Below are 57,671 nucleotides of genomic sequence, written 5' to 3'. Positions count from 1 at the left end.
CCAGGGCGTGCTGTTTGAACGGCGCGTATTCCACTCGCTGTTCGCCACCGAGGACCAGAAGGAAGGCATGGCCGCCTTCACCGAGAAGCGGCAGCCGGAGTTCAACCACCGCTAAGCGGCACCGGCCGGCCGGCATCAGGTGAAGATGTCGGCCACGTACCTGCCGTGGGTGCGCTCCACTTCATCCATCCAGGCCTCGGCCTCCGCCTTGGAGGCGCCGGTCGCTTCCTGGTAAATGAGGGCGCACGTCTCCCGGACCTGCGGCGCCATGTGCTTGCCGTCGCCGCAGACGTAGACCGTGGCGCCCTGCCGGACCAGCTCGACGACGTCGGCCCGGTCTGCCCACAGCCGGTCCTGGACATATTTCAGGCCGTCCTCGGGTGCGGTGGAAAAGACCGGCCGCAGATCGAGGTTGGCTTGGTCCGCCCACGACGCAAGTTCCGCGCGGTAGAGGAAATCAGTGTCCGGGGCGCGGCAGCCGAAGAACAGCAGGGCGGGCGCCGGCGTCGTGTCCTCGGCCTCGGCCCGCAGCGCCCGGTCCTGGACGAACCCGCGGAACGGGGCCAGCCCTGTCCCCGCACAGACCATGATGAGCGGGACCGCCAGCGACGGCGGCGGGTGGAAGGCCGCGTTCGAGGGACGGACAGTAACCGCGACCCTTGACCCGGGCCTGGCCTGGGCGAGGTAGGTGGACGAGGCCCCTTCGAAGACCCCGCGGCCGGACCACGCCGGAGCCTGGATGACGGCGAAGGTCAGGGTCACGTGGTCGGGGCTCCAGAGCGGGGACGAGGAGATGGAGTACCGCCGGGGGGTCAGCTGGGTGAGCAGTTGCAGGAACGAGGTGAACGACAGCTGGCATGACGGATACGTCTCCAGCAGGTCAAGGATGGAAACGCGCTTGTCGAGGATCTCGGCCGCGTACCGCTCGCGGTCCTGCGCCAGGGCCTCAAGTTCGGCGCGGTGGGCAGGATCCGCCGCGACATCGGCCAGGTCCTCGAGCTGGGTGCGGGTGGCGGGGACGGCGAGCTCCACGTAGCTGCTCAACAGTTCGCCCACGGCCACCGGTGCGCCCGTGGGCAGGAACGTGTCCCCGCGCTCCATGGTCAGCTGGACGTGCGAGTCGTAGTCGAGGTTGAAGCGGGCCAGGGCCCGCTGCACGAGTTCGCTGGGATTCAGCGGCAGCACGGCCAGATAGTCCCCGGTCCGGTAACTCATCCCCTCGGGCAGGGCGATCTCGACGTGCCGCTTGGACCGGGCGTCGGGTTTGGCCAGATCGACCAGTTCCCGGTTCGCGACGACGGTACCCAGCGCCAGCCCGTTCTGGCGCAGCATCGGGTCCCTGACGTTGCCGACGAACTGCAGTTCCAGCTCGGGCTGTGCTGTCGGCGGGCTGGTCCGCTGCCCCAGGGCGGCGTCCACCGCGGGCCAGAATCCCGCGTACCACTCTTCGAAATCGCCGAAGAAGTCGCCGCGGGCGTTGGCTTCGCCCCGGGCATAGATCCGCGTGGCACCGGCAGCCTCGAGCCGTGCGTCGATGGCCTTGGGCACCTCCTGGTACGTTCGCGCCCAGTCCTTGTTGCCGTTGCCGAAGACCGTGTACCGCACCCCGGCGAGGGCGCCCGGCCGCAGGCCTTCGGTCCAGGCCACGAATTTTCGGGCGTTGTCCGGCGGCTGTCCCTCGTAGGAGGACGTCACGATCGCGACGAGCCCCTCCGTTGGCAGCCCGCCGGCCGCCTCGTCGAGCGGACCGATGGTGGGGCTGTAGCCGCGCCGTCCGGCGTCGTTGGCGAGGCGCTGGGCGAAGTCCTTTGACGTGCCCGCATTGGAACCGTAGAGCACGCGGATCGGGACGCCGTTGGGTGCGGCGGCCGCCGCTGCGGCTTCGGCCTGCCGCGCTTCGACGGCGGCCGTGGGGCCAGCTGCGATCCGGACGTCCCGCCTGCGCACGTGGATGAACAGCCCCTCAGGCTTCATCGTCAGCGTGTGTTTGATCTGCAGCTCATAGCCCGGGTCCGCCGAGGTGATGTCGAAGCGCTGCAGGAGCTTGGCCAGGAAGAGCATGGCCTCCTGCAGGGCAAATCCCCGGCCGATGCAGGAGCGCTGCCCGTTGCCGAAGGGCTTCCAGGCATTGGCAGGGATTTCGGCGGCCCGAACGGGGGAGAACCGGTCCGGATCGAAGATCCCGGCGTCCTCGCCCCACGCCGCCTTGTCCCGGTGCAGCTGCGGGATCAGGACCATGATGGGCTGGCCCGCGGGGACATCGTAGCGGCCGCCGAGCGTCGTGTCCTCGTAAGGAGTCACGTTGAACGCCGGAGCGGTGGGCCACAGCCGAAGCGTCTCCTTAAGGATCTGGTCCAGGTATCCCAGCCGGGGCAGGTGCTCGAACCTCGCGCTTTCGGTACCGAGGACCTCGTCCACCTGGGCGCGGGCCTTGGCCAGGACAGCCGGGTGGCGCAAGAGTTCGTACAGCGCAAAGGAGAGCAGGCCGCTGGTAGTCTCGTGCCCGGCAATCAGGAAGGTGACCATCTGATAGCGGATATTTTCATCGGATAAACGCTCACCGGTCACCGGGTCCGCCGCGCTGAGCATGGTGTCCAGGATGTCTTCGCTGCCCGGCGGGCTGGGGTTGCGCCGCCGGTCGCTGATGATCTGTTCGGCGACCTCGAACATCAGGGCATGGTCTTCCTCGAGCTGGTGCCGCCTGCGCAGCATGATCTTGTTCTGCACCGGGAGCCTGCGCGCCCGGTCCCCGGATTCAACCAGGGCGCGGACCATGGCGCCGACGAACGGGTGCATCTCCTCCCGGTAGAGGCTGTTGAACCGGTAGTTGAACGAGCACAGGGCGATGGTGTCCAGCGTCAGGCGGGTGGTGCTGTCCGGAATGTCGATCCGCGCCGCGGGGCCCAGCCTCTCCCACTTGAGAAGCAGTTGCTCGACGATGTCGTCCATGCCGGCGAACATCCGCTTCAGCGCTGCAGGCCCGAACGCCGGCATCAGGATCCGGTGTGCCTTTTGCCAGTTGGGCTCCTGCGTATCTGCGGTGAACAGGCCGTCGCCGGCGAACTGCCTCACCTGCCGAAGGGCAACGCCCAGCACTTTGCCGAACCGGGACTCGTCGCACACCTCGTTGACGAGCTGCTGGGAAGAGATGGCGACGATGCTGCGGTTGAAGAACTGGATGCGGACTATGGGGCCGTACCGTTCGGCCAGCTCGACTATTCCTAGGATTCCCTTGCTAGAGTCGATGTCCGGCAAATTGCCGACCACCGGCCTCGTGGGAGGCTGCGGTATGGGGACGCTGGGCGAAGTCATGGCCACTCCTAGGCGATCGCCAATGGACGCGCTGTGAGCACTGCTTGCTGCGTGGCCGGACGGCACTGTCCGGCTCCGCACCACGATACTCCCGTCGGATTCAGGGCAAAATAGGGCGTCGGCCCGTGCGGGACGGGTGATACTCAGGTGACATGAGGTGCTAACGTTCCGGGCGTCAGCCGCTGAAATCACCGGCGTTCCGGCGGAAGGTGCCCAGGATCCGGATCAACTGGTCCACGTCCTGGTCGCCGAAGCCGGACTGGCCGAATACCTCGGAGTTCAGCACCGCCGTCGCCCGTTTGGCCAGGGCGCGCCCGTCGGAGGTGAGCTCGATCAAGGTGGTGCGGCCGTCTGTCGGGTGCGGCGAGCGGATCACCAGCCCGGCCTCCTGGAGCCGGTCCACGGCGTTGGTGACCGAGGTGGGATGGACCTGCAGCAGCGCGCTCGCCTTGTTCATGGGCAGCGCCCCGCTGCGGGCGAAGCTGAGCAACGCGAGCAGCTCGTACCGGGCAAAGGTGAGCCCGAACGGTTTGAGCACCGCCTCGATCCGGCCGAGCAGGATCTGCTGGGTCCGCATGATGGCGGTGATGGCGGCCATCGGGGCGGCGACGTCGGACCAGCCGTGGCGCTCCCAGTTCAGCCGGGCGTCGGCGATCGGATCTCGCGGCAGCGGTGTTCCCATCTTCAGCCCTGACCCTTGAGCCCGGGGAAATCGGAATCGGAGTACTCGATGCCGAGGCCTTCCGGGACGGCCCCGCCGCCGTGGCGCACTTCCTCGCTGTGCCGCAGCTCCACGCGCCGGATCTTGCCGGAGATCGTCTTGGGGAGCTCGGCAAACTCCAGCCGGCGGATCCTTTTGAACGGCGCCAGGTGCTCCCGGCAGTACCGCAGGATGTCTTCCGCCAGCTCAGGGCCCGGCTGGTGCCCGGCCGCCAGGACCACAAACGCCTTCGGCACCGACAGCTTGAGCGGGTCAGGGGAGGGGACGACGGCGGCCTCCGCCACCGCCGGGTGCTCAATCAGCACGCTCTCCAGTTCGAACGGGGACAGCCGGTAGTCGGAGGACTTGAAGACGTCGTCGCCGCGGCCCACATACGTGATGATGCCGCGCTCGTCCCGGCTCGCCATGTCCCCCGTGTGGTAGTAGCCGTCACGGAACGCCTCCGCCGTCTTGTCCGGGTCGCCGTGGTACGCCTTCATGAGCCCCACGGGGCGGGGGTCGAGGCGCAGGCAGAGCTCGCCGTCGTCGGTCTCCTCACCAGTGGCGGGGTCCACAAGCACGACGTCGTAGCCGGGCAGCGGCCTGCCCATGGCGCCGATCTTGATCGGCTGGCCCGGCGTGTTCGCGATCTGCACGGTGGATTCGGTCTGGCCGAAGCCGTCCCGGATGGTCTGGCCCCATGCGCGGTGGACCTGGTCGATCACCTCGGCGTTGAGTGGTTCGCCGGCGGACACCACCTTGGTGGGCGGATTCTTCAACAGGGTCAGGTCCGCCTGGATCAGCATCCGCCAGACCGTGGGCGGGGCGCAGAAGCTCGTGACCCGCTCGCGGTCCATCTGCTCCATGAGGGCCCTGGCGTCGAAGCGTTCGTAGTTGTAGATGAACACGCACGCCTCGGCGATCCAGGGGGTGAACACATTGGACCAGGCGTGCTTGGCCCAGCCCGGCGAGGCCACGTTGAGGTGCACGTCGCCCGGTTCCATCCCGATCCAGAACATTGTGGACAGGTGTCCCACCGGGTAGGAGGTGTGCGTGTGTTCCACGAGTTTGGCCTTGGACGTGGTGCCCGAGGTGAAGTAGAGCAGCAGCGTCTCGTCGGCCAGGGTGGGGGCGTCCGGGGTGAAGTCCACTCCGGCTGCTGAAGCGTTTGCGTACTGCCGGGCAGTTTCCAGGGCCGCGGGATTGGCGGGACCCCCACCGATTTCGATCAGCGTGTAGTCACCGGCGACGTCGGCGAACTTGGCGATGTTGGCACTTCCGACGGCGGCCCAGGACGCGCCGCCGCGCTCCACCCGGTCCTGGAGATCGGCGGGCCCCATCAAGGTGGTGGTGGGGATCATGACGATGCCCAGCTTGATGCCGGCCAACATGAGTTCCCAGAGCTCCACCTGGTTGCCGAGCATGATGATCATCCGGTCCCCGCGCCGCACGCCCTGCCCGCGCAGCCAGTTGGCCACCTGGGACGAGCGCCGGGAGAGGTCCGCGAAGCTGCGCCGAGTCGCGGACCCGTCCTGTTCGACGATCACCAGCGCCGGCTTGTCCGCCTTGGCCGGGTCTGCCGCGAGCTGGTCGAACCAGTCCAGTGCGAAGTTGAATTCCTCGAAGCGCGGCCATTGGAATTCGCTGCGGGCGCCTTCGTAGTCCCCGCGCAGGGCCAGCAGCCGGTCCCGTGCGGCCCGGAATTCCTCAGTCACGGTCATGGTGCACCTTTCGAAGTACTCTGGCGCTGCCGTTCCGGGCGGTCCGTGGCACAGCGCCGTTGCCTGGGATCCCGCCGGCCCGGCGCGGCGCCTGCCTAGTGATCCCCGTCACTGTGCAATATACTAGGACATCCAAGGGTTTGGAAGAGCGGCGCTGCTCTGCAGGCGTTGCATGACGAAGGGATACGTGCCCGTGCAGCCACAAGGACGTGCCAGCGGACAGCCAGCGCCAGCGGAATCAAACGCAGCCGTAAACACAGGGGAATCAAACACAGCCGTTGCTGCGGCGCCGTCGCCGCCGTTTCCCGACGCTGACCTCATGTACATCGTGGACCTGCTGCCGCCGGACGAACAGCTCCGCTACCAGGAGGTCCGGGAATTCCTGCAGTCCCGGATCAGGGCCGCGTCAATCGACTACTGGAACCGCGAGGAGTTTCCCTTCGACCTGCTCGCGGAACTCGGCAAATACGGTCTGGGCGGGTTGCAAACCGACGGCACATCCAAGCTCTTCAAGGGGCTCATGTACGTCGAGGTGGCCCGCGCCGATGTCTCCCTCTCGGCGCTCGTAGGCATCCACAACGAGCTGATCGTCGGCATGATCGATGAGCTGGGCTCGGCGGAACAGAAGGCTCGCTGGCTCCCTGGCCTCACCGCGTTCACCCAGCTCGGGGCGTTCGCCCTGACCGAGCCGGACCACGGCTCGGACATCGCCGGTGGCCTGGAAACCACCGCGCGGCTGGACGGCGACGAGTGGGTCCTCAACGGTGCCAAGCGATGGATCGGCGCCGCCACCATCGCGGACTTCGCCCTCGTTTGGGCCCGGGACGTCGCCGACCAGCACATCAAGGGCTTCATCGTGGAGACGGACCGTGCCGGCTACACCGCCACGAAGATCGCCAACAAGATCGGCCTGCGCATCATGCAGAACGCCGACATTGTCCTTGACGAGGTCCGCATCCCGGCGGCCAACCTGCTGCCCGGCGCGACCGACTTTTCCAAGGCCAATGAGCTGCTGCGGGACTCACGGGCCTGGGTGGGCTGGCAGGGCGCCGGCATCCAGCTGGCCGCGTTCGACGTCGCGCGCGCCTATTCGCTGCAGCGCCGCCAGTTCGGCAAGGAACTGGCCCGCTTCCAGCTCGTCCAGCAGCAGCTCGCCGAGATCCTGGGCAACGCGACCGCCTCCCTGGCCCTGATGGCCCAGCTGGCGCGCATCCAGGAAGAGGGCAAGCTCGAGATGGTCCAGGCCGCCATGGCCAAAGCGACCACCACGCGGCTGGCGCGTGCCTCGGTGGCGATGGGCCGGTCCCTCCTGGGCGGGAACGGCATCAGCAGCGACTACGAGATGGGCAAGCTCTTCGGCGACGCCGAGATCCTCTATACCTATGAGGGCAGCTACGAAATCAATTCACTGATCGTGGCGCGGGCCGTGACGGGAAAGTCCGCGTTCGTCTAGGCTCCCCGCGTCTGAGTGCCGTCCTGCGCCTGGCCTGCCTGGGTCTGCGCGGCTGGGCTGGCATGGCCGTAGCGGGACGTGCGGTTGCGGCCGCCGTTCTTGGCCTCGTACAGGGCCCGGTCCGCGCAGTCCAGGAGCGAGCCGGCCGCGGCGTCGCTTTGCTCGCAGACTCCGGCGGAGATCGTCAGGAAACCAACGTCGCCGAACGGTTCTGACGCGATGGCCTCGCGGGCGCGTTCGGCGGCGCGCAGGGCCTCGGCGCCGTCCGTCTCCGGCAGCAGCCACACGAACTCCTCGCCGCCGAATCGGGCCACGATCTCCTTGGCGCGGGCGACCGTCCGGAGCCTCGCCGCGACCTCCGCCAGGACCACGTCGCCCGTCAGGTGGCCGTGGGTGTCGTTGACCCTCTTGAAGTGGTCGATATCCAGGACGACGGCACTCAGGCGCGTCCCGCGGCTCGCGGCCTGCGCAACGTGTTCGGCGAGGTGCCGTTCCAGGGCCCGCCGGTTGGGCAGGCCGCTGAGGGCATCGGTGGTGGCCTGCTGCTCCAGGTCGGTCCGTGCCTCCGTGTTGCCAATGGCGATCTCGACGAGCTCCGCGAACTGGGCCAGCCGCTCCATCATCGCTTCCGTGACCCCGGTGCGCGACTTCGAGGTCAGGCTCACCGCGCCCCACAGGCTGCCGCGGACCCTGATCGGTGCCGCCGCCGCGGACTGGAAGCCTCCGGCGCGCATCTGCTCCGCGGCCTGTCCGCCTTCCGCCCCGTAGACAACCAGAGCCGGTTTGCCGGTCACGGCCACCCGGACGGTGGCGGACTCGTCCGTCGGGGCGAAGATCTGCCGCCGGCTCAGCGTCGGCGGGAGCGTCGGCGCCATGGCGACGATTTCCGCCGAGGACGCGCCCGTGAACCGGACGACGGCGGCGGAATCGACGTTGAACAGGTCGCGGACAATCGCGGCCACCCTCTCGGAGATGGCTGCGGGGGCGGCGTTGCGGGCGACCTCGGTGGCTATCTCATGCAAAGCCTCCCAAACCTTTTGCTGCTGCAGGCGCTCGGTGATATCAACCGCGACCACCATGCCGGCCGCGGCCTCGTCGTCGGAGTAGACCGGCCCGGCGTTCAGCCGGTACGTGCGGTGGCCGATCTGCCGGTTCCAGGACACGTCGCGGCCGGCGAGGGCCGCACGGTAGCGCGGCTCGAGCTCGCTGGCGAGATCGCCCTTGAGCACGTCCTGGATGCGCTGGCCTTCGAGTTCTTCCCTGCGGTAGCCGAAGGTCTCCAGCTCCTGGCCTTCGGCGATCAGGTAGCGCAGCTGGGCGTCGAAGAGGAGGACGAAGACGCCGGGGACGCTTCGCGCCAGGGCACGGTACCGGTCCATGTCCTGTTGCCGGCGCCGGTCGGCCAGCACCCGCCCAGTGATGTCCGTGACCACGACGAAGAAGCCCTGCACCGCGCCGTCCTGGGTATCGGGGGTGTAAGTCACCTCGGTGAACCGGGACTGGCCCGCGGCATCCACCAGGGTCCGGTCAAACTGCTGCGGCTCCCCGGCGAGCGCCCATTCGATGTGCGGCCGGTTGGCCTCGAAGACGGTCTCGCCGAGCACGTCCCGGACGTGCATGCCGTGAAGCTGCCGGGGAGCGAACCCGAACCACTCGCAGTAGGCGTCGTTGGCCAGGCGGTTGCGGAGTCCCGTGTCCCAATAGCCCACCATGGCCGGGATCCCATTGAGGACGGCGCGCAGCTGCGCCGGAATCTCCGGCAACGGCGATGCGCCGGCATCGTCCCTGTTGAGCGGGCTGGGATTAGTCATTGCCCCAGTATCCATGCCCGGGTTGCCTGGAGGGAAACGGCAGTATCACTGACCGTCTGCGGGCAGGCTCAGGGCATGAACCGGTAGCCGATGCCGGCCTCGGTGAGCAAATGCCGCGGGCTGGCGGTGTCCGGCTCCAGTTTGCGTCGCAGCTGAGCCATGTAGACCCTGAGGTAGTTGGTCTCTTTCGCGTAGGCCGGACCCCAGACCCTGGAGAGCAACTGCTGCTGGGTGATGAGTTTTTCCGGATTCCGGACCAGAACCTCCAGAATTTTCCATTCTGTGGGCGTGAGACGGACGTCCCCGCCGTCCCTGGTCACCCGGTGCCGGCCTAGGTCCACGGTGAAGGCTTCGGTCCTGACCACGGCTTGCTGTTCCGCTTCGACGCTGCGGCGCAACAGGGCCCGAAGCCGGGCAAGGAGCTCGTCCAGGCCGAACGGTTTGGTGATGTAGTCATCGGCGCCGGCATCAAGAGCCTCAACTTTGTCTTCGGATCCGTGCCTGGCGGACAGCACCAGGACCGGCACGCTGCTGAAGCCGCGGAGTTCCTTGAGGACGCTGGTTCCGTCAATGTCAGGCAGGCCGAGGTCCAGGATGATGAGGGAGAGCGGGGTCTGGGTGGCTGCCAGCAACGCAGAGGTCCCGTCCACTGCGGTGGTTACGGCGTAGCCGTGGGCCTGGAGCGTGATCCGGAGGGCCCGCAGCAGATGCGGGTCGTCGTCGACCACCAGAACCGCCGTCATGCTGCGTCCGGTCCGGACGCGAGGGGCAGCGCATGACCGCGGCGCGCCACCATCGACCGGGGCTCGAACGGGGCCTGGGTGCGGTGCCCGTCATAGGGGGTGCCCGTGGACAACGGAAGCCGGATAATCATCGTCAGGCCTCCGCCCGGTGTGGCTTCGGCGCTCAGGCTGCCACCCATGGCATCCGTGAACCCTTTCGCCACCGCCAGCCCCAGTCCGATTCCGGTGGTCTGCGGGGCGTCGTCGAGCCGCTGGAAGGGCCGGAACATTTCCAGCACCCTCTCGGCTGGGATTCCCCGGCCGTGATCGATGACCCGTAACTCGCCGGCGGGGCGCCCCCCGAGCGTTGCCGAGCTCAGCCCGCCGGCCGCCCCGACAAGGACGATGTCCGAATCGGGGGCATATTTCACGGCATTCTCGACGATGTTTGCAATCACCCGTTCCAGCATTCCAGGGTCGGCTTCAATCTCCGGCATGTTGGGAGGCAGGTCCACCCGCACCCTCCCCGCGGGGACGGCGCTCAGGGAGCCCGGGATTACTTCGTTCCATCGCACGGGCTTGAGCAGTGGATTGACGGCATCCGAGGTGATCCGGGACATGTCCAGCAGATTGCCCACCAGCGCGTCCAACCTGTCCGAACACTCCTCTATCGTGGCCAGCAGCTCCTGCTCCTCTTCTTTGGTGAAATGGACATCGTCGTGCCGCAGTCCGCCGACGGCAAGCTTGATCCCGGCCAGGGGCGTGCGAAGGTCGTGGGAAACGGCCCGGAGGATGGAGGTGCGCATCGTGTTGCTCTCGGCCAGGCGAAGCATCTCCCGCCGGCTCGCAACCAGCTGCTGGCGTTCCAGCTGTGCCGCCAGATGGACTCCGAACGCCCCCAGAAGGCGCCGGTCACTGGCCGGCAGGATGCGTCCGAACAACACGAGGCGGGTGGCGGCGTCGATTTCTTCGACGTTGTCGCCAGCGGCATCATTCGCTGTCTCACCATCGGACAGGGCTGGAACCTCGCCCACTGCGGCCTGAAGATGCCACCGCTGGTCTGGTGTGGCGCCGCTGGTGCCGTCCTCGAGACCGTGGCCGTAGCCAAGGCTGAAAAGGGCAGCACCACGGACCTGGAAGACGCTCAGTGCTTGTTCCAGCAATGCCTGAACCGTGTCCTCCGAGCCGGCGGCACTGCGCGTCAGATCTCCGAGCGTGGTGGCTTCGGCGCGGGCCCGTGCCGCCTCTTTGGAGCGGCGGGCCGATAAGTCGACCACAACGGCAACTGCGGCCGAGACGCCCACAAACACCAGCAGGGCCAGGAAGTTCTGCGGATCGTTGATGGTGAAGGTGCCCAGCGGCGGGGTGGAGAAGTAGTTCACCAGGAGGCTGCTCCACAGCGCGGCCAGGATGGCCGGCCACAAACCGCCGATCAGGGCCACCGCCACCGATCCGGTGAGCTGGACCAGCATGGCGGCGGCCACATTTTGCTCCGGGTTCAGCAGGGACAGCAGCAACTGCAGGACCATGGGCAGCAGCACGGCGAGGCCGAACCCGACGGTGACCCGGATGCGGCCGAGGTCGCGCTCCCGGGCCGGGCGGGTTCCCCGGCCGCCGAGCGGGTGGGAGACCATATGGACATCGATGTCCCCTGAATCCCGGACCACGCGGGTGCCCACGCCGCCGCCGAGCAGGTTTCCCATCAGCCCGGCAAGCCGTTTGCGCCGGGAGATGCCGACGACGATCTGGGTCGCGTTGACGCTGCGGGCGAAGTCCAGGAGGGCGGCGGCCGGATCCTCCCCGGTCACGATGTGGTAGCTGCCGCCCAGATCCTGCATCAGGTGACGCTGGGCCTCCAGCGCCTGGGGTGATTCGCTGGCCACACCGTCCGCGGCGCGGACGTGTACCGCCAGCAGGTCTCCGCCGTTGATGCGGTTGAGGATTCGGGCCCCCCGGCGGATCAGGACTTCCCCTTCCGGGCCGCCGGTCAGCCCAACGACAATCCGCTCCCGGGCCGGCCAGCTTTCGTCGATTCCCTGTTCAGCCCGGTACTTGGCCAGGCCCTCGTCCACCCGGTCGGCCAGCCACAGCAATGCAAGTTCGCGCAGTGCCGTGAGGTTGCCCAACCGGAAGTAGTTCGAGAGGGCGGAATCGATCTTGTCGGCCGCGTAGATCTTGCCGTCGCCCAGGCGCTGGCGGAGCAGTTCGGGGGAGATATCCACGAGGTGGATCTGATCTGCCCGGCGGACAATGTCGTCCGGCACCGTCTCCGCCTGGTGGACGTCGGTGATGGCGCTGACGACGTCCCCCAGGGACGCGAGATGCTGGATGTTGACGGTGGAGAGAACGTTAATGCCGGCATCAAGGAGCACGGCGACGTCCTGCCAGCGCTTGGGATTGCGGCTGCCGGGGATGTTGGAGTGGGCGTATTCGTCCACAACCGCGGTTCCCGGAGCCCGGGCCAGGACGGCGTCGAGGTCCATCTCCTCAAACTCGGTGCCCCGGTACGGCAGCTTTCGGGGCGGAATGACCTCTAGTCCCTCCAGGAGCGCCCGCGTCTCGCTGCGTCCGTGGTCCATGGCGAACGCGACCACAACATCCTCGCCGCGCTTGCCGAGCCGGTGGGCTTCTTCGAGCATCTCGTAGGTCTTGCCCACACCCGGCGCGGCGCCCAGGAAGATCCGCAGCAATCCACGTGCCATGCCGTCATTCTCTCACTTGGATTGTGTTGGCTGCGACGGCGGGGCGGCCGCCGCCACGGCGAGGTTGACGGCAGTCACGTTGACCGACGGCTGGCCGAGAAACGCGACCAGCCCGCTGCTGGTGTGCTGTTCGACCAGGGAGGCGACGGCGTCGCTGCTCAGGCCGTTCGCTGCTGCCACCCGCGCCAGCTGCAGTTTGGCGTACTCGGGTGAAATGTCCGGGTCCAGTCCGGAACCGCTGGCGGTCACGGCGTCGGCCGGCACCGCTGCCGCACCCGCACCTTCAGCCGCGGCGACGGCCGACCGGTTGGCGGTCACGGCGTCGAGCAGTTTCGGATCGTTGGGTCCGAGGTTGCTGGCAGAAGACGACGCAGGGTCCCACTTCACGGCCGAAGGCCGGGCGTGGAACCAGCGCGGGTCCTGGGCGCCGGAATCGTCGGCCGCGGCCTGGGCGATCAGGGCGGACGCGGCCGGCGCGCCGGAGCTGTCCTTGATGATGGAGCCGTTGGCCTGGTACGGGGCTATCAGTTGTCCTGCGCCGAAGACGGCCAGGGGGTAGGCGACGCCGAGGACCAGTGTGGCGAAGAGCAGGAACCGCAGGGCGGTTCCTGCCTGGCGGAGGTAGCCGGTGAGGGTGTTCATGGGGGCGCTCCTAGCCGATTCCGGGGATGAGGGAGATCATCAGGTCGATGATCTTGATGCCGATGAAGGGTGCGATCAGGCCGCCGAGCCCGTAGATCAGCAGGTTCCTGGCCAGCGCCTGGTTGGCGGAGACTGCACGGTATCTCACGCCGCGGAGCGCCAGCGGCACCAGGGCGATGATGATCAGGGCGTTGAAAATCACCGCGGAGAGGATGGCCGAGGACGGGGTGGCCAGGCCCATGACGTTCAGCAGGCCGAGACCCGGGAACGTGGCGGTGAAAAGGGCCGGGACGATCGCGAAGTACTTGGCGACGTCGTTGGCGACCGAGAAGGTGGTCAGGGCGCCCCGGGTGATGAGCAGTTGCTTGCCGATGCCGACGATATTGATGAGTTTGGTGGGGTCCGAGTCGAGGTCCACCATGTTCGCGGCATCCTTCGCGGCCGGGGTGCCGGAGTTCATGGCGACGCCGACGTCTGCCGCGGCCAGGGCGGGGGCGTCGTTGGTGCCGTCCCCGGTCATGGCGACCAGCCGGCCCTGAGCCTGCTCTTTCTTGATGACGGCGAGCTTGTCTTCGGGGGTTGCCTCGGCCAGGAAATCATCGACGCCGGCCTCGGCGGCGATGGCCTTGGCAGTGATGGGGTTGTCGCCGGTGATCATGACGGTCCGGATGCCCATTTGCCGCAGTTCGGCGAAGCGGGCGTGCATGCCGGGTTTGACGACGTCGGCGAGGTGGATGGTCCCCAGCATGTCCGCCCGGCCGTCCTTGCCCACTTGGGCGACCAATAGGGGTGTGCCGCCTTGGGCGGAGATTTCCTTCACCCGGTGGTCGACCTCGGCCGGGGCGTGCCCGCCGTATTCGGCAACGAAGGCCGCCACAGTGGAGGCGGCGCCTTTGCGAATTTGCCGGCCGTCAAGGTCCAGTCCGCTCATGCGGGTGCTGGCGCTGAAGGGAACCACGGCAAAATGACCGGAGCTGCGTTCGAGGGTGGCAAGGTCGGACCCGGTCACGCCCTTGTCCTCGGCGAGGTCCACGATGGAGCGTCCCTCGGGGGTTTCGTCGGCCAGGCTGCAGACCCGGGCCGCTTCGATGAGTTCGGTGCGTTCGACATGGTTGGCGGGGAAGAAATTGACGGCGCGGCGGTTGCCGTACGTGATGGTGCCGGTCTTGTCCAGGAGCAGCGTGGTGATGTCCCCGGCGGTCTCCACGGCACGGCCGGAGGTGGCCAGCACGTTGTGCTGGACCAGCCGGTCCATCCCGGCGATGCCGATCGCCGGTACCAGCGCGCCGATGGTGGTGGGGATGAGGCAGACCAGCAGGGCCACCAGCACGATCGGGGACGGGGTGGCGCCGGCAAGGGCGGCGAACGGTGCCAGTGACATGGTGACGGCCAGGAACACGATGGTCAGGGACACCAGGAGCACATGAAGGGCGATCTCGTTGGGCGTCTTCTGCCGCACAGCACCCTCGACCAGCTTGATCATCCGGTCGATGAAGGTCTGTCCGGGCTCGGCGGTGATGCGGATGACGATCCGGTCCGAGAGGACTTTCGTGCCGCCCGTGACGGAGGATCGGTCTCCGCCGGATTCCCGGATCACCGGGGCTGATTCGCCGGTGATGGTCGATTCGTCGACGCTGGCCAGGCCTTCGATGATTTCGCCGTCCGAGGGGATGACGTCACCGGCCTCGCAGATCACCACGTCACCCCGCCGCAGCTCCGTGCCGGGGACGTCCTTGGTGGTGCCGTCGGGCTGGCGGAGCCGGGCGTGGACACCTTTGCGGCTGGCGCGGAGGCTGTCGGCCTGGGCTTTGCCGCGGCCCTCGGCGATGGACTCCGAGAGCGTGCCGAAGAGGACGGTGAGCCACAGCCAGGCGGTGACGGCGATGCCGAACACCGAGGGCCGGTACAGGGAGATCGCCGTACAAAGGGCGGCCCCCACCAGCACGGTGAACATGACCGGGGAATGGATCATCTGCCGCGGGGAGAGTTTCCGGACCGCGAGCGGCAGGGCGGCCGCGACGGACGCTAGCGTCAGTTTCGCCGGGGCCTGGGTGTGGTGTTTGTGTTCGCCAGGGGTGCCGAGGGGGTTGCCGTCGGCGTAGGTCTGGGCTTCGGTGTCCGTGGCTAATGCCGTGTGAGACCGGGTCATTTGAGGAGTCCTTCTGCGAGGGGGCCCAGGGCAAGGGCCGGGAAGTAGCTCAGGGCGGTCATGATCACTGTCACGCCGAGGAGCAGCGAGCCGAAGAGCGGGCCGTGGGTGGGGACGGTGCCGGCTGAGGCGGGAACTTTGCCCTGACGGGCGAGGGATCCGGCAAGGGCGAGCACCAGGACTATCGGGAGGAACCTGCCCAGCAGCATCGCCAGGCCCAGCATGGTCGAGAGGAAGGGGCCCGAGCTGGTGATGCCGCCGAACGCTGAGCCGTTGTTGTTGGCCCCGGAGGTGAAGGCGTAGAGCACCTCGCTGAACTGGTGCGGACCCGTGGCGGGGGCGTTGGCCATGATGTCCGGCAGGAGCACGGAGATGCCGGACAGGGCCAGCACCAGGGTCGGGGTGACCAGGATGTACATGGCGGCGAGCTTCATTTCCGTCGGGCCGATCTTCTTGCCCAGGTACTCCGGGGTGCGCCCGACCATCAGCCCGGCGATGAAGACGGAGATGATGGACAGGATCAGCAGGCCGTAGAGCCCGGAACCGGTTCCACCGGGGGCGACTTCGCCGAGCATCATGTTGACCATGGCCACTCCACCGGCCAGCGGCGGCAGGGAATCGTGGGCGACATTGACGGCGCCGGTGGAGGTCAGCGTGGTCGAGGTGGCGAAGATCGCACTTGCCACCGGACCGAGGCGCTGTTCAAAGCCCTCGCCCAGGCCGCCGGCGGCTGCCGTCGCGGTTCCCTGGCCGGAAGCCACGGCCCATCCCATGAGGGCGGTTGCGGCCAGCCACAGGGTGCCCATGACGGCGGCGACCGTGTAGCCCTGCTTCTGGTCACCGACCATCCGGCCGTAGGCGTAGGGCAGTGCCGAGGGGATGAGCAGGATCAGGAACACCTCGAAGAGGCTGATGAAGGCATTGGGGTTCTCGAACGGGTGGGCGGAGTTGGCGTTGAAGTAGCCGCCGCCGTTGGTGCCGAGGATCTTGATGGCTTCCTGGGAGGCCACCGGGCCGCCGGGGACGGTCTGGCTGATTCCGGCGGCCTGGTTGGTGACGTCGGTGGGCCAGAAGTTCTGCACCACGCCGCCGAGGACCATCACCACGGCCGCGACGAACGCGATGGGTAGCAGGATCCGGAAGGAAGTCCGGGCCAGATCCACCCAGAAGTTGCCCAGCCGGTCGGTGCGGGTGCGGGCGATGCCGCGGATGAGGGCGACGACCACGACGATGCCGACGGCGGCTGAGAGGAAGTTCTGCACCGCAAGGAGGGCCATCTGCACGAAAATGCCTACCGTGGTCTCCGGTACGTAGGTCTGCCAGTTCGTGTTGGTCACGAAGGAAATGGCGGTGTTCATGGCGATCCACGGATCCACGGCGGGCAGGGAGCCGCTGCCCGGCAGGACGCCCTGCAGCCGCTGGAGGCCGAACACGGCCAGAATGGACACGGCCGAGAACGCCAGGACGCTGCGCAGGTAGACGGGCCAGGTCTGCTCGGTGTCGGCGTCGATACCGGACAGCCGGTAGAACAGACGCTCGGGCCGGGACGACGTTTTGCCCTCGAAAACCCGAGCCAGGTAGATCCCCAGAGGCTTGTGCACAGCCGCCAGAACGATGAGGAGTGCCGCCACCTGGGCAGCAAAGGATGCGGGGTTGAAGGTCATGATCCGCTCACCACTTTTCCGGATGGATCAGGACGGCCAGCAGGTAGCCGAAGAGGCACAGCCCTGCCAGTAACAGAACGAGCCACATCACTGCATCGGCGCTCACTTGCCACTCTCCGGACGGTCATCGGCACTGCCGACCATCCCGGCCAGGGCGTGGCCGATCCACATAACGAACCCCATGGCAACCATGAGGATTCCGAGAACAGCCAGGTCGGCCATTGCAGGTTCCTTTCATCCGCGCCCCGTTTGCGGGGCTACTGAAAGTCAACCCCTCCCAAGAGGCAAAAGGCCGGTTCCTGATGGTTTCTTAACGCCCGGACGGCGGATCTTGACGCCGTCTTAACAGGCGATCCCCGGCGCTCAGCCGACGTGGACCCAGGGCCGCTTGGTCACGTCGGGTTCGGCCTCGCGGAGCACTTCGCGGGTGACCGGGGCGATCTCGCCTTCGCCGAAGGCCAGGAACCGCAGCAGGTTGGTGACCGGGTTGCCTTCGGTCCAGCGGAAGTAGATGTGCGGCATCAGCCCGGTGACGTCGCGGATGTGCAGCAGCACCGAGGCGATCGTGTTCGGCACTACGGGTCCGTGGACTTCCAGGATCTGGTACCCGTGCCGGGTGACCCCGCGGACCTCGAGCTCGGTCTCGAAGTCCGAGGAGTCATCCACCACGACCTCCAGGAACAAGGCCTGGTAGTCGACCGGAAGGTGGCTGACCTCGATGGCGGACGTCAGCTTATCCCGGTATGCCTCAGGGCTCAGCCGGAGCGGCTCGTGGGCGATGATCGCGATTGGGCCGTCCACGTTGGCGGACATGAACTCCAGTGCCTTCCGGTCCATGTGGACATGGGTGGCGTGGAGTTCGAAGGAGCGCCGGACGCGCGAGAGCAGGGAGATCACGATGATCCCGAGGATAAAGAACGCGGCGATCCGGATGCCTTCCGGGCGTTCAATGATATTTGCCACCGTGGTGTATACGAACACGACGGCGATGATGCCGAAACCGACAGTGCGCTTGCGCTGCTGCCGGCGGCGGGCCGACAGCGTCACGGCGACGGCCGCCGAGGTCATCAGCACCAGGACGCCGGTGGCGTAGGCGCCGCCCTGGGCGTCGACGTCGGCGTCGAACAGCCAGGTAATCAAAAACCCGACGAGCGTGAACACCAGTACCAGCGGGCGCACGGCCCGGGCCCAGCCGGGAGCCATGCCGTAGCGGGGCAGGTAGCGGGGCACGAGGTTCAGTAGCCCCGCCATCGCGGAGGCGCCCGCGAACCAGAGAATGGCGATGGTGCTCAGGTCATAGACGGTGCCGAAGCCGTTCCCGAGGTATTCATGGGCCAGGTAAGCCAGGGCGCGGCCGTTCGCCGGCCCGCCGGGCTCGAAGTCCTGCGCCGGGATCAGCACCACCGTGGTGAAGCTGGTCGTGATGAGGAAGGCACTCATGATGACGGCGGCAGTTGTCAGCAGCCGGCGGGCACCGTGGATCCGGCCTGCCGGCTTCTCTTCGGTGTCACCGGGGCGTCCCTGGATCTGCGGCATCACGGCGACGCCGGTCTCGAAGCCGGACAGGCCAAGGGCCAGCTTGGGGAAGACCAGCAACGCGATCCCGACCACCATCAGCGGGCTCCCGTGCTGGGTGGTCAGGGCCAGCCACCAGTTGTCCACGGCAACAGGGTGGGTCAACGTTTCGAATATTGTCGTGACCACCACGACCACGTTCAGGCCCAGGTAGATGGCGACCAGGACGACGGCGACGCCGATCGCCTCCTTGAATCCACGCAGGAACACGGCTCCCAGCAGGGCCAGCAGGAACAAGGTGACCGCGACGTTCTGGCCCTGCATCCAGGCGGGGGCGAACGGGTTTTCGATCGCGTGCGCGGTCGCATCGGCGGCGGAAAGCGTCATGGTGATCATGAAGTCTGTCGCCGCGAACCCCAGCAGCACCAGGACAAAGAGCTTCCCGCCCCAGCGAGGCATCAACCGCTCCAGCATGGCGATGGATCCCTCGCCGCGGTGGCTTTCTCCGGCGACCCGGCGGTACACCGGGAGGGCGCCCAATAGGGTGACAGCCACCAGCACCATGGTCGCCAGCGGCGAGATCACGCCCGCGGCCAAGGCCGCAATGGCCGGCTGGTAGCCCAAGGTGGAGAAGTAATCGACGCCGGTCAGGCACATCACCTGCCACCACGTGTGTTTCTTCAGGTGGCTGTCGCTCACGGCCCCGGGACCCTGGTGGATTCCCTTGGCATCCTGGAGGCCGAACAGCAGCCATCTTCTGAAGTTGTCCCCGGCTCCCGGCCGTGCCGCTGAGGGATCCGAAGGCGGCCTGCTCATCGTGGTCATCTTTGCCTCTCCGCGCGATGCCCACCATCGTGTTTACTGCCGACGATAACACCGGCGCCGGGAGTCGCTCCCGGCCCGGGGGCGATCTTGACGGATCCTTAACACGTTCCAGCCGCCGGCCTGCGGCGGAGGAACGGCCTCAGTGGGCTGCGGCGGGGATGGGGATTTCGATGTAGAGGATGAATCCGGCCGTTGCCGGCAGATACCAGTGCCTGCGGTGCCGCGCGGGCCGGTAGAGGTGTCCGAACGGATCTGTCACGTGGGCATGCCCCAGCACGTCTTGGTGCCCGAGCCGGACGTCGATGTCCTCCATGCTGGACAGGTGCAATGCGGGGCCGTCAATGTCGAGAGACCACGTTCCCTCGGCCGGGGCTGTCCCGCGTTCCAGGGCGAGGGTTTCGAACAGGTCCGAGACCACTTCGTCCCGGCTAACGGGGTAGAAGCGGCGAAGCCGGTGCCCCTCGGGATGCGTGTTTTGCGCGTCCATCCATGCGTGGCGGAGCCAATGGAATTCCACCGGACCGTGGGTGGGCCCGAGGACCAGGTGACGGTTCGGATCCAGGGCCAGGCGGTAGGCGCTGCCGCTGCGGTCGATGATGCATGCGGCTTCCCCGACATACTCAAACGCCGTCAGTAGATCCTGTTCTGACCGGTGATATGAAAAGTCACCGCTGTCGTCGATGGCGACGAAATCCCGGGCAATACCGGCACGGGCCGGAAGGCCTGGCGTGTCCTGTGGCGGCCGGGACGTGGTGTTCATGCTGTCTGGCTCCTGCTGAGGATCGGATTGCGGCCACTGTGGCTGCAGCGTCCTCTTGTTTCATGACATCACCAGCGGCGCCCCACCGGAACGGACCTTAATGCTTTCCATATGCCGGCAGGCGACAAATTTGCGTTCTCTTAATGCGGCGGCCCATCCGGGAGCGCCCAGGGCCGGTCATCTGTATCAGTCTGGCCTGAGTTGTCTGTCCGACTCTGACCGTGCTGTAATGGGCAGGATTTTGTAGGGAACACCAGAGAGCGGACGTGTCCGATGTACACCGAGCCTCCAAGTACCGGCGCCGGGGACATCTCCTCTCCCGCCTGAACCCCGTGTCCCGGGTTCCGCACGTCATCCAAACGTAGTCCACGGCAGGAGAGGCCTTCTGGCCACCTCACCCTGCACTTCCTACGTCTGGACCGCAACCATGAACGCTCGCCGTATTTCCACGCGCCTGTACAAGCTCACCTCCCGCCCCCGCCCGGGCATCGGGGCCCCCGCTGCGGCGTCAGCCGGGACCGGGGAGCTGGCATCCGTAGGCCGGGCCAGCCTTGTCGACAGCGGCATCTATCTTGACGGCAAGCGGGTATCCTCGCCGATGACACTGCAGGAGACGTTCCAGGAACTGGGCCGCTTCGAGGGCTCCATGGCCTGGATCGGTCTCGTCCGTCCGGAGGCTTCTGAGCTTCAGTCGCTGGCCGCCGAATTCGACCTGCATGAACTCGCGGTTGAAGATGCGGTCCTGGCGCATCAGCGATCCAAGCTCGAACGCTATGGCGACACCCTGTTCGTGGTCCTGCGGGCAGCCCGCTATCTGGATTCGCGCGAGGAGATCGAATTCAGTGAACTCCACGTGTTTGTTGGCCCGAACTTCATCATCACTGTGCGCCACGGCGGGTCGCCGGATCTGGTGCAGGTCCGCCGCCGCCTTGAGCATGACGCAATATTGCTGCGGTTGGGCCCGGAGGCTGTGCTCTACGCGATCCTGGACGCCGTCGTGGACGACTACGCACCTGTGGTCTCGGGCCTGGAGAACGATATCGACGAAATCGAAACCGAAGTCTTCGGCGGCGACCCCGACGTGTCCCGGCGCATCTACGAACTCTCCCGCGAAGTGATCGAATTCCAGCGCTCGACCCACCCGCTGACGCGCATCCTCGACGCCCTGGCCGGCGGCTTCACGAAATACGGGATCGCCAACGAACTGCAGCAATACCTGCGTGACGTCGCCGACCACACGGCCCAGGTGAACGAACGAATCGACGGCTTCCGGTTCATGCTCAGGGACATCCTCACCGTCAACGCGACACTCGTCGCGCAGAACCAGAATGAGGAAATGAAGCACCTCGCGGAGTCCAGCAACGCCCAAAACGAAGAGGTGAAGAAAATCTCCGCCTGGGCGGCCATCCTGTTCGCCCCCTATATGGCATGAACTTCGAGAACATGCCTGAACTGCACTGGGAGTACGGTTATCCGCTTTCGGTCGCTTCGATGGCCGCCGTCAGCACCATCCTGTATCGGATCTTCCGAAAGCGCAGCTGGATCTAAGCCGAATGAGCCTCAGTTGCCGGCGAGACTTTCAGTGCCGTACCGTCTGCCTTGGAAAGCGGGCAGCGAGGTTGTTTTCGGCCCCTGGTCCCGTGCCGGGTGCCTTCCGGCCCTAGCCTGCAAGAGGACAACGCCGGGATATTCGATGTATCAGTAAGCTCCCCGAAGGGCATCGAATCGTGCGCAGCCGTATCGTGGTCGGTGTCGATAATTCCAAGGCCGGTCACGCAGCATTGGAGTGGGCGGCGAGACGGGCCGCCCACTTTCATGCCCCCCTCAGCCTGGTGCGCGTCGTTCCTGGTCCTTGGGCCTTCCGGCACGCCGACCGGTATAAGGAGTCCATGAACCAGGCCGCTGAGTTGCTGGCTGCGGAAGCTCAGCGGATATCGGCTTTGAACCCCTCGGTCCCGGTCAGCACGACTCTCGAGACCGGAGAGACGGCCCGGGCCCTTCGGAGGCTCTCCCGGGATTCGGACATGGTCGTGGTAGGAACCGATAGACGCCCGGACAGGCACGGCGAGGGCTTCGGGTCGGTCAGTTTTCAGACGGCCACCATCAGCAACTGCGTGGTGGCCGTCGTTCCCGCGGCCGGCGACGATGGCCGGACCGGTATTGTCGTCGGCACCGACGGGTCCACCGACGCAGCTGTCGCGGTGGAATGGGCAGCCGCGGAAGCGCTCCGCCTTGGCCAGGACCTGACGGTAATCCACGTCTGCAACGGCCCTGAAGAACCCGGCGGCGGACCAACAGACGCCCATGCCGACGGAACGGCCATGGATACCTGCCCGGTTCTGGCTGCAGCCGTTGCCGGTTTGGCCCAGGACCATCCCGGATTGCAGGTTAATCCGGTGCTGGAGAGCGGCAGGTACCCGGCGCCGGTCCTGGTCAGGGCCAGCGCGCATGCCGTGCTCCTCGTCATTGGATGCAAGGGCCGCGGCGGCCTGGAGATCCTGGTGGGGTCGGTTGCCCGGGAAATCCTCATGGATGTTCAATGCCCGACGCTTATCACCCGCCCGCTAAACCACCAACGTTGAGGGCGTTCGATGACAGTGGCAGCGCTCTGGTCGTGCAGTTCAAAGCCATTTGCGGTGCTTGAACGACAGGTAAAGGACGACACCCATGGCGAGCATGAGGCCGATCGCGAACGGGTAGCCCAACGGCCACGTCAGCTCGGGCATGACGTCGAAGTTCATCCCGTATACGGTTCCCACAAGGGTGGGGGCGAAGAGAATGGCCGCCCAAGCGGAGATCTTCTTGACTTCCTCGTTCTGTGCCAGACCCGCTTCGGAGAGGTGCCGCATCTCCTCGTTCTGGGCCAGGCTCGACTCGGTGAGACGCTGCATCTCCTCGTTCTGCTGCTGGGCCACCAGGGTTGCGTGGACCGTCAGTGCGTTCTGGAGCAGAACACGGAAAGCGTCGACCCGTTCCACGACGCGGATGGCGTGGTCATGGACGTCCCTCAGCCTGCGCTGCAGCTCCAGATCGAGATGGTATTTTTCCGCGCCGCGTTCAAGAGCCTCCAGCATGGCCCTAATCGGGTGTGTGGCGCGCTGGAACTCGATGACTTCCCGGGAGAGCTCGTAGATGCGCCGCGCCACGTCCGGGCCTGCGCTGAACAGCTCGTCCTCGATCTCGTCGATGTCGTTCTCCAGGCCGGCGACGACGGGTTCATACTGGTCCACGACTTCGTCCAAGATCGCGTACAGCACGGCCTGCGGGCCCAGCGCCAGCAGCTCCGGGGCAGCCTCCATCCGGCGGCGGACCTTGGCCAGGTTAGGGGCCTCTGCGTGCCGGACGGTGACCACGAAGTCCGGACCGACAAAGACGTGCAGTTCGCCGAACTCAACCTTCTCTACGTCGTCCAGATACCGTGCCGGACGCAGCACTGTGAACAGCGTGTCCCCGTAGCGTTCAAGTTTGGCCCGCTGGTGGCCGTGGAGGGCATCCTCCACGGCGAGTTCGTGCAGGCTGAACTCCTCCGCCACCGATGTCAGCTCCTGCAGGCCCGGACGGTACAGCCCGATCCACGCCATCCCACCTCGTGCGCGCATCACCTCATACGTTTCATCCAGGTTCCTCGGATTGTCGGTCCGCAGGCCGTCAACATAGACGGCGTTGTCCACCATCGTCATGATCTCTGTCCCTCTCGCCCCTGGATGCAGCCCTTGCCGTGCCCACGCCCAGGGCGCTGGTGGATCCACTGTATCCGGACGCGGGACTACCGCGTCGGACCGCACGGCTGCCCGGGCAGCCAGGATCCGGGCGCGCAATCCTACATCGACAAGCTTTTGGTTCAGGACCCGGAGTCGGTCTCGCGGTGGCCGCTCTTGCGGTTCGACCAGTTCCGAGGGATGGCTGCCTTGAGGGCGTCGTCGACGGTGATGACGCCGACTATGTGCCGGTCGTCAGAGACAACGGGCATGGCAAGGAGGTTGAAGTCGGCCATGCGGGTGATGACGTCGATGATGTTGTCCGTTGGCGAGGCGACCACGACGTCGTCGACCGCGAGGTCCGCAAGCGTCTGCTCCGGTTGCGCCTGGATGGCTTCGACCAGGCCCAGCGCGCCGTGTAGTGCGCCGTCGGGGCGAAGAGTGTAGAGCACCACGAGCGCCTGTGGCTGCGCGTCGGCGTCGCGGACGGCGGCGAGGGCATCTGCGACCGTGGCGGTAGCGGGCAGGGCGATGAACTCGGTGCCCATGAGGCGGTGGACGCCGGTGCGGTCTTTTAAGAGCTCGTCCTGTTCGTCCTTGGTGGCCTCCTGGATGGTGTCGGCGATCTGGGCGGACCCGAGCTCGGGGCTCCGGCCGGTGGTCTGTCGGACCCTTGCTGACTCGGCATGCCCGATGAGAGGCTCGAACTCGTGCCAGTCGCGCACGGGGTGGGCCGCGTGCCGGGGTCTGAGCCCGGCCCAACGCCACCGGTGGACGTCGACGCCGGTGACCGCCCAGCCGTCAAGGACCTGGTTGAGCTGGACGTCGTAGGCCTTGACGAAGGCAACGCGGGAGAGGTCGATGAGGCGGTGGCCGAGGACGTCCGCGGAGAGGAGCACTTCGCCTTCGCGGCGGGTGAACTCGTCGAGGTTCCCGGTGCTGCTGCCCAGCTCGACGCGGTTTGGGGTGAGCGCGGCGAGGTCGGCAACTGGGACGAATACGCGGGTTCCGCCCACTGCGACAACGAGCCCCGAGACATACGGGTAGTCGTTCTCCCTGAGCCGGACGCTGACGTCCGAAAGGGTGCCGATCCGGTGCCCGTTGGGGTCGGTGACAGGGTTGCGGAGGATCGTCGAGAGAGACAGAGTGGCGGTCGCAAAGTTCATCCGGGGCCTTTCGGGTGCGTCGGCTCATCGAGGCGACTGTACGTCAACTTGGGGCGGCGTGGGGAGACAGTGGGCCAGGAGTCGACCGCGAGTTGGACGACGCGGACGATCCCGAGGATCGTCGTCGCTGGCAGGTAGAGGCGCAGGACGCTCAGGCGCCCGGGCATAGCCACGCCGCCCCCGGAGAGTACGCGCCGTACAACCACGACGGACATTCGCGTGAACACACGGTGGATGCAGAGGGTTGGCTCTACTTGCCCGCGTTAAGGAACCATCAGGATTGTCCGCCGGAGGGTCGTGACGGCTGCGGACGCTGGTACTCTCGCGGACGGAAGCGGCGCGCTGCGTCGCCTGGAAAGGACTACATGACCACGCTCAGCCGGCCACCGGCAGACCCCTCGGCACTGCGGCCCGGCGCCGGGGAGCACTTCAGGAACTGGCTGCTGTTCGGCCTCCAGGACGCCAAGGGAATCCATCAAGGGCCCGGGGCCGTGAGCGACAGTCACCTGAAGAAACACACATGGTGGCAGGTCATGTGCCTGACCGGCGTGGACTACTTCTCCACGCTGGGCTACCAGCCCGCCATTGCCGCGCTCGCAGCCGGTGTGATTTCGCCGCTGGCCACCCTGGTCCTGGTGGCCGTGACCTTGCTGGGCGCCCTCCCGGTGTACCGCCGGGTGGCGGGCGAAAGCCCGCGCGGTGAAGGATCCATCGCCATGCTGGAACGGCTGCTCCCACGCTGGGGCGGGAAACTCCTCGTCCTGGTGCTGCTGGGGTTCGCGGCCACCGACTTCATGATCACCATGACGCTCTCCGCCGCAGACGCGACCGCGCACGCCATCGAGAACCCTTTCGCGCCCGACTGGATGCACGGCCAGAACGTCGCGGTCACGCTGGTCTTCCTGGCCCTGCTGGCTGCCGTGTTTCTGCGCGGCTTCAAGGAGGCGATCGGCGTCGCCGTCGTCCTCGTGGGTATTTACCTCGGGCTGAACGTCATCGTGGTCATCACAACGATCATCGAGGTCCTGCAGCAGCCGGTGGCGGTCGACAACTGGTGGCTGGCCCTGACCACGTCCCACGGCAATCCGCTGATGGTGGTGGGCATCGCGCTGCTCGTCTTCCCGAAGCTGGCCCTGGGCCTGTCGGGCTTCGAGACCGGCGTCGCCGTCATGCCGCAGATCCGCGGTCACGCCACGGACACCGAGGAGAATCCTGAGGGCCGGATCAAGGGTGCCCGCCGGCTGCTGACGACGGCGGCCCTCATCATGAGTGCGTTCCTCGTCACCACGAGCTTCACCACGGTGGTGCTGATCCCGGCGCAGGAGTTCCAGCCGGGCGGCCAAGCGAACGGGCGTGCGCTGGCTTACCTCGCGCACGAATACCTGGGGGACGGATTCGGCACCGTCTACGACATCAGCACCATTGCCATCCTGTGGTTCGCCGGCGCCTCCGCCATGGCCGGGCTCCTGAACCTCGTACCGCGCTATCTGCCCCGGTATGGCATGGCTCCGGAGTGGGCCCGCGCCGTGCGGCCGCTGGTCCTGGTCTTCACGCTCGTGGGGTTCCTGATCACCTGGCTGTTCGACGCCGACGTCGACGCCCAGGGCGGCGCTTACGCCACCGGCGTCCTGGTCCTGATGACGTCGGCGGCGATTGCTGTGACGCTGTCAGCGCGCAGCCGCCAGCAGCGCAAGCGCAGCATCGGCTTCGGCATCATCGCCGTCGTGTTCATCTACACCACGGTGGCCAACATCTTCGAGCGGCCCGAAGGTATCCGGATCGCCGCGTTCTTTATTCTCGGGATCATCGTGATTTCCCTGCTCTCGCGCGTCCGGCGCTCCTTCGAGCTCCATGCCACGCATGTGCGCATGGACACCTCGGCCCTGGAATTCCTGGCCGCCAATGAATCCGGCCCGATCGCGATCATCGCCCACGAACCGCTGCGGCTCAGTGCCCAGGCTTACCGGGACAAACTGACGTCCGCGATCGAGGTCAGCCACCTTCCGGTCGACTCCCAGGCGCTGTTCCTCGAAGTGGTGGTGGACGACTCTTCGGACTTCGAGACCGCGCTCGAGGTCCGCGGGGTCACCCGGCACGGCTACCAGATCCTGGAAGTCCACGGGCCTGTCGTTCCCAACACGATCGCCTCCGTGCTGCTGCACATCCGCGACGTCACCGGGCTGATGCCGCACATCTACTTCCGCTGGACCGAAGGCAACCCGTTCACCAACCTGCTGCGGTTCCTGGCCTTCGGCGAAGGCGAGATCGCCCCGGTGACGCGCGAAGTGCTGCGCGAGGCGGAGCCGGACGTCACGCGGCGCCCGTGGGTGCACGTCGGCTGACACCTCGCCCGGCAGCAGGGCCAGCGAGCACAAACGCCCCGAACACAAACGCCTAGAGCACAAACGCCCCTCCGGAGGAATCCTCCGGAGGGGCGTTGTGGTCTTCGGGGAAAGTGTCCCGGCCAGGCGGCCGGGGCTTTTTCCGGAGTACTTAGAGCGGGCGGATGTTCTCAGCCTGCGGACCCTTCGGGCCCTGCGTGACGTCGAATTCAACCTTCTGGTTCTCGTCCAGCGAGCGGTAGCCGCTGGTAGCGATTGCCGAGTAGTGGGCGAAAACGTCGGCCGACCCGTCATCCGGGGCAATGAAGCCAAAACCCTTTTCGGCGTTGAACCATTTAACTGTGCCTGTAGCCATGCCTTTATCCTTCTGAAATGCTGCTGATCTCCGGCGGCCATAAGGCCAACGGCTGCGGAGACATTCGTCCGCTGTCCCCAACGTACGGTGCCACGGGCCGCGGTGCAAGGGTCTGACGGGGGTCTTCGTCCCGAACCGGCCGCTTTCGTCAGGCCGAGACGGTGGCGTCGAACAGCGCAATCAGGTCCCGGCTGATCTGGTACGGCGAGGTCTCGGACGGGCTGTGGCCCCCGCGGTAGACCGAAATCCGCGCACCGATCGACTGCGCGAAGCTCCGATGCAACGCCAGCGGCCAGAGGTCATGTTCGCCGACTGCGACCAGCTTTGGCAGCGTCGCGGCCGCCAGCACCCGCCGCAGATCCGGGGTGCGCTTCATAAGGCCGATGATGTCTACCACCGAGGCGCGGCGCGTGAACGCGAACCGGCTCCTGACGAACCGCAGCCGCTGCGGCGCCACCCGCGCAATATTCCTGCGGATACCCCAAATCATTAAAGCGGTGCCGACCCTGGAGTTGACCCAACAGCTGATCCAGCCTGCCAGGCGCACGTAGCGGAGGCTCTGGCCCGGCTCCGGCGGGCAGCTGATCAAGGTCAGGCTGCGGAACTTTTCTGGCCGCTGGGCGAACGCCAGTTGGGCAACGACCGCCGCGAAGGAATACCCCACGACGTGCACCGCGCCTTCTTCGGTGTCCAGCATGGCCAGTAGATCGTCGCGGAACAGCTCGTAGTCGTAGCAGTTCCGGGGCGGAACGAGGTTTTCGGGCCCGGCCTGGGCGGATTCATACTGCCCGGCGATGTCGCAGCTGAGGACGAAGTAGCCGGCCGCGGCGAGCTCGGGCAGCATGAGGATGAAATCTTCCTTGGAGCCGGTTGCGCCCGGGACGAGAACGACGCGCGGCTTCCCGGGATCTCCGGCAGCGATCGTCGCCAGGGTCCCGCTCGGTGCCTCGAACTCACCGCGCATCACGCCTTCCGGAAGGACGGCCCAGTCGAAGTCGGGCAACGCGGCGTCCCGGCGGGCGGCATCGTCCACCAGCCCCGAACCAAAGCCCTCGGGAACCTGGCCGCCCTGTGCGTTGCTGCCGGCAGACACCATCTATCTAACATAGCCCCCTGCTGGCGGCGTGGCGGAGGTCCCGCTGCAATTCGACGGCCCGGCGCCGGCACGGTCCGGAGGTTGACGCTCAGCCGGCCAGGCTGTCGGCGGCCGTCGCGGGGGAGAGCGGGGCATCCACCTGTCGCACCGTTCCGGCCGATCCGTCCACGGTCACGGTCTCTCCGGTCCGCAAACGGGTGGTCGCGTCCGGCACGCCCACCACCGCCGGGATGCCGTATTCGCGGGCTACCACGGCGCCATGGGAGATCACCCCGCCCATTTCCATCACCAGGGCGCCGGCGGTCATGAACAGCGGCGTCCAGCCGGGGTCGGTGGAGGGTGCCACGAGGATTTCCCCGGGCTCGAGGTGCGCGCCCACCGGATCCAGGATGACCCGGACCGTTCCGGTGGCGGTGCCGGCCGATGCCGGCGTCCCGGCGAGGGCGCCCGAAGCGGGGGACTTGGCCATCACGGCCGCCTCCACGTCCGTGCCGTCGGAGAGCAGGAGCCGGGGAATCCGGCGCCGGCGCAGTTCGACGTCGTAGATCCGGTGGCGGCCCGCGATGATGCCCTTGAGGTCGGCACCCCGCAGACCCACCCGGACCTCGTCGAATTCCAGGAAATACACGTCGTCCGCGGCGGCGATCGCACCGGACCGGGCCAGCTCGATGCCGATCGCGTTGAGCTGGCGGTGCATCTCCGCGAGGGCGAGGACGATGTAGAACTTGGGCAGTTCGCGCAGGCCGGACAACTGACGGGTCCGGTGCAGGCAGAACTCCACCGCCCTGGCCCGGAGCCGCCCCCGGGCCCGGGTCCGTTCCACGAGGTTGCGGATCCTGGCCTCGGCATGTTCCTCGGCGCGGGCGAACTGCCGGTCGGGCGCTTGCTCGGGGTCCTCCACGTGGAGGTAGTTCGAGATCATCCCAAGGATATGGTCCGGCTTCTCCGACCACCGCGGCATGCCAAGGTCGATCTCCGCCACGGCGCGGTGGCCGTAGCGGTCCAGGAACCCGTGCAGGCCGGTCTGTGCCACCGCGGGGAGCGCGCCGGCCTTGTACATGGCGGCCAGTTCCCTTGGCCCGTGGGCAAGGAACACCTCCCGGGACGCGGCATTGGCGCCGATAGTGACAGCCAACTGCCAGAGCTCGAGGTCCATCTCGGTGGTGACGTTGTTGGGCAGCCCCCGCAACACGGCCTCGAGTTCCCGCGGTTCCGCGATGCCGCGCAGCAGTCTGCGGGCGGCGGCCAGCAAGAGGTAGCCAACGGACGGCCCCGGCAGTGTCGCCTGGATCAGCCCGTCCACGGTGTTCTCCAGGACGCGCTGGGCGTGATCGAGGCGGCCAAAAGCGGTTGCCGGTTCCGGCAGGACGAGCTCGGCTTCGAGACGGTTTCCGTAGTCGAAGGCGCGGCGCAGCTCGGCGGACGGCCTTACCGCGGCCCGCAGCATGGCTGGAATCAGCCGGACCGTCAGGCCCATGCTGGCCATCCGTGCCGCAGTGTGCGCCGCAGCGCCGATCTTCCCAGGTTTCCGCGGGGCCGGACCGCCCTGTGCGGCGGCTGGGCGGGACCGGCGGGGCGGCCGTTCGCGCACGCCGAACCGCGGGTCATCCAGGAGCGCCGGGAATACAGCGCCCGACCTCCCGTCCGCCAGGGGGAGTATCCGCAGCAGGTAGCGGCGGCCGTATTTGTTGTGCACCGCTGGGGTCAGGTCCACAAACATGCGCAGCCCTGGGTTGACGTACTGCCACATCCCGTTGCGGTTCCGCATTGAACCGAGCACGGAGAGCCCCATCGGCGTGAGCGGCCGGGTCAGGCCCTGGAGCAGGGTGCCGCACAGGTACACACGGGTTTCAGCCGAAGACCCCGGCTCCGTGCCAAAGGTCTCGGCGGCGGCAGGGTCCGGCAGCGGATACAACGTAGTGATGGGCCGCGACTGGGTCACCCAGATCTTGCCCGCGGCGTCAATCACCCATTCCATATCCTGGGGTGCGCCGAAAAGCCGCTGGACGGTATCGCCCAGCGCCGTGAGATCGCGGATACTGTCGTCGTTCAGGCTCGTCGGCTGGCCTGTGCCGGTCCCCTCCGGGGAGCGCCGCACGACGCGTCCGGTGGCCGTATCCACGACGAAATGGTCCGGGTTCACGCTGCCGGAGACCACGGCCTGGCCTGGCCCGGCGCTTGCATCGATGACCGTTTCGGTCCGGGTGCCCGTCACGGGATTGGCGGTAAAGAGCACGCCGGCGCTGGTGGCGGTGATGAGGTCCTGGACGACGACGGCGAGCCCCACCTCGCGGTGGCTGATCCCGTTGGCGGTGCGGTAGGCCACGGCCCGTTCGGTCCAGAGGGAGGCCCAGCATCGCCGGGCAGACTCGACGACGGCATCTGCTCCGGTGATGTTGAGGAAGGAATCCTGCTGACCGGCGAAGCTGGCGAAGGGCAGGTCCTCTGCGGTGGCGGAGGATCTGACGGCCACTGTGGCCCGGCTGCCGAGCGCGGCATACGCGCCGCGGAGGGCGGCATCGACGTCGGCGGGAATCGGCGCGGTCACAATCATTTCCCGCGCCTGCCGGGCCAGTTCGCGTAGGTCGGGAGCGGGGAGGAGGTCTGCGGAATCCACTTCGTCCGAGCCCGGTTCTGCGGCGTCCAGCCGGGCTGCCAGCGCGTCCAGTTCGGCCGGGGCCGCCTTTCGGTAGGCAACCGTGGTGAGGCAGAATCCGCGGGGTACGCGGAATCCGGCGGCCGTGAGCCTGCCGAGGTTCAGGGCCTTTCCGCCCACGAGCGGCAGGGGAGCGGAACCCAGTTCGCTGAGATCCATGACGAGACTTTCCGGCGCCCTGCCATCTGCAGAACCCATTTCCCTGCTCCCACGTCCTGTCCGCGTCTTCAAGCCACGTGGTCAAGCCACGCATTCAAGCCGCGGGCGGCCGCCGGCCCTGAGTCCGGCGGCGCAGCGGCACCTCTGCCAAGCGAGCCTGCCGGCCTACTGGCCGGCATCGGCCTCGCCGGTGTCCTCCCACATCAGATCCAGGTTGCGGAAGACCGGAGGGCCGTCACACAGGGCGGCCATCTTCGCGGCGAATTCGGAGGTCTCGGGCCGGTTGGAGTTCTCCATGGCCGACTCGAAGGAGTCGAACTCCACGATCGTGAAGTAGGTTCCGGGGCGGTCGCGGTCTGCGGTGGCCAAGATGCGGCGGAAGGTCGGGGCAGTGGATCCCTCCGTCCTGGAGGGCCGGCCGAGCTGCTCGATCTCCTCTATGCGGGAGGACTGAAATTCGATGATCTGCACGAACCTGGCCATGACGGCTCCTTGACGGCGGCGGATGCTGATGCGCTTCACGCTAGACCCTCGTCCTTGCCCGTGCAAGGGCGGGAACCAGGGTCCGGCGCAGGCGGCCGCGCGGCKGCAGGCGCGGCCGCCGTCGAGACCCTGTTACGGGGTCAGGAGGACCTTGATGGCGCGCCTTTCGTCCATCGCGCGGTAGGCCTCCGGTGCCTCCTCCAGCGGCATGACCGAATCGAACACGCGGCCCGGATTGATGGTGCCGTCCAACACGTCGGCCAGCAGTTCCGGGATGTACGTCCGGGCCGGGGCCATGCCGCCGCCGATCGAGATGTTGGTGTCGAACAGGAAGCGCAGCGGGGCCTCGGCGCCGCCGGTGGGGACGCCGACAAAGCCGAGGGCGCCGCCCGGGCGGACGCTGTTGAGGGCCTGCTCCATGGATTCCTTGGTCCCCACGCACTCCAGCACGGAATCGGCCAGCACACCGCCGAGCAGTTCGCGGACCTTGGCGACGCCCTCGTCGCCGCGCTCGGCGACGATGTCCGTGGCCCCGAATTCGCGGGCGATCGCCTGGCGGTCGGCGTGCCGCGACATGGCGATGATCCGCTCCGCGCCGAGGCGCTTGGCGGCCAGGACGCCGCAGAGCCCGACGGCGCCGTCGCCGACCACCACGACTGTCCGGCCGGGACCGGCCTTGGCGGCCAGGGCCGCGTGGTGGCCGGTGGCCATGACGTCGGAGAGCGTGAGCAGGCTGGCGCGGAGGGCGTCGTCCGGGTCGGTGACGCCCGGTACCTTGACCAGCGTGGACTCGGCGAGCGGTACGCGGACGGCCTGGCCCTGGCCGCCGTCGATCCCGTGACCGGTGTCATCCTTGCCGCCCCAGCCGGCGAGGTGGTCGCAGGCCACCGTGACGCCGTCGAGGCACTGCGGGCACGCGCCGCAGCTGACCACGAACGGCGCGATCACGAAGTCACCCGCGGCGAGGTCCTTAACATCCGCGCCGACGCTTTCGACCGTTCCGATGAACTCGTGCCCGATCGCGGACGGCTTGTGGGTGGGCTTGACCCCGCGGTACGGCCAGAGATCCGAGCCGCAGACGCAGGAGGCGGTGACCTTCACGATCACGTCGGTGGGCAGTTGGAGTGTGGGGTAGTCGCGGTCTTCGACTCGGATGTCGCCGGGGCCGTGGATGATGGTGGCGCGCATGGGTGCTCCTCGCATTTGTGGTGGATGGGCTGGGAACGAGTTTAGTCCCGCGGAATGCCGGCCACGTAGGCGAGGACAAGCAACGCGGGGTCAGATACCGCCCATGGAGTCCACTGGAATGGGCTCCATCTGACCCCGCGTTGCTTTAGAGGGCTTCGAGCACGCTGACGTAGTTGGCGATGCCCACGCCGCCCATGTTCTGCACCGCGGCCCGGCGCGGGCTGGCCAGCTGCATGTCGCCGGCTGTCCCGGTGAGCTGCATCGCGGCGATGACGTGCTGGGAGACGCCGGTGGCGCCGACGGGGTGGCCCTTGGCCTTGAGCCCGCCCGAGACGTTGACCGGCAGCTTGCCGTCCTTGAAGACCCAGCCTTCCTCGAGCGCCCGGGCACCCTGGCCGCGTTCGGTCAGCCCCATGGCCTCATACATGAGCAGTTCGGCGATGGTGAAGCAGTCGTGGACTTCCGCGAAGTCGAGCTCCTCCAGCCCGACGCCGGCCATCCCCAGGGCCCGCTGCCAGGAGGCGCGCGTGGCGGCGAATTCGGTGGGGTCCCGGCGCTCGGCCGGGAAGAAGTCGTTCGCCTGGCCGAAGCCGGCGAGCCGCACCGGAGCGGTGGCGCCGCCGGTCGGGGCGACGGAGAGGACGACGGCGGCGGCGCCGTCGGACACGGGGGAGCAGTCGGTGCGGCGCAGCGGATCGGCCACCATCGGGTTCTTTTCCGAGACGGTGCGGCAGAAGTCCTCGCCGAGGTCCTTGCGGAGCTGGGCGTAGGGGTTGTCGACGCCGTTGCGGTGGTTCTTCGCCGCGATGGTGCCCAGGACATCGCCGAGACTGCCGAGAGTAGACCCGTCGCCGTAGCGCTTGCCGTAGTGCTTCGCGACCTCCGCGAAGAGTCCTGTGAACCCGGTAGAGGAGGCCTTGCCGGCCATGTCGTAGTCCGCGCCAAGCAGGGCCGCGCCCACGACGTCGGCCCCGGCCTGCGTCATCTTCTCGGCGCCGATCACCAGGACGGTCTTCGCGGTGCCGGCCAGGAGGGACTTGGTGCCCTGCTGGAACGCGGCCGAGCCGGAGGCGCACGCGTTCTCCACCCGGGTGGAGGGGACGTTGGCCAGCTGGTCCGAGACCTGCAGTGCGAGGGAGGACGGGAAAGCCAGCGGCATCATGCCGGAGTTGAACTGGCCGAGGTAGATCTCATCGATCTGGCCCGGCTCGATCCCGGCGTTGCCGATCGCCTCGGTGGCGACCTGCACAATCAGGGACTCGAGGGTCTCATCGGTGAGCTTGCCGAAGCGGCTGTGGCCCCAACCGGTGAGCAGGATGTCCTTGCCGAACTGGTCTTTGAGGCTCATGCTGTGGCTCCTTCAAATTCGAGCGCGACATCGAAGTCGGCCTCGGTCTTTTCGCGGATCTCCTCCACGGTGACGCCGGGCGCGAGGCGCTTGAGCGTGAGCTTCCGCCTGCCGCCTGTTTCGTTTTCCTGCTTATCCAGGTCGAAGACCGCGAGGTCGCTGATGATGCGGTCCACGCAGCTGAGCCCGGTGAGCGGCAGCGTGCATTCCTTGACGATCTTGGCGGTGCCGTCCTTGGCGCTGTGCTCCGTGAGGACCACGACGCGCGGGGTGCCGGCCACGAGGTCCATGGCGCCTCCCATGCCCTTGACCATCTTGCCGGGGATGGTCCAGTTGGCGAGGTCGCCGTTCCCGGAGACCTGCATGGCGCCCAGGATCGCGACCTTCACGTGGCCGCCGCGGATCATGCCGAAGGACGTCGCAGAGTCGAAGATGCTGCCGCCGGGCAGGACCGTGACGGTCTGCTTGCCGGCGTTGATCAGGTCCGCGTCTTCCTCGCCCTCGTAGGGGAACGGGCCCATGCCGAGCAGGCCGTTCTCGCTCTGCAGGACAACGCGGACGCCGTCGGGCAGGTTGTTGGCCACCAGCGTGGGGATGCCGATGCCAAGGTTGACGTAGTCGCCGTCGTTCAGTTCTTCGGCCGCGATTGCGGCCATTTCATCTCGGGTCCAGGCCATGGTGGTTCTCCTCGGAAAGTCGGGGTGGAAAGGGTGGGGTGCCAATGCCGGCGCGCCCGGGGCCGACGGCGCCCGGGGCGAGTTAGACGGTGGAGCCGGCGTGCGCCGCTTCTGCTTCTACTTCGAGCCGGGGGCGGACGGTCCGCTGTTCGATGTCCTTCACGCGGCCGCTGGCCTGGACCAGGCGCTGGACGAACACGCCGGGGGTGATGATGTGGTTCGGGTCCAGCTGGCCGGGCTCGACGATCACCTCGGCCTCGGCGACCGTCATGGCTCCGGCGGTAGCCACCACCGGATTGAAGTTCTGCGCGGTGTACCGGTAGATCAGGTTGCCGTCGGTGTCGGCCGTGTGGGCGTGGACCAGGGCGACGTCGGCCTTGATGGCGCGTTCCTGGACATAGGTCTCGCCGTCGAACTCCGCCAGCGGCTTGCCTTCGGCGACGAGGGTGCCCACACCGGTCTTCGTGTAGAACGCCGGGATGCCGGCGCCGCCGGCGCGCAGCCGCTCGGCAAGGGTGCCCTGCGGGGTGAACTCCACCTCCAGCTGGCCGGCAAGGTACTGCTCGGCGAAGAGCTTGTTTTCGCCGACGTAGGACGCGATGACCTTGCGGACCTGGCCGCCTTCGATCAGGACGCCGAGGCCCTTGCCGTCCACGCCCATGTTGTTGGAGACAACCGTCAGGTTCTTCACCCCGGAGTCCCGCACTGCCTCGATCAGGTCAGCGGGGATCCCGCTGAGGCCGAAACCGCCGACGGCGAGCGTCATGCCGTCCCGGAGTACGTCCTGCAAAGCGGCCGCTGCCCCGGATTTCACCTTTGACATTGCATCTCCTCATTGAGCTCGTCTTGCTATCCACTCCGGCAATCCACTTTGTGGACTCCATGTCTGAAGAAGGAGCCTATGGTGTGTCGCAGACCACTGTCAATGCGAAGTTTCCCCGCGAACTGGCGGAGTTTATAGTGTGGACGCTATCCTTGGGACTATCCATTATGTGGATAGTCGATGTGAGGATTTGGGTAAAAGCAACTTGGCAAAGGCATCGTTCACTTCCGGGCCGACGTGAGGCAAGCAATGACTACAACACCTGTCCAGGGCGCCCAGGTGGTCAGCCGGGCAGCCAGCCTGCTGCGCCTGGTCGGCCGGAAGCCGGAGGGCTGCCCTCTGGTGGAGCTCGTGCGCGAATCGGGGCTGACCCGCCCCACCGTTCACCGGCTGCTGAGCTCGCTCGCGGCCGAGGGGCTGCTGGACCAGGATCCGGGCAGCGGCAACTGGGTCCTGGGCCCGGAGATCCTGCTGCTGGGGTCTGTGGCCTCGGCGCGCTTCCCCATGGAGGACCTCGCAAGGCCGAGCCTGCGCCGCCTCGCCGAAGAGACCGGCGAAAGCGCGTTCTTCTCCATCCGCCGCGGTAACGAGACCGTGTGCCTGCTCCGGGAGGAAGGCAGCTTCCCGGTCCGTTCCTTCGTGCTGCACGAGGGGGTGCGGTTCCCGCTGGGCGTCGCTTCCGCCGGCACCGCCATCATGGCCTTCCTGCCGGCACAAGAGCAGGATGAGCTGCTCGCAAACTGGGCAGCCCACGCCGGCAGCTTCGCGGCCGCGCACACCGAAGCCCTTGTCAGGGAGAACCTCGAAGCGACGCGGCAGGCCGGCTATTCGGTCAATCCGGGGCTGGTCCTGGAAGGCAGCTGGGGGATGGGTGCGGCGGTCTTCGACCAGCGGGGGCGCCCGGCCTGGGCACTGTCCCTGACCGGCATCGAGCCGCGCTTCCGGGAGGACCGGCGTCCGCAGCTGGGGCGGCTGCTCATGGATGAGGCCCACCGGATCTCGACGCTGCTGCAGGGCGCCTGACCCTAGTCAAGGGCCTGAACCTCGACGGCGGTGCCCCGGTGCCCGGCCATCGTGGGGCACATTGACACGGACACGCCGGCAATTGAAGCCGAAACGGTCCAGCCAGGGCTCAAAGTGCCCCGGTTCGGCTCAGGCCACCTCGGGCAGTTCATCTTGTCGGGAGACTCTTGCGCAGCCGCCGCTGGTGCCAGAAGCTGGCAGCACAGGCCGCATCGGGTCGAGCCGAAGGAGCAAAGCCTCATGAAAAACATCAAGATCTCCTTCGATCACTATGGCAGCCCGGACGTCGTCACCGTTGGCGAAGACGAACCGCCGGTTCCGGGGGAGAACGAGGTCCAGGTGGGAATCCGCGCCGTCGGCGTCAACCCGATGGACTGGAAAGTCGTGGCCGGCTACCTGGAGCGGTACCTTCTCCTGCACTTCCCTGCAGTTCCMGGCTGTGAGGCGGCAGGAATCGTGACCGCCGTTGGCCCCGGCGTGACCGGCTACGAGGTGGGCGACGAAGTCATCTGGAATGGCATTTCCGGGGGCTACCGTGCCGTGGCCAATTTTCCGGCCAACCAGCTGACGCAAAAGCCCGCGGGCATCGATTTTGAGCAGGCGGCGTGTGTCGCGATAGCTGGCGGCACAGCGTATTCGGCGCTGGTTCAACTTGGCATTGGCGTGGGGGACACGGTCCTCATCCACGGCGCAGCGGCCGCTTCAGAGCAGAACCATGACTTTTTGCGCGGCCTCGGCGCCGAGCCTGTGGCCTATGTCGAAGGGCTCGTGGAACGCGTCCGCTCACTGGGCACCGTCACCGCCGTCGTGGACACCTTTGGCGGGGAGGAGACGACGACGGCGACGGTCCATTTGCTCGGCGGCCACGGCGCCGCGGTGACTACCGTGCCTGGAACGGAGGCCAACGCCGCCGGAATTGCACCGGTCAGGCTGCTGGACGGACGGGTAGCGGAGGCGGCCCGGCTGTCGGCCGATGGAAAGCTCCGCTTCAGCATCCAGGAGCGGATTCCCCTCACCGATGCGGCCCGGGCACTGGGCATCAGCCGCGCAGGCCATGTCCGGGGCAAACTCGTGCTGATCCCGTAATTGGAACCCAGCAGGGCCAAGAACACTTGGAAGCTGTCGTGGGGCACTTTGACACGGACACGCCGGCCGTCGAGGTCAAAAAGGCCCGGCCACTGTTCAAAGTGCCCCGTTTCGGCCTGCAGCCCCGGCCTGGGGCTCTCGGCTCAGGCTATTTCCACCAGGTGTCGAAAATCGTCACCGGGACCGTGCGCTTGTGGCGGGTCCGCAGGTACATCGCCTCGATCCGTTCGGCAGCGGCATCGGGTACGTCGCGGCCCTCGAGGTAGTCATCGATCAGGTCATAGCCCAGGCCGAGTTCGTCCTCGTCGGTGCGGCCCGGCTTTCCGTCCAGCAGATCCGCCGTCGGAACCTTTTCCCAGATCCGGGCCGGCGCGCCGAGCTCCGCCAGCAGCGCGCGGTTCTGGCGCTTGTTGAGGCCGAACAGCGGCAGGATGTCCGCGCCGCCGTCGCCGAACTTGGTGAAGAATCCCGTGACGGACTCGGCGCCGTGATCCGTGCCGATCACCAGGTAGTTGTGCTCGCCGGCCAGGGCGTACTGGGCAATCATCCTGGTCCGGGCCTTGGTGTTGCCCTTGTGGAAATCGGAGATCTCCGTGCCCACGGTCTTTTCGAACTCGTCCTCGAAGCCATCCACCGCGGCTGAGATATTGAACGTCCATTCGGTCTTGGCGCGCACGAAGTCAAGGGCGGCCTGGGCGTCGTCCTCGTCGTGCTGGACGCCGTAGGGGAGCCGCACGGCCACGAAGTTCGCCTCGGTGCCCTCGGCCTCGAGTTCCTCGACTGCCAGCTGGGCCAGCCGCCCGGCCAGGGAGGAGTCCAGGCCGCCCGAGATGCCCAGGACGAAGCCCTTGGTGTGGGTGGCCGTCAAGTATTCCTTCAGGAACGTCACGCGTTTGCGCACCTCCCCGGCAGGGTCGATCCGGGGCTGCACGCCCATTTCCTCGATGATCTTCGCCTGGAGTTCACGCATGCCTCACAGCCTAGTCAGCACTGTCAACCACGCTCAACTGTTGCAGCCGGACCGGCGCTCCGGCCGGGCGCTTCAGCCGCGCCGGCTGCTGGACGCCTGGCCTAGCGCTCCTTCCGCACCGGGCCGGTGGAGCCGCGGACCGTGAGGTGGGTGGGCATCACGGACCGGTTTCGGGTGCCGCCGCCGGCGAGCGGGTTCAGCTGGGCCAGCAGCATGGACACCGCCACGCGGCCGGCCTGCTCGATCGGGGAGGCCATGGTGGACAGCGGCGGATTGCAGAAATCGGCGCCAAAGATGTCGTCGCAGCCCACAATGCTCATGTCCTGCGGGACGCGGATGCCGCGTTCGCGAAGGCGCTGGAGCATGCCGATGGCGATGAGGTCGTTGAACGCGAGGCAGGCGGTGACTCCACTGTGGACGGCGGCGTCCGCGGCTGCAGCGCCGGACTGTGTCTTGGGGGCGAACGGACCGAGCCGGCGCACCTCCACGCCGCGCTCCTCGGCTGCCACGGACAATGCGGTCCATCGCCGCTCGCTGGACTGCGACGTCGTCGGGCCGGCGACATAGGCCACCCGGGTGTGTCCCAGCGAGATCAGGTGGTCCAGCGCCTGGCTGGTGCCGGACGGGGTGTCGATCAGGACCGCGGGAACGCCGGGCACGTCACGGTTGATGGCGACCATGGGCATCTTCGCCGCCGCGTCCAGCAGGGCTTCGTCGCTGAGCCGGGATGCGGCAACGATGATGCCGTCAGCGCTCTTGCGCAGCTGCTCCACGGTGCTGGCCTCCACCTCGTCGGATTCTTCCGTGTCCACCAGCAACTGGGTGTACCCGGCCGCCTTGAGCTGGAGCTGGGTGCCCCTGATGAGGTCGAAGTAGTACGGGTTGGTGATATCCGGAACCAGGACTCCTACCGCGCCCGTGCGCCCGGAACTCAGCGCCTTCGCCTGGCTGTTGGGTGTGTAGTGCAGCTGGGCCGCGGCCGCCTCGATCCGCTGCCGCGTCCTGATGTTGACGCGGTCCGGCGTGGAGAGGGCACGGGAAACCGTGGAGGCCGCCACGCCGCAGAGCGCGGCGATGTCGTGGATGGTGGCCGGGCGGTCCACTGCTGCTGGTTGCGTCGTCGCCACGGCGCTCCTCTCTGAACGTGGTGGCCGGGCTGTGATTGCCGCCACAGGGCCGGTCAGCAAAGAATGCCACAGATTGTCAAGGATTGGCAACCGGTTGTCACGGCCGCCGGCGCTGGCTAGACTGGGGCCCTACACCGTTTGTGAACTGCGTCACCGCGCCGGAGCCGGAAGCTGCCGCGGCGGCCGCGAAACCCAGGAGAACCGCGTGAGCAAAACACCACCCGCAGTCTGGTCGCTGTCAGGCTTCGGCGACGAAATAGATCCGGACCCGGCAGTTCAGGCCGCCGTGCTCCTGGCGCTGGGCGCAAGCCACATCGAGGTTCGCAGTGCCTGGGGCACCAACGTCTCCGAGCTGGAGCCCGAGCAGGTTGCCCGGCTCAAGGACATCCTGGATGAAAAGGGCCTCAAGGTCTCCGCCGTGGCCAGCCCCATCGGCAAGGTGGACGTGAGCCTGCCGGTGGAGCACGAGCTGGCACGGCTCCGCCAGATCATCTCGGTGGCCAAGGGGCTGGATACACAATACGTCCGGATCTTCTCCTTCTTCCGGGCCGAAGGACGCAGCGCGGAAGACATCCGCGAGGACGTCCTGGACCGCATGGGCGCCCTTGCGGCACTCGCCGCGGAAGCCGGCGTCGTGCTCCTGCACGAAAACGAAAAGGGCATCTATGGCGATACGCCGCAGCGCGTGCTGGACATCATGGAGTCCGTGAATTCGCCCGCGCTCCGCGTCGCGTGGGACAACGCCAACTTCGTCCAGGTGGGCGTCAAGCCCTACACCGAGGGCTACGCCCTGCTGCGCCCCTACCTCGAGTACTTCCAGGTCAAGGACGCGCTCGCCACCACCGGGGAAGTGGTCCCCTCCGGCGAGGGCGACGGCGAACTCGACGCCACCATCGCCGCCCTCAAGGCGGATGGTTTCGCCGGCTTCGCGTCGCTGGAACCCCACCTGGCCAGCGCCCACGAACTCGGCGGCTTCTCGGGCCCGGCGGCCTTCGGCGCCGCGGCCCGTGCCTTCGCCGCGCTGGCCGCGAAGAACCAGATCGAACTCGTCTAGCAGGAACGCACCAGCACTAGGGAAAGAGGGAACTCCGGATGCCAAAGGCGGCAATCATCGGCTGCGGCGACGTGTCGGTCGTTCATTTTGAAGCACTTGCAGGGATGGACGACGCCGAATTGGTGGCTGTCTGTGACACGGACCCGGCGCGCCGCGCCGCGGCGCAGGAAGCCCACGGCGTCCCCGGCTTCGAGGACTACCGGAACATGCTCGAGGTGGCCGCTCCCGACGTCGTGCACATCACCACCCCGCATCATGAACATGCGGCGGTCGCGATCGAATGCCTGCGCCGCGGCGTCAACGTGGTGCTGGAAAAGCCCCTGGCGCACACCCTGGCCGAGGGTGAAAGGCTGCTGGCCGCGGCTGCCGAAAGCACGGCGAAAATTGGCCTGTGTTTCCAGAACCGCTACAACGCCCCGGTGCAGGAAATGCGCCGGCTGCTGGACTCGGGCGAACTGGGCCAGGTGCTGGGGGCCTCGGCCACGGTCATGTGGCACCGGCAACCCGATTACTATCTCAGCCGGCCCTGGCGCGGAAGCTGGGGCGAGGGCGGCGGCGGCCTGATGATGAACCAGGCCATCCACACCGTGGACCTGCTGCAATGGCTGGTGGGCGACGTCGTTTCGCTCGCCGGCAGCGCCTCGACCCATGCGCTGGCAGAGGCCATCGAGGTGGAGGATACGGCGGAGTTCGCCGCGCTGCACAGCAACGGCGCGCGCAGCGTCTTCTACGCCACCCTCGCCAACACCCGCAACGCGCCCGTCACGCTGGACATCAGTACCGAGGCGGCAACACTGAGCCTGCGCGGGGACCTGACGGTCACTTACGACGGCGGGCGCAGCGAGGTGGTGCGTGAACGCGCCACAGGATCGGGCGGCCGCTCCTACTGGGGTGTTTCGCATGCCCTGCTGATCGCAGATTTCTATGCCGGGCTGGCGCAACCGGGTCCGTTCTGGATTGACGCCGCCGAAGGGGCGAAGTCGCTGCGGATCGTGAAGGAACTCTACCGGCAGTCCTACCCCGGCTCTGAGGAAAAAGTGTCCTAACCGAAGCCGCCTCCGCGGCCCCGCGCACTGCCCCTGCGGCCGCGCGCGGGCTCCCTACCGCTTTTCCGCTGCGAACGTCGTGCCTGCGAACGTCGTGCCCACGCACTGCGTGCGCGCCTCGGGCGCGCCGTCTTGCGCTGTCGTGCTGCCCGGCCATGCCCCGGCCGCAATAATTCAAAAAGGTAATGACAACCGGTTGCCAGAAGTGGCAACCCAACGTACGCTGAACCCACAAGCGGCAGTGTGGCTCAGGCCACATTGCCGCCACCATCGTCCGGGTAACGGACCTCGAGAAGCGATCCAAAGGAGCCAACAATGAAGTTCGGTCCCAAGGCAGCAGCTGCTGCCCTCATCCTCAGCGCGTCCCTCGCGCTCACCGCCTGTGGCGGCACCGCAGCCGGCGGCGCGGCCGCAGGCTCCACGGCCACGTCCCTGACGCTGGGCACCATCCAGGACGTCCGGTCCTGGGACCCGGCCCAGGCGCACGTGGGCCACGTCCTCCAGCCGTACCAGGCCGTCTACGACACCCTGATCCTGCGCGAGCCGGACGGCAATCTCAGCCCGATGCTGGCCACGGCATGGACGTACAACGCAGCCAACACCAAGCTGACGGTGGACCTGCGCTCTGATGTCACGTTCAGTGACGGCGCCACGTTCGACGCCGCGGCGGCCAAGGCCAACATGGACCACTTCAAGAAAGCCAATGGGCCGCAGATGGCCCAGCTCAGTGCGGTCAAAGACGTGGCCGTTGTGGACGCCGACACCATCGACATCAACCTCAGCACCCCGGACCCGGCCCTGGAATACTTCCTCAGCCAGGCGGCCGGCCTGATGGGCAGCCCGAAGGCGCTGGGAACCGACGGCATCAAGACCGAACCGGTCGGCTCCGGCCCGTACGTGATGGACAAGGCCGCGTCCGTCAAGGATTCCCAGACGGTGTTCACGGCGCGCAAGGACTACTGGAACAAGGACCTGCAGAAGTTCCAGAAGCTCACCTTCAAGATCCTGACCGATCTCACCGCCCGCACCAACGCCCTCGTCTCCGGCCAGGTGGATGCGACGATCCTGGACCCCAAGAACGGCAAGCAGGCCGAGGGCGCCAAGATGAAGCTGGCCGCCAACGAGGTTGACTGGCAGGGCCTGCTCCTCCTGGACCGCGACGGTGCCAAGAACCCGGCCCTGCAAAACGTCAAGGTCCGCCAGGCCATCAACTACGCCTTTGACCGCAAGACCATCCTGGACCAGGTCATGCTGGGGCAGGGCACGCCGACGTCCCAGCCGTTCGGTAAGGCCAGCGGTGCCTGGACCGAAGAGTTGGAGAACTACTACAGCTACGATCCGGCCAAGGCCAAACAGCTCCTGAAGGAAGCCGGCTATGAAACAGGCGTAACCCTGGAAATCCCCAGCGTCCCCGGTTTCGAAACCCAGATTTCCGTTGTCCAGCAGCAGCTGGCCGACGTCGGCATCACCCTCAAGGTGGGCGCCGCGCTGACCAACACCTTCACATCCGATGTCGCCGCCCAGAAGTACACCACCATGTACTTCTCCCTCTTCCAGGGTGAACCGACGGTTGCGGTCAACCAGATCATCTCCACCAAGGCGCTCTACAACCCGTTCAAGAACGCGACGCCGGAGCTGGACGCCAAGATTGAGGCCGTGCGCGCCGGCGGAGCCGACGCGGGCAAGCTGGCCCAGGAAGTGAACAAGTACGTGGTGGAGCAGGCCTGGTTCGCGCCGCTGTTCCGCGTCAACCAGATGTACTACCACAACGCCAAGGTCAACGTCACGCCCCAGATCCAGCAGGCCGTTCCGTCCATCTACAACTACTCACCCGCCAAGTAGGACACCATGATCAGGTTCATTGCGAAACGACTGGGCAGCGGGCTAGTGGTGCTGCTTGTTGTCTCGGCGCTCACCTTCTTCCTGCTGTATATGTCCAGCGGGAGCATCGCCCGGAACATCCTGGGCGATCAGGCCACCGCTGAACAGGTGGCGATGAAGGAACACGAGCTGGGGCTGGACCAGCCCCTGCTGACCCGCTACTTTGCCTGGGTGGCCGATGCCCTCAGCGGAAACCTGGGTGCTTCCTGGTTCTCCTCGGAACCGGTGGCCAACTCCCTGGCCACCCGGATTCCGGTGACCATGACCATGGTTTTCGCCGCAATGATCCTGATCGCAATTTGTGCCGCACTCATTGGTGTCATCGCCGCGGTCAAGCGCGGCTGGGTGGACAGGGTGGTCCAGGTTGGCGCCATCATCGGCGACTCCGTTCCCGGGTTCGTGATCGGCGTCATCCTGGTCACCATCCTGGCCATCCAGCTGGGCCTCTTCCCGGCCACCAGCACCATTTCCCCGGATTCCGGGGCCGACGCGTGGGTCTATTCCATGTCCCTTCCGGTGATCGCCCTGCTGATCAACGGCGTCACCGGGGGCGCGCAGCAGATTCGCAGCGCCGTCATTAAGCAACTCGAGCGGGACTACGTCCGCACCCTGCGCAGCCGCGGGATCGGCGAGCGCGAGATCCTGTTCAAGCATGTCCTGCGCAGTGCCGCGCCGGCCGGCCTGACCGTGCTGAGCCTGCAGCTGATCGGCATGCTGGGTGGCGTGGTGATCATCGAGCAGATCTTCGCCCTTCCCGGCATGGGTCCGCTGGCGGTCGCCGCTACCGGGCAGTCGGATCTTCCCGTGGTGATGGGCGTCGTGATGTACACGGTGGTCGTGGTCATTGTGGTGAACCTGCTGGTGGACATTCTCAATGGCTGGCTCAACCCGAAAGTACGTGTGTCATGAACAATTCTTCCGAAGAAGCCGCCGCAACCGCGGCAGCCGCCGCCCCCGCCAGTGCGATTTCCGCCGGGCAAAGCGGCACCGTGGTCCGGTCCACCGTCATCCGGCGCCTGTTCAAGAACCCGCTGGGCATCGTTGCCATGACCATCCTGCTGGCGGTCTCGCTCCTGGCGGTACTGGCCCCGGTCCTGGCGCCCTTCGACCAGAACTACGCCAACATCGCCAAGACCCTCGCCGCCCCGGACTCCGTGAACATCCTCGGAACGGACAGCGCCGGGCGCGACGTCTTCAGCCGGCTGCTGTACGGCGCGCAGCTGACGCTGCTTTCCGCCCTGCTCTGCGCGGGCGTGGCCATTGCCATCGGCCTGCCGGCCGGCCTGATCGCCGGGTACTACGCCGGCAAATTCGAGGCAGTCTCCAACTGGGTAGTCGGCATCCTCATGAGCCTCCCGGGCCTGATCGTGCTGCTGACCATCCGGGCGGCCTTCGGCCCCTCGGTCTGGATGTCCATGATCGCCTTCGGCATCCTGATCAGCCCGTCCTACTTCCGGCTGACCCGCACGGCCGTCCAGTCGGTGCGCAACGAGCTCTATGTCGACGCCGCACGGGTCTCCGGGCTGTCCGACCTGAGCATCATCGCCCGCCACATCTTCTCTGTGGTCCGCGCCCCCATCATCATCCAGACCGCGGCGATCGCCGGCGTGGCCATCGCCATCCAGTCCGGCCTGGAATTCCTCGGTCTGGGCGACCCCACCAAGTCCACCTGGGGCGTCATGCTCTCGGAGGGCTTCAAGAACGTCTACCTGAACCCGACGCTGCTGTTCTGGCCGGCACTGGCCATGGCGCTGACCATCGGCGGCCTGGTCCTGCTGGGCAACGCCATCCGCGATGCCCTCGAGGACGGCGAAAAGATCAAGCCCCGCCGCACCAAGGCGCCGGTCACGGTCCCGGTTACAGGCCGGGCGGCGGCGCCGGCCGCCCGCCCGTCGCGGAAGTCCGTGGCCGCCGTCGACCCCGGAACCGAACACCACCTGGTCAAGGTGACCAATCTCGGCGTCGGCTATCCGCAGGCGGACGGCTCCATCAAGAAGGTCGTCGACGACGTCTCCTTCCACGTGGACCGCGGCGAGATCCTGGGCATCGTGGGCGAATCCGGTTCGGGCAAGTCCCAGACCGCCTTCTCCATCCTGGGGCTGCTGCCGGACAATGCCCGCATCGTGGCCGGCTCCATCCAGTTCGACGGCAGCTACACCGTGGCCCCGGGCGAGGAACACGTCAGCCAGGAGCGCCTGGCCAAACTCCGCGGCAGACGGATTTCCTACATCCCGCAGGAGCCCATGAGCAACCTGGACCCGGCCTTCACCATCGGCTACCAGCTGGTCACTCCCATGGTGCGCGTCCTCGGCATTTCCAAGGCCGAGGCCAGGAAGCGGGCGCTGAAGCTGCTCACCGACGTCGGAATCGTCAGCCCGGAACGGACCTTCAACGCCTACCCGCACGAAGTCTCCGGCGGCATGGCCCAGCGCGTCCTGATCGCCGGCGCCATCAGCTGCGAACCGGACCTGGTGATCGCCGATGAGCCCACCACGGCCCTGGATGTCACGGTGCAGGCGGACGTGCTGGACCTGCTGCGCGAGCTCCAGCAGCGCCTGAACATCGGCGTCATCCTGGTGACCCACAACTTCGGGGTGGTGGCGGACCTCTGCGACCGTGTGGCTGTCATGCAGAACGGCCGGCTCGTAGAGGAAGGATCCGTCCGCGACATCCTGCGCAATCCGCAGGAACCCTACACGCAAACGCTCCTTGCATCGATGCTTGAAGGCAAGGAACCCATGTCCATGCTCGTTTCCACCGGCCAGAAGGAGCCAGTCGCATGAGCCCCACCGAAAGCGCTCCGTTGCTCACAGTGGACCAGCTGGTGGTCGAGTACCCCAGCAAGAAGTTCCGGGCCAAACCCTTCCGCGCCCTGACGGACATCAACATCAGCATCGGCCGCGGCGAAACCCTCGGCCTGGTGGGGGAATCCGGTTCCGGCAAGACCACCCTGGGCCGCGCCATCCTGGGGCTGGCCCCGGTGACCGGCGGGAAGATCAGCTTCGACGGCAAGGACATCAGCCACGCCACCCGCAAAGACCGGCGGGTCCTGAGCCGGGACCTGCAGGTGGTGTTCCAGGATCCCTACACCTCGCTGAACCCCGCCCTGGAGATCGGCGACATCCTCGCCGAACCACTGGGCGTGCAGGGCATGGAGCCAGCGGCGGCCAAGAAGCGTGTCAAGGAACTGCTGGACCAGGTGGGCCTGCCCGCCGACGCCATCAACCGGCTGCCGCGCGAATTCAGCGGCGGGCAGCGCCAGCGCGTGGCGATCGCCCGCGCCCTGGCTCTCTCGCCCAAGCTGATCGTCTGCGATGAGCCGGTCAGTGCCCTGGACCTCTCCACACAGGCCCGGGTGCTGGACCTTTTCCTGCAGATCCAGAAGGACACCGGTGTGTCCTACCTCTTCGTTTCCCACGACCTCGACGTCGTCCGGCACATCAGCCATCGCGTCGCCGTGATGTACCACGGGGAGATTGTCGAACAAGGCCCGGCCGGCGTCGTCACCGCCGACCCCGACCACCCCTACACCCAGCGGCTGCTGCTCGCCTCCCCGGTCCCGGACCCGGACCGGCAGGAACAGCGCCGCGCGGACCGGCACCGCCTGCTCGAAACGCAGCGGATGCAGCACGAACAAGCGGGTGCCCTCGCCTGAGGAAACCCGCGCCGTCAGATAGAACGGCCGGCTACAACGGCCGGCGCCCTGGCGGCAGCACCTAACCGGCAACGAGGGCCCTTATGGGTCCGGAACACCACGGAGGAATACAGTGGCCAAGATTGGCGTACAAGCGATGATGCTGAGAGACAGCTTCGCCGAAGTGGGGGCGTTCGAGACGCTCCGCAAGGTGAGCGCGATCGGATACAACGCCGTCGAGATCTCCCAGATCCCGATGACCCCGGAGAACGTCGCCGAGCTGGACCGCTCCCGGAGTGAACTGGGCATGGACATCGCGGCACTCTCCGTCGCGATGGAGACTCCCAAGGGCCGTCCCGGAGATTCCCTGGCGGAACACTTCGACAAGATCGTGGAGGACGCCAAGCGCCTGGACTCCAACCTCCTGCGGATCGGCATGCTGCCGTTCCCGGCCATGAAATCGATCGCGGCGGTCGTTGATTTCGCCAAGCAGGCCAACGGGTACGCGGAGCGCCTGCAGGAACACGGCCTGAGCCTGTACTACCACAACCACCACATCGAGTTCGCGAAGTTCGACGGCACCCACATGCTGGACATCATCGCCGCGAACTCCCCGGCCATGGGCCTGGAAATCGACGTGCACTGGGTGCAGCGCGGCGGCCTGGACCCCGTCCGGACGCTGCAGAAGTACGCCGGCCGCACGGCCATGGTCCACCTGAAGGACTACCGGATCGGCCAGCTCCCCGAGCGCGCCTTCGGGCTCCTGGAAACCGGGGACATCAACGGCTTCATGGCCGAGTTCAAGGACGTGGTCCAGTTCGCCGAAGTGGGCGAAGGCAACCTGGACTTCGCCTCCATCATTCCGGCCGCCCAGGCCGCCGGTGCCGAGTACCTGCTGGTGGAGCAGGACGAGCTCTACGGGCGCACCGTGTGGGACGCACTGCAGACCTCCTACGACAACCTGGTGGCGCTCGGCCACGCGGACCTTTTCTAGCCCCCTGACTATGGAGAATTCACTCATGAGCAAGAAAGTACGCCTCGGCATCATCGGCCTGGGCCAGCAGGGCGGCGCCTACGCCCAGTTCATCACCGACGACCTGGTCCCGAACATGGTGATCGGTGCCATTTGCGACACCGATCCCGCGAAAATGGAACTGGCGGCCGTCAAGTACCCCGACGCACCCTTCTACGACGACTACATCGCCATGCTGGAAAGCGGCGACGTCGACGCGGTCGTGACGTGCGTGCCGCACTTCCTGCACCCGGAAATGGGGATCGAGACCCTCAAGCGCAACCTCCACGCCCTCGTGGAGAAGCCGGCCGGCGTGTACACCAAGCAGGTCATGGAGCTCAACGAATTTGCCGCTAGCAAGCCCGAGCTGTCCTTCGCCATCATGTTCAACCAGCGCAACAACCCGCTGTACCAGAAGCTGAAAGAGATCGTCGACGGCGGCGAGATCGGCGGCATCCGCCGCACCAACTGGATCATCACCAACTGGTGGCGCCCGCAGGGCTATTACAACTCCAGCGAATGGCGCGCCACTTGGGGCGGCGAGGGCGGCGGCGTCCTGGTCAACCAGGCCCCGCACCAGCTGGACCTGTGGCAGTGGATCTGCGGCGTGCCGAAGTCCGTGTACGCCAAGGTTGCCTACGGCTTCCGCCGCGACATTGCCGTGGAGGACGAAGTCACGGCCGTAGTGGACTACGGCAACGGCGCCACCGGCGTCTTCGTCACCGCGACGCACGACCTCGTGGGTACCGACCGCTTCGAGATCCTGGGCGAGAAGGGCAAGATCGTGGTGGAGAACAGCAAGACCGCCACCGTGACCCGGCTGAAGAAGCCCGAGCGTGAACTCAGCGACGGCATGGGCATGGACGATGTCCGCAAGCTCTTCATGGGCGAGCTGAACCCCGGGGAGTACTACACCACCGAGGTCATCGAGTTCGAGTCCGCCTGGGGCGCGCAACACTCCGGCGTCCTGGCGAACTTCGCCGCCAACATCCTGGACGGGACGCCGCTGCTGGCCCCGGGATCGGACGGCATCAAGGGTGTCCGCCTGGCCAACGCCATCCACCTCTCCAGCTGGACCGGCACGGAGGTGGCGCTGGACTTTGACGAGGACGAGTTCCTCGCCGAGCTGAACAAGCGCATCGCGGAGGAAGGCAAGTTCCCCGAGCGCTCCTAGCCCACCCGACCCAGTCGCAGAAGGGGCCGTTTTGAGCGCTCAAAACGGCCTCTGCTGCGAGCTGGTTGGGGTTTTTCCTCGTTAGGATGGGGCGGTGACTGAACCCAAGACGCCGGACGCTGCCGCAACATCGGACCCGGCCAAGAAGCATTCCCGGTCCGGAAAGTCCCACGCCACCATCTACGACATCGCCAAGGTTGCCGGCGTCAATCCCTCCACCGTCTCACGGGCGCTCAGCAAGCCCGGCCGGGTCAGCGCCAAGACGCAGAAACTCATCGAGGACGCCGCCGCCGAGCTGAACTACCAGGTCAATCCGTTCGCCCGCGCGCTGCCCACCGGCCGCACCAACACCTTCGGCCTGATCGTCGCGGACATCACCAACCCCACGTTTTTCGACATCATCCGCGGGGCGGAAACGACGGCCACGCTGCGGGACTACACCCTGGTGCTGGCCGAGTCGGCCGAGTCCGGCGTCACCGAACTGACGGCAGCACGCCGGATGATGGCCACCGTGGACGGACTGATCCTGGCCAGCCCCCGCATGGACGACGACGACATCCGCGCCATCGCCCGGGACAAGCCGGTGGTGGTCATCAACCGCGAGGTCGACGGCGTGCCGTGCGTGGTTCCCGACGTCAACAAGGGCATCAGCGAGGCCGTCCGCAGCTTGGCCGCCAACGGGCACCACAAGGTTGCCTTTGTTGCCGGGCCGCCGCAGTCCTGGATGTCCGCGCGCCGCTGGGAAGGCGTGCAGGCGGCCTGCGAGTGGTCCGGGCTCGAGGCCCTGCGGCTGGAATCCGCCAAACCCACCGTCGACGGCGGCCGCCAGGTGGCGCGCGACGTCCGGGCCAGCGGGGCCACGGCCGTGCTGACCTACAACGACCTCCTGGCCATCGGGCTCATGCAGGAACTCCAGGCCGCCGGCATGGTGGTCCCGGACCAGATCAGCATCGTGGGCTTCGACGACATCTTCGGGGCGGATTTCACCACGCCTCCGCTCACCACCGTGCGCTCGCCGCTGGGGGAGTGCGGCTCGGGCGCCGCCACGCTGCTCCTGGATCTGCTGCACGGCGCGGGGGAGCCTGCCGCCACCCTGCGCGTCGAGACGGAGCTGGTGCTGCGCGGCTCCAGCGGGCGGCTGCTGCCCGCGGGCCAGCCACGCCTGTGAGGCCACCCGCAACCTGGTGGCAATTATTGGCAACCGGTTGACAAACACTGGAGGCAAGCCGGACCATTGATCTATGTCACAGTCGATTGCCGCCAACCCAGACCGGCTCCTGCCCGCGGATCCCGGAACGCGCAGCATTGCGCGCGACCTCCTGCAGCGCGTCCAGGACCTCCCCATCATTTCCCCGCACGGGCACGTTGACGCCGCGGTCATCGAGCACAACAGCCCCTTCCCGGACCCGGCAGCGCTGCTGGTCAGCCCGGACCACTACGTCACCCGGCTGATCCACGCCAGCGGCGTCCCGCTGGAACGGCTGCGGGGCTCGGCCGCGGGGGAGCCGGACTCCCGCACGGTCTGGCGCGAGTTCTGCAAGGCGTGGCCGCTGTTCGAAGGCACGGCCTCCGGCTACTGGCTCCGCACCCAGTTCAGCAGCGTCTTCGGCCTCCGGCAGGAGATCAGCGCCGAGACCGCCGATGCCAGCTACGATGCGATCTCCGCCAAGCTGCTGGAGCCCGGCTTCCGTCCCCGCCAGCTCTTCAAGGACTTCAACATCGAGGTGCTGGCCACCACGGACGACCCCCTGGACAGCCTCGCCAGCCACGCGGCGATCGCCGAGGACCCCACGTTCCACGGCCGCGTCCTGCCCACCTTCCGCCCCGACGCCTACCTCAACATCGCGCACCCCACGTGGTCCGCGAACGTGGACCGGCTCGTCGCGGCAGCGGGCGACGGCGCCACCGGCTATGCCGGCTACATCACCGCCCTGGAAAACCGGCGTCGCTACTTCGTGGACCATGGCGCAGTCTCGGCCGACCACGGCGTCCGGACCCCGGCAACGCTCAAGCTCGACGCCGGCGACGCGGCCAGGCTGTTCGACCGCGCCCGCTCGGGCCAGGCCACGGCGGCCGACCGCGACGACTTCGAAGCCCACATGATGTACCAGATGGCACGGATGTCCGTGGAGGACGGCCTGGTCATGACCATCCACCCGGGGTCCTACCGCAACCACCACGAACCCACGTTCAACGCCTTCGGCGCCGACACCGGCCACGACATCCCGTTCGCCGTCAACTACACCGAGGCGATCCGTCCGCTGCTGCAGGACTTCGGCACCGCCAAGGACTTCCACCTGGTGCTCTTCACCCTCGATGAGACCGTGTTCTCCCGCGAGCTCGCGCCGCTGGCAGGCTTCTACCCCTCCGTCTACCTCGGCGCCCCGTGGTGGTTCCTGGACGCACCCGACGCCATGCTGCGCTTCCGCTCGGCCGTGACCGAAACCGCAGGATTCTCCCGTTCGTCCGGCTTCATCGATGACACCCGCGCCTTCTGCTCCATCCCCGCGCGCCACGACGCCTCCCGCCGGATCGAGGCCTCCTTCCTGGCCAGGCTGGTCGCGGAACACCGCGTCAGCGAGGACCGCGCCCATGAACTGATCGTCGACATCGTGGACGGCTCACCCCGACGGGTGTTCAAACTGTGAGCGTCGAACAGCACACCGGGGCCCCGGCCGGCGTGGAACTTCCCCAACTGAGCCGCCGCCTGCGCCCCGGCGCCAAGGCACCCGTGCGGATCGTCCACCTGGGCCTGGGCGCCTTCCACCGCTCGCACCAGGGGTGGTACACCCACCAGGCGTCCGACGCCGCGGACTGGGGCATCGCGGCCTTCACCGGCCGCCGCCCCGACGCCGCCCTGGCGCTGGCCGAACAGGACGGGCTCTACACGATCGTGAACCGGGCCGACGGCGGCGACTCCTTCACCGTTGTCAGCAGCATCGTCGAAGCCGTGGACGGGGCGGATGTGCAGCGGCTTGCGGAGCTGGTCGCCGCCCCGGCCACCGCGGTGATCACCCTGACCATCACCGAGGCGGCCTACCGGCTCCGCGCCGACGGGCAGCTTGACCGCACCGCGCCCGACGTCGCCGCCGACCTTGCGCTGCTGGCGTCCGGCAGCGGAAGCCCGGCGACGCCGCTGGGCCGGCTGGTGCTGGCCCTCGCAGCCCGCCGGGCTGCCGGGTCGGGACCGCTCGCCGTCGTCTGCTGCGACAACCTTTCCAACAACGGCACCGTCGCGCACAACGCCGTGGCAGGCATGGCCGGGGCATGGGACGCGGGCCTGGCCGGATGGATCAACGCCAACGTCAGCTTCGTCAGCACCTCGGTGGACCGCATCACTCCCCGCACCACGGCCGCGGACATCGCCGCCGTCCAGGCCGCGTGCGGCTACCGCGACAATTCGCCCGTGGTGGCCGAGCCCTTCTCCAACTGGGTGCTCAGCGGGGAGTTCCCCGCCGGGCGGCCGCGCTGGGAAGACGCCGGTGCCGTGTTCGTCGCCGAGATCGAGCCGTACGAGAACCGCAAACTCTGGCTCCTGAACGGCGCACACTCCCTGCTGGCCTACGCCGGCCAGCTGCGCGGCCACACCACCGTGGCCCAGGCACTGGCGGACCCGCTGTGCCTGCGGGCCGTTGAAAGCTTTTGGGACGAGGCGGAGGCAAACCTGTCCGGGCCGGAGGGAAATGCCGCGGACCTGCAGGTCCCGGCCTACCGCGCCGCCCTGCTGGAGCGATTCGGCAACGCCCGGATTGCCCACCACCTCGCACAGATCGCGATGGACGGCAGCACGAAGCTGCGGATGCGCGCCATTCCGGTGCTGCGGGCCGAGCGTGCCGCGGGCAGGCCCGGCGCGGCGGCCGCGCTCATGATTGCCGCCTGGATGGACTACAGCGCCGCCTCCGCCGCGTTCCAGGATCCGCTGGCCAGCGAGGTGGCCGCAGCCAACCGGCTCGCGGGCGCCGAGCGGACCCGTGCCTTGCTGGCTTTGGTGGATCCTGCCCTGGCCGGCGACGGTTCCGCCGTGGACCTCATTGAAGGCTTGCGCGGAACGTTCGGAGAGCAGGCTGTCTCCCCGTAACGCCCCGCGTGCAAGCACTGCTGCCCGGCTCCCCGACCATGGGGAGCCGGGCAGCAGTGCTTCGATGAACTTTCACTAAAATTATGGCAACCGCTTGCCATTTGATTGCCAGGTGATTAGGATTACAGCAAGAGCGCAGACCGGCCCCGCGGTCGGACCCCAAAAAACACTCCCCGGCACTGCCCGCAAAGACGCGATAGGACCCCCAATGCTCAAGCCCCAGGCCAGCGAAACCCGCGAGATCGTCAATCTCGACGGCCTGTACCGCTTCAAGGTCGACTTTGACCGCTCCGGCCACCGGGACGAATGGTTCAAGGCCCCCCTGGAAACCGGGCTGGAAATGGGCGTCCCGGCCAGCTACAACGATGTCTTCCCCGACAAGGCCGTCCGCGACCACGTGGGCTACGTCTGGTACCAGCGCGACGTCCGGGTCCCGCGCGGCTGGGCAGGGGAGCGGATCCACGTCCGCCTCGACTCGGCCACGCACGAGGGCATGGTGTGGGTGGATGACACCCTGGTGGCCCAGCACACCGGCGGCTACATGCCGTTCAGCGCGGACATCACGGACCACGTGACACCGGGGCAGGTCTTCCGCCTGACGGTCTCGGTCAACAACGAGCTCACGCAGGCCACCATCCCGCCCGGGACCATCACCGTCACCGGGGACGGCCGCCGCCAGCAGAGCTACCTCCACGATTTCTACAACTACGCCGGCCTGCACCGCAGCCTCTGGCTGTTCAGCACCCCCGCGGTCACGGTCGATGACATCACCGTCGTCACCGGCTTCGAAGGAACCACCGGCAGCGTCGACTACACGATTTCCACCGCCGACGGGACCGGCAGCGAAACGGTCACCGTATCCCTCCGCGACGCCGACGGCATCGAGGTCGCCCGCGCCGACGGTGCCCGCGGCACGCTGGCGGTCGCCGACGTCGTGCTCTGGAAGCCCGGCGCCGCCTACCTGTACAGCCTCACCGCGCAGATCCGCGACGGCGGCCGGCTGCTGGACAGCTACACCCTGCCGGTCGGCGTCCGCACCGTGGAAGTCAGCGGCAAGGAATTCCTCATCAACGGCGAACCGTTCTACTTCACCGGCTTCGGCATGCACGAGGACCACGTGGCCATCGGCAAGGGCCACAGCAACGCCCAGATGGTCAACGACTTCCAGCTCCTGGACTGGGTGGGCGCCAACTCGTTCCGGACCTCGCACTACCCCTACGCCGAGGAAGTCATGGAGTTCGCGGACCGGCACGGCATTGTGGTGATCGACGAAACCGCCGCCGTCGGGCTGCACCTGGGCTTCGGCGCCGTCTTCGGCGGCATCGCCAAGAAGACCTACGTCGAGGGCGGCGTGGACGCCAACACCGCCGCCAACCACCGGCAGGCGATTACCGAACTCGTCGCCCGCGACAAGAACCACCCCTCGGTCGTGATCTGGTCGATCGCCAACGAACCGAACGGTTCCGAGGAGGGCGCCCGCGAGTACTTCGCTCCCCTTGTGGAGCTGACCCGCAGCCTGGACCCCACCCGGCCCGTCGGCTACGTCAACGTCCTGTTCGACACCCCGGACAAGGAACTGCTCGGGGACCTGTTCGACGTGATCATGCTCAACCGCTACTACGGCTGGTACGTCGACAACGGCGACCTCGAAACCGCCGAACAGCACCTCGAGAAGGAGCTGCGCGAGTGGGAAGCCAAGTACGGCAAGCCCATGATCATGACCGAGTACGGACCGGACACCATGCCCGGCTTCCACTCCATCTATGAACAGCCCTGGAGCGAGGAATACCAGGCCGCGTTCCTGGCCATGTACCACCGGGTCTTCGACAGGGTGGACGCCATGGCCGGTGAACAGGTCTGGAACTTCGCGGACTTCCAGACCTCCAACGGCATCATGCGCGTGGATGGCAACAAGAAGGGCGTCTTCACCCGGGACAGGCGGCCCAAACCCGCTGCCTATGCCCTGCGCCAACGGTGGACGGCACTGGCCGGCACCAAGAACAGCACCTCCAAGGCGTAGGCCTTACCGCACATTTTTCGCCGGACCCAGGTCCGGCAACGGGTAAAGGAGCCCCCTCATGAAAAAGCTGAACAAGCTCAGCATCGTCGGCTATGGCGCCGGCGACGCCGCAAACAATCTGGCCTTCACCACCGCCACCATGTTCCTGCTCGTGTACTACACGGATGTGGCCGGGATCTCCGCCGCGGCCGCCGGCACCCTGCTGCTGGTGGTGCGGATCTTCGATGCCTTCGCGGACGTCTTCGCCGGCCGCGTGGTGGACCGGACCTACAGCAAGCGGTTCGGCAAGTTCCGTCCGTTCATCATGTTCGGCTCCATCCCGTTGCTGCTGCTGAGCGTGGCCACCTTCTCCATTCCTGAGCTCGGCGAATCCGGCACCCTGCTCTACGCCTACGTCACGTACGCCGCCCTGGGCCTGGCCTACAGCCTGGTCAACATCCCCTACGGCTCCCTCGCCGGCGCCATGACCCAGGACCCGGCGGAACGCGCCAAGCTCGGCTCCGCCCGGATGATCGGCGCGCTGCTGGTCGGCTCCGCCCTGGGCATCTTCGTGGCCCCGCTGATCAAGCCCGGCGCCGACCTGCAGGCAACCTTCACCACCATCACCCTGTCATTCGTCGTCATCGGTGCGGCCCTGTACTTCTTCACCGTCCTGACCGCCAAGGAGCGGGTCTACCGCGCCGTCCCCAACGTCACGTTCAAGCAGAGCATGGACACCCTCAAGGGCAACCGGCCGCTGCTGATGCTGTGCCTGAGCTCCTTCTTCTTCCTGACCGGCTACCTGGCCCTCACCTCGGTCCAGCTCTACTACCTCCGCGATGTCCTCGGACGGCTGGACCTGTACCCGGTGCTGTCCATCACGCAGCTCTTCCTCACCTTCGTGCTGGCCGCCTTCATGCCCAGGCTGGTCCGCAAGCTCGGCAAGAAGCGGGTCTACATCTTCTCGTCGCTGCTCACGGTGATTGGCGGCGCCATCGTCTTCTTCACTCCAGCCAGCCAGGTCTGGATCGGTTTCACCGGCCTGGTGATCAGCCTCGTGGGCGTCCTCGCGGTCAACATCGTGGTGTGGGCCCTCGAAGCCGACACGGTCGAGTACGGCGAATGGAAGACCGGCGTCCGCACCGAGGGCATCACGTACGCGCTGTTCTCCTTCACCCGCAAGACCGGCCAGGCAGTCGGCGGCGCGCTCGCGGCCTACGCCCTGGCCCTGGGCGGCTACAAGTCCGGCGCCGTCCAGACGCCCGACGCCGTCTTCGGCATCCAGCTCGCCGCCGGCGCCCTGCCGGCGGTCATGACCATCCTGGCCGTGATCGTCATGGCCAAGTACACGCTCACCGATACCATGCATGCCCGGATCCTCACCGAGATCCAGGCCCGCCGCACCGACGGCGAAGGCAAGGCCAACTCCGACACCGACGGCGCCGCCCCCGCCGTTTCGGCCGGCGCCGCGCCGTTGGCGCCGGGCAACTAAGACATCCCCGTTAGAGCAGATAAGGACCTGTTGTGAAAATCATTGCCGCTGAAGTGTTCGTCACCAGCCCCTCCCGGAACTTCGTGACCCTGCGGATCACCACCGAGGACGGGGTGACCGGGATCGGG

At 67.2% G+C, this 57,671-nt stretch carries 43 protein-coding genes and 1 pseudogene (1 of these 44 running past the window's edge); 20 read left to right on the top strand and 24 right to left on the bottom strand.

Going from position 1 to position 57,671, the window contains the following annotated elements; translation table 11 throughout:
* Positions 1-115, top strand: partial view of an enoyl-CoA hydratase gene (locus AC1DXI_RS03995; RefSeq protein WP_476937538.1) — the end only. 662 nt of this gene lie to the left of the window's left edge; 115 of the gene's 777 nt are visible here — the last part of the coding sequence; its start codon lies off the left edge, out of view; it ends in the stop codon at positions 113-115.
* A 20-nt stretch (positions 116-135) separates the two neighbouring features.
* Here AC1DXI_RS03995 and AC1DXI_RS03990 read toward each other — a convergent pair whose 3' ends face one another.
* From AC1DXI_RS03990 to AC1DXI_RS03980, 3 genes are all read right to left on the bottom strand, one after another.
* On the bottom strand, positions 136-3,312 hold the full coding sequence (locus AC1DXI_RS03990) for a bifunctional cytochrome P450/NADPH--P450 reductase (RefSeq protein ID WP_476937537.1): 3,177 nt from the start codon (positions 3,310-3,312) through the stop codon (positions 136-138).
* Between the two features lie 175 nt (positions 3,313-3,487).
* Positions 3,488-3,994 (bottom strand): MarR family winged helix-turn-helix transcriptional regulator, encoded by a 507-nt coding sequence (locus AC1DXI_RS03985; RefSeq protein ID WP_018775963.1) that lies wholly within the window; start codon positions 3,992-3,994, stop codon positions 3,488-3,490.
* A 2-nt stretch (positions 3,995-3,996) separates the two neighbouring features.
* Positions 3,997-5,733, bottom strand: coding sequence for an AMP-binding protein (locus AC1DXI_RS03980; RefSeq protein WP_476937536.1), 1,737 nt, complete (start codon positions 5,731-5,733; stop codon positions 3,997-3,999).
* Between the two features lie 319 nt (positions 5,734-6,052).
* Between AC1DXI_RS03980 and AC1DXI_RS03975 the strand changes: the two genes are divergently transcribed.
* Positions 6,053-7,186, top strand: a complete 1,134-nt coding sequence (locus AC1DXI_RS03975; RefSeq protein WP_476937535.1) for an acyl-CoA dehydrogenase family protein — start codon at positions 6,053-6,055, stop codon at positions 7,184-7,186.
* On the opposite strand, the gene AC1DXI_RS03970 is transcribed toward AC1DXI_RS03975, so the two are convergent.
* From AC1DXI_RS03970 to AC1DXI_RS03930, 9 genes are all read right to left on the bottom strand, one after another.
* Positions 7,183-8,997: a sensor domain-containing diguanylate cyclase gene (locus AC1DXI_RS03970; RefSeq protein ID WP_476937534.1), complete on the bottom strand. Its 1,815-nt coding sequence runs from the start codon at positions 8,995-8,997 to the stop codon at positions 7,183-7,185. The two genes, AC1DXI_RS03975 and AC1DXI_RS03970, sit on opposite strands and share 4 nt — an antisense overlap.
* 68 nt (positions 8,998-9,065) lie before the next feature.
* Positions 9,066-9,740: a response regulator gene (locus AC1DXI_RS03965; RefSeq protein WP_476937533.1), complete on the bottom strand. Its 675-nt coding sequence runs from the start codon at positions 9,738-9,740 to the stop codon at positions 9,066-9,068.
* The gene (locus AC1DXI_RS03960) at positions 9,737-12,421 is read right to left on the bottom strand and encodes a DUF4118 domain-containing protein (RefSeq protein ID WP_476937532.1); all 2,685 of its coding nucleotides are present in this window, start codon (positions 12,419-12,421) and stop codon (positions 9,737-9,739) included. The genes AC1DXI_RS03965 and AC1DXI_RS03960 overlap by 4 nt, the downstream gene beginning before the upstream one ends.
* Before the next feature lie 12 nt (positions 12,422-12,433).
* Positions 12,434-13,063 (bottom strand): K(+)-transporting ATPase subunit C, encoded by a 630-nt coding sequence (kdpC, locus tag AC1DXI_RS03955; RefSeq protein WP_476937531.1) that lies wholly within the window; start codon positions 13,061-13,063, stop codon positions 12,434-12,436.
* A gap of 10 nt (positions 13,064-13,073) precedes the next feature.
* Complete coding sequence (gene kdpB, locus AC1DXI_RS03950) at positions 13,074-15,212, bottom strand: potassium-transporting ATPase subunit KdpB (protein WP_476937530.1); 2,139 nt, start codon at positions 15,210-15,212, stop codon at positions 13,074-13,076.
* Positions 15,209-16,876 carry a potassium-transporting ATPase subunit KdpA gene (gene kdpA, locus AC1DXI_RS03945; RefSeq protein WP_476937529.1) on the bottom strand — a complete coding sequence of 556 codons (1,668 nt, stop codon included), beginning with the start codon at positions 16,874-16,876 and terminating at the stop codon, positions 15,209-15,211. The genes kdpB and kdpA overlap by 4 nt, the downstream gene beginning before the upstream one ends.
* A 7-nt stretch (positions 16,877-16,883) precedes the next feature.
* A complete protein-coding gene (locus tag AC1DXI_RS03940) occupies positions 16,884-16,982 on the bottom strand; it encodes a potassium-transporting ATPase subunit F (RefSeq protein WP_018775954.1) in 99 nt (32 codons plus the stop codon).
* 257 nt (positions 16,983-17,239) lie between these two features.
* The gene (locus tag AC1DXI_RS03935; protein WP_476937528.1) at positions 17,240-19,216 is read right to left on the bottom strand and encodes an APC family permease; all 1,977 of its coding nucleotides are present in this window, start codon (positions 19,214-19,216) and stop codon (positions 17,240-17,242) included.
* A 139-nt stretch (positions 19,217-19,355) separates the two neighbouring features.
* Positions 19,356-19,976: a hypothetical protein gene (locus tag AC1DXI_RS03930; RefSeq protein WP_476937527.1), complete on the bottom strand. Its 621-nt coding sequence runs from the start codon at positions 19,974-19,976 to the stop codon at positions 19,356-19,358.
* 598 nt (positions 19,977-20,574) lie between these two features.
* On the opposite strand from AC1DXI_RS03930, the pseudogene AC1DXI_RS03925 reads away from it, so the two are divergent.
* Together AC1DXI_RS03925 and AC1DXI_RS03920 are read left to right on the top strand one after the other, a co-directional pair.
* A pseudogene (locus tag AC1DXI_RS03925) lies at positions 20,575-21,524 on the top strand (magnesium and cobalt transport protein CorA).
* A gap of 179 nt (positions 21,525-21,703) precedes the next feature.
* On the top strand, positions 21,704-22,558 hold the full coding sequence (locus AC1DXI_RS03920; protein ID WP_476937526.1) for a universal stress protein: 855 nt from the start codon (positions 21,704-21,706) through the stop codon (positions 22,556-22,558).
* Positions 22,559-22,597: 39 nt separating this feature from the next.
* Here the strand turns inward: AC1DXI_RS03920 and AC1DXI_RS03915 are convergent, their stop codons facing one another.
* Together AC1DXI_RS03915 and AC1DXI_RS03910 are read right to left on the bottom strand one after the other, a co-directional pair.
* A complete protein-coding gene (locus AC1DXI_RS03915) occupies positions 22,598-23,656 on the bottom strand; it encodes a magnesium and cobalt transport protein CorA (protein ID WP_476937525.1) in 1,059 nt (352 codons plus the stop codon).
* A 161-nt stretch (positions 23,657-23,817) separates the two neighbouring features.
* On the bottom strand, positions 23,818-24,840 hold the full coding sequence (locus AC1DXI_RS03910) for a CBS domain-containing protein (protein ID WP_476937524.1): 1,023 nt from the start codon (positions 24,838-24,840) through the stop codon (positions 23,818-23,820).
* 365 nt (positions 24,841-25,205) lie between these two features.
* Between AC1DXI_RS03910 and AC1DXI_RS03905 the strand changes: the two genes are divergently transcribed.
* Positions 25,206-27,182, top strand: coding sequence for an APC family permease (locus AC1DXI_RS03905; protein ID WP_476937523.1), 1,977 nt, complete (start codon positions 25,206-25,208; stop codon positions 27,180-27,182).
* A 151-nt stretch (positions 27,183-27,333) separates the two neighbouring features.
* On the opposite strand, the gene AC1DXI_RS03900 is transcribed toward AC1DXI_RS03905, so the two are convergent.
* The 8 genes from AC1DXI_RS03900 to AC1DXI_RS03865 form a co-directional block, all read right to left on the bottom strand.
* Positions 27,334-27,537: a cold-shock protein gene (locus AC1DXI_RS03900; protein ID WP_009357211.1), complete on the bottom strand. Its 204-nt coding sequence runs from the start codon at positions 27,535-27,537 to the stop codon at positions 27,334-27,336.
* Between the two features lie 148 nt (positions 27,538-27,685).
* Entirely contained in the window at positions 27,686-28,633 is a 948-nt protein-coding gene (locus AC1DXI_RS03895; protein ID WP_018775950.1) for an alpha/beta fold hydrolase, read from the bottom strand.
* Positions 28,634-28,721: 88 nt separating this feature from the next.
* Positions 28,722-31,448: a PEP/pyruvate-binding domain-containing protein gene (locus tag AC1DXI_RS03890; protein ID WP_476937522.1), complete on the bottom strand. Its 2,727-nt coding sequence runs from the start codon at positions 31,446-31,448 to the stop codon at positions 28,722-28,724.
* Positions 31,449-31,613: 165 nt separating this feature from the next.
* Positions 31,614-31,970 (bottom strand): hypothetical protein, encoded by a 357-nt coding sequence (locus AC1DXI_RS03885; protein WP_476937521.1) that lies wholly within the window; start codon positions 31,968-31,970, stop codon positions 31,614-31,616.
* 93 nt (positions 31,971-32,063) lie between these two features.
* Positions 32,064-33,119, bottom strand: a complete 1,056-nt coding sequence (locus AC1DXI_RS03880; protein ID WP_476937520.1) for a zinc-dependent alcohol dehydrogenase family protein — start codon at positions 33,117-33,119, stop codon at positions 32,064-32,066.
* A gap of 145 nt (positions 33,120-33,264) precedes the next feature.
* Positions 33,265-34,467 carry an acetyl-CoA acetyltransferase gene (locus AC1DXI_RS03875; protein WP_476937519.1) on the bottom strand — a complete coding sequence of 401 codons (1,203 nt, stop codon included), beginning with the start codon at positions 34,465-34,467 and terminating at the stop codon, positions 33,265-33,267.
* Positions 34,464-35,144, bottom strand: coding sequence for a CoA transferase subunit B (locus tag AC1DXI_RS03870; protein ID WP_476937518.1), 681 nt, complete (start codon positions 35,142-35,144; stop codon positions 34,464-34,466). Before AC1DXI_RS03870 ends, AC1DXI_RS03875 begins: the two co-directional genes overlap by 4 nt.
* Positions 35,145-35,226: 82 nt before the next feature.
* Positions 35,227-35,967, bottom strand: coding sequence for a CoA transferase subunit A (locus AC1DXI_RS03865; protein ID WP_476937517.1), 741 nt, complete (start codon positions 35,965-35,967; stop codon positions 35,227-35,229).
* A 249-nt stretch (positions 35,968-36,216) separates the two neighbouring features.
* Here AC1DXI_RS03865 and AC1DXI_RS03860 point away from each other — a divergent pair, with 249 nt between their 5' ends.
* Together AC1DXI_RS03860 and AC1DXI_RS03855 are read left to right on the top strand one after the other, a co-directional pair.
* Entirely contained in the window at positions 36,217-36,990 is a 774-nt protein-coding gene (locus AC1DXI_RS03860; RefSeq protein ID WP_476937516.1) for an IclR family transcriptional regulator, read from the top strand.
* A 240-nt stretch (positions 36,991-37,230) separates the two neighbouring features.
* On the top strand, positions 37,231-38,076 hold the full coding sequence (locus AC1DXI_RS03855) for an NADP-dependent oxidoreductase (protein ID WP_476937515.1): 846 nt from the start codon (positions 37,231-37,233) through the stop codon (positions 38,074-38,076).
* Positions 38,077-38,224: 148 nt separating this feature from the next.
* Here AC1DXI_RS03855 and nadE read toward each other — a convergent pair whose 3' ends face one another.
* Positions 38,225-39,046: an ammonia-dependent NAD(+) synthetase gene (gene nadE / locus AC1DXI_RS03850; RefSeq protein ID WP_026539367.1), complete on the bottom strand. Its 822-nt coding sequence runs from the start codon at positions 39,044-39,046 to the stop codon at positions 38,225-38,227.
* 101 nt (positions 39,047-39,147) lie between these two features.
* On the bottom strand, positions 39,148-40,173 hold the full coding sequence (locus AC1DXI_RS03845) for a LacI family DNA-binding transcriptional regulator (RefSeq protein WP_476937514.1): 1,026 nt from the start codon (positions 40,171-40,173) through the stop codon (positions 39,148-39,150).
* A 205-nt stretch (positions 40,174-40,378) separates the two neighbouring features.
* Between AC1DXI_RS03845 and AC1DXI_RS03840 the strand changes: the two genes are divergently transcribed.
* The 13 genes from AC1DXI_RS03840 to uidB all read left to right on the top strand — a co-directional run bounded on the left by AC1DXI_RS03840 (position 40,379) and on the right by uidB (position 57,543).
* Positions 40,379-41,227, top strand: coding sequence for a sugar phosphate isomerase/epimerase family protein (locus tag AC1DXI_RS03840; protein WP_026266855.1), 849 nt, complete (start codon positions 40,379-40,381; stop codon positions 41,225-41,227).
* 38 nt (positions 41,228-41,265) lie between these two features.
* Positions 41,266-42,273, top strand: coding sequence for a Gfo/Idh/MocA family protein (locus tag AC1DXI_RS03835; protein WP_476937513.1), 1,008 nt, complete (start codon positions 41,266-41,268; stop codon positions 42,271-42,273).
* Positions 42,274-42,588: 315 nt separating this feature from the next.
* A complete protein-coding gene (locus AC1DXI_RS03830) occupies positions 42,589-44,115 on the top strand; it encodes an ABC transporter substrate-binding protein (RefSeq protein ID WP_476937512.1) in 1,527 nt (508 codons plus the stop codon).
* Between the two features lie 6 nt (positions 44,116-44,121).
* On the top strand, positions 44,122-45,063 hold the full coding sequence (locus AC1DXI_RS03825; RefSeq protein WP_476937511.1) for an ABC transporter permease: 942 nt from the start codon (positions 44,122-44,124) through the stop codon (positions 45,061-45,063).
* Complete coding sequence (locus AC1DXI_RS03820) at positions 45,060-46,937, top strand: dipeptide/oligopeptide/nickel ABC transporter permease/ATP-binding protein (RefSeq protein ID WP_476937510.1); 1,878 nt, start codon at positions 45,060-45,062, stop codon at positions 46,935-46,937. The genes AC1DXI_RS03825 and AC1DXI_RS03820 overlap by 4 nt, the downstream gene beginning before the upstream one ends.
* Entirely contained in the window at positions 46,934-47,809 is an 876-nt protein-coding gene (locus AC1DXI_RS03815; protein WP_476937509.1) for an ATP-binding cassette domain-containing protein, read from the top strand. Before AC1DXI_RS03820 ends, AC1DXI_RS03815 begins: the two co-directional genes overlap by 4 nt.
* A 112-nt stretch (positions 47,810-47,921) precedes the next feature.
* Positions 47,922-48,782, top strand: coding sequence for a sugar phosphate isomerase/epimerase family protein (locus AC1DXI_RS03810; RefSeq protein WP_476937508.1), 861 nt, complete (start codon positions 47,922-47,924; stop codon positions 48,780-48,782).
* A 25-nt stretch (positions 48,783-48,807) separates the two neighbouring features.
* The gene (locus AC1DXI_RS03805; protein ID WP_476937507.1) at positions 48,808-49,974 is read left to right on the top strand and encodes a Gfo/Idh/MocA family protein; all 1,167 of its coding nucleotides are present in this window, start codon (positions 48,808-48,810) and stop codon (positions 49,972-49,974) included.
* 94 nt (positions 49,975-50,068) lie between these two features.
* Positions 50,069-51,142, top strand: a complete 1,074-nt coding sequence (locus tag AC1DXI_RS03800; RefSeq protein WP_476937506.1) for a LacI family DNA-binding transcriptional regulator — start codon at positions 50,069-50,071, stop codon at positions 51,140-51,142.
* A 73-nt stretch (positions 51,143-51,215) separates the two neighbouring features.
* Entirely contained in the window at positions 51,216-52,622 is a 1,407-nt protein-coding gene (uxaC, locus tag AC1DXI_RS03795) for a glucuronate isomerase (RefSeq protein WP_476937505.1), read from the top strand.
* Positions 52,619-54,052: a mannitol dehydrogenase family protein gene (locus tag AC1DXI_RS03790; RefSeq protein ID WP_476937504.1), complete on the top strand. Its 1,434-nt coding sequence runs from the start codon at positions 52,619-52,621 to the stop codon at positions 54,050-54,052. The genes uxaC and AC1DXI_RS03790 overlap by 4 nt, the downstream gene beginning before the upstream one ends.
* A gap of 208 nt (positions 54,053-54,260) precedes the next feature.
* Positions 54,261-56,072, top strand: coding sequence for a beta-glucuronidase (gene uidA, locus AC1DXI_RS03785; RefSeq protein WP_476937503.1), 1,812 nt, complete (start codon positions 54,261-54,263; stop codon positions 56,070-56,072).
* 58 nt (positions 56,073-56,130) lie between these two features.
* Positions 56,131-57,543 (top strand): glucuronide transporter, encoded by a 1,413-nt coding sequence (uidB, locus tag AC1DXI_RS03780; RefSeq protein WP_476937502.1) that lies wholly within the window; start codon positions 56,131-56,133, stop codon positions 57,541-57,543.
* Positions 57,544-57,671: the final 128 nt, after the last annotated feature.

The sequence above is a fragment of the Arthrobacter sp. P1_H7 genome (assembly GCF_056405215.1).
The sequence above is the reverse complement of the archived record's forward strand: the minus strand, read 5'-3'. Positions and strand labels throughout refer to the sequence as shown.

Coding starts and splice junctions, on each gene's coding strand:
- AC1DXI_RS03990 (WP_476937537.1), bottom strand. CDS start 3,312: ATGACTTCGCCCAGCGTCCCCATACCGCAGCCTCCCACGAGGCCGGTG.
- AC1DXI_RS03985 (WP_018775963.1), bottom strand. CDS start 3,994: ATGGGAACACCGCTGCCGCGAGATCCGATCGCCGACGCCCGGCTGAAC.
- AC1DXI_RS03980 (WP_476937536.1), bottom strand. CDS start 5,733: ATGACCGTGACTGAGGAATTCCGGGCCGCACGGGACCGGCTGCTGGCC.
- AC1DXI_RS03975 (WP_476937535.1), top strand. CDS start 6,053: ATGTACATCGTGGACCTGCTGCCGCCGGACGAACAGCTCCGCTACCAG.
- AC1DXI_RS03970 (WP_476937534.1), bottom strand. CDS start 8,997: ATGACTAATCCCAGCCCGCTCAACAGGGACGATGCCGGCGCATCGCCG.
- AC1DXI_RS03965 (WP_476937533.1), bottom strand. CDS start 9,740: ATGACGGCGGTTCTGGTGGTCGACGACGACCCGCATCTGCTGCGGGCC.
- AC1DXI_RS03960 (WP_476937532.1), bottom strand. CDS start 12,421: ATGGCACGTGGATTGCTGCGGATCTTCCTGGGCGCCGCGCCGGGTGTG.
- kdpC (WP_476937531.1), bottom strand. CDS start 13,063: ATGAACACCCTCACCGGCTACCTCCGCCAGGCAGGAACCGCCCTGCGG.
- kdpB (WP_476937530.1), bottom strand. CDS start 15,212: ATGACCCGGTCTCACACGGCATTAGCCACGGACACCGAAGCCCAGACC.
- kdpA (WP_476937529.1), bottom strand. CDS start 16,876: ATGACCTTCAACCCCGCATCCTTTGCTGCCCAGGTGGCGGCACTCCTC.
- AC1DXI_RS03935 (WP_476937528.1), bottom strand. CDS start 19,216: ATGACCACGATGAGCAGGCCGCCTTCGGATCCCTCAGCGGCACGGCCG.
- AC1DXI_RS03930 (WP_476937527.1), bottom strand. CDS start 19,976: ATGAACACCACGTCCCGGCCGCCACAGGACACGCCAGGCCTTCCGGCC.
- AC1DXI_RS03915 (WP_476937525.1), bottom strand. CDS start 23,656: ATGACGATGGTGGACAACGCCGTCTATGTTGACGGCCTGCGGACCGAC.
- AC1DXI_RS03910 (WP_476937524.1), bottom strand. CDS start 24,840: ATGAACTTTGCGACCGCCACTCTGTCTCTCTCGACGATCCTCCGCAAC.
- AC1DXI_RS03905 (WP_476937523.1), top strand. CDS start 25,206: ATGACCACGCTCAGCCGGCCACCGGCAGACCCCTCGGCACTGCGGCCC.
- AC1DXI_RS03900 (WP_009357211.1), bottom strand. CDS start 27,537: ATGGCTACAGGCACAGTTAAATGGTTCAACGCCGAAAAGGGTTTTGGC.
- AC1DXI_RS03895 (WP_018775950.1), bottom strand. CDS start 28,633: ATGGTGTCTGCCGGCAGCAACGCACAGGGCGGCCAGGTTCCCGAGGGC.
- AC1DXI_RS03890 (WP_476937522.1), bottom strand. CDS start 31,448: ATGGATCTCAGCGAACTGGGTTCCGCTCCCCTGCCGCTCGTGGGCGGA.
- AC1DXI_RS03880 (WP_476937520.1), bottom strand. CDS start 33,119: ATGCGCGCCACCATCATCCACGGCCCCGGCGACATCCGAGTCGAAGAC.
- AC1DXI_RS03875 (WP_476937519.1), bottom strand. CDS start 34,467: ATGAGCCTCAAAGACCAGTTCGGCAAGGACATCCTGCTCACCGGTTGG.
- AC1DXI_RS03870 (WP_476937518.1), bottom strand. CDS start 35,144: ATGGCCTGGACCCGAGATGAAATGGCCGCAATCGCGGCCGAAGAACTG.
- AC1DXI_RS03865 (WP_476937517.1), bottom strand. CDS start 35,967: ATGTCAAAGGTGAAATCCGGGGCAGCGGCCGCTTTGCAGGACGTACTC.
- AC1DXI_RS03860 (WP_476937516.1), top strand. CDS start 36,217: ATGACTACAACACCTGTCCAGGGCGCCCAGGTGGTCAGCCGGGCAGCC.
- nadE (WP_026539367.1), bottom strand. CDS start 39,046: ATGCGTGAACTCCAGGCGAAGATCATCGAGGAAATGGGCGTGCAGCCC.
- AC1DXI_RS03835 (WP_476937513.1), top strand. CDS start 41,266: ATGCCAAAGGCGGCAATCATCGGCTGCGGCGACGTGTCGGTCGTTCAT.
- AC1DXI_RS03830 (WP_476937512.1), top strand. CDS start 42,589: ATGAAGTTCGGTCCCAAGGCAGCAGCTGCTGCCCTCATCCTCAGCGCG.
- AC1DXI_RS03825 (WP_476937511.1), top strand. CDS start 44,122: ATGATCAGGTTCATTGCGAAACGACTGGGCAGCGGGCTAGTGGTGCTG.
- AC1DXI_RS03820 (WP_476937510.1), top strand. CDS start 45,060: ATGAACAATTCTTCCGAAGAAGCCGCCGCAACCGCGGCAGCCGCCGCC.
- AC1DXI_RS03815 (WP_476937509.1), top strand. CDS start 46,934: ATGAGCCCCACCGAAAGCGCTCCGTTGCTCACAGTGGACCAGCTGGTG.
- AC1DXI_RS03805 (WP_476937507.1), top strand. CDS start 48,808: ATGAGCAAGAAAGTACGCCTCGGCATCATCGGCCTGGGCCAGCAGGGC.
- uxaC (WP_476937505.1), top strand. CDS start 51,216: ATGTCACAGTCGATTGCCGCCAACCCAGACCGGCTCCTGCCCGCGGAT.
- uidA (WP_476937503.1), top strand. CDS start 54,261: ATGCTCAAGCCCCAGGCCAGCGAAACCCGCGAGATCGTCAATCTCGAC.
- uidB (WP_476937502.1), top strand. CDS start 56,131: ATGAAAAAGCTGAACAAGCTCAGCATCGTCGGCTATGGCGCCGGCGAC.